This window comes from Sphingomonas sp. ABOLH (genome assembly GCF_003951715.1).
Classification (GTDB): domain Bacteria; phylum Pseudomonadota; class Alphaproteobacteria; order Sphingomonadales; family Sphingomonadaceae; genus Sphingomonas; species Sphingomonas hankookensis_A.
Map to the genome: position 1 here is coordinate 1 of NZ_QQWV01000021.1, position 57,671 is coordinate 57,671.

The 57,671-nt window shown below is 67.6% G+C and carries 37 protein-coding genes (1 of these 37 running past the window's edge); 18 read left to right on the forward strand and 19 right to left on the reverse strand.

Translation table 11 applies throughout. The features are described from left to right. The first annotated feature begins 264 nt into the window (after window positions 1–264). Window positions 265–2,781 carry a PhoX family phosphatase gene (locus tag CA237_RS11235; protein WP_126014099.1) on the forward strand — a complete coding sequence of 839 codons (2,517 nt, stop codon included), beginning with the start codon at window positions 265–267 and terminating at the stop codon, window positions 2,779–2,781. A 299-nt stretch (window positions 2,782–3,080) separates the two neighbouring features. On the opposite strand, the gene gspD is transcribed toward CA237_RS11235, so the two are convergent. From gspD to gspG, 5 genes are all read right to left on the reverse strand, one after another. Continuing rightward, entirely contained in the window at window positions 3,081–5,129 is a 2,049-nt protein-coding gene (gene gspD / locus CA237_RS11240; RefSeq protein WP_066693686.1) for a type II secretion system secretin GspD, read from the reverse strand. A 123-nt stretch (window positions 5,130–5,252) separates the two neighbouring features. Continuing rightward, a complete protein-coding gene (locus CA237_RS11245) occupies window positions 5,253–5,786 on the reverse strand; it encodes a type II secretion system protein N (RefSeq protein ID WP_241215475.1) in 534 nt (177 codons plus the stop codon). Then, a complete protein-coding gene (gene gspI, locus CA237_RS11250; RefSeq protein WP_232308053.1) occupies window positions 5,783–6,115 on the reverse strand; it encodes a type II secretion system minor pseudopilin GspI in 333 nt (110 codons plus the stop codon). The genes CA237_RS11245 and gspI overlap by 4 nt, the downstream gene beginning before the upstream one ends. 155 nt (window positions 6,116–6,270) lie before the next feature. Next, a complete protein-coding gene (locus tag CA237_RS11255) occupies window positions 6,271–6,726 on the reverse strand; it encodes a prepilin-type N-terminal cleavage/methylation domain-containing protein (protein ID WP_269746919.1) in 456 nt (151 codons plus the stop codon). A gap of 104 nt (window positions 6,727–6,830) precedes the next feature. After that, complete coding sequence (gene gspG / locus CA237_RS11260) at window positions 6,831–7,283, reverse strand: type II secretion system major pseudopilin GspG (protein ID WP_269746918.1); 453 nt, start codon at window positions 7,281–7,283, stop codon at window positions 6,831–6,833. A gap of 67 nt (window positions 7,284–7,350) precedes the next feature. Here gspG and gspL point away from each other — a divergent pair, with 67 nt between their 5' ends. The 5 genes from gspL to glsA all read left to right on the forward strand — a co-directional run bounded on the left by gspL (window position 7,351) and on the right by glsA (window position 12,858). Beyond that, window positions 7,351–8,436, forward strand: coding sequence for a type II secretion system protein GspL (gene gspL, locus CA237_RS11265; protein WP_232308052.1), 1,086 nt, complete (start codon window positions 7,351–7,353; stop codon window positions 8,434–8,436). After that, a complete protein-coding gene (gene gspM, locus CA237_RS11270; RefSeq protein WP_066693674.1) occupies window positions 8,433–8,930 on the forward strand; it encodes a type II secretion system protein GspM in 498 nt (165 codons plus the stop codon). The genes gspL and gspM overlap by 4 nt, the downstream gene beginning before the upstream one ends. A gap of 26 nt (window positions 8,931–8,956) precedes the next feature. Further along, on the forward strand, window positions 8,957–10,408 hold the full coding sequence (locus tag CA237_RS11275) for a GspE/PulE family protein (protein WP_066693736.1): 1,452 nt from the start codon (window positions 8,957–8,959) through the stop codon (window positions 10,406–10,408). A 163-nt stretch (window positions 10,409–10,571) separates the two neighbouring features. Then, a complete protein-coding gene (locus CA237_RS11280; protein ID WP_066693671.1) occupies window positions 10,572–11,798 on the forward strand; it encodes a type II secretion system F family protein in 1,227 nt (408 codons plus the stop codon). A gap of 142 nt (window positions 11,799–11,940) precedes the next feature. Further along, a complete protein-coding gene (glsA, locus tag CA237_RS11285; RefSeq protein ID WP_066693667.1) occupies window positions 11,941–12,858 on the forward strand; it encodes a glutaminase A in 918 nt (305 codons plus the stop codon). A gap of 287 nt (window positions 12,859–13,145) precedes the next feature. Here the strand turns inward: glsA and CA237_RS11290 are convergent, their stop codons facing one another. After that, window positions 13,146–14,474, reverse strand: coding sequence for an amidohydrolase (locus CA237_RS11290; RefSeq protein WP_066693663.1), 1,329 nt, complete (start codon window positions 14,472–14,474; stop codon window positions 13,146–13,148). Between the two features lie 411 nt (window positions 14,475–14,885). On the opposite strand from CA237_RS11290, the gene uvrB reads away from it, so the two are divergent. From uvrB to CA237_RS11305, 3 genes are all read left to right on the forward strand, one after another. Next, window positions 14,886–17,087, forward strand: a complete 2,202-nt coding sequence (gene uvrB, locus CA237_RS11295) for an excinuclease ABC subunit UvrB (RefSeq protein WP_126014101.1) — start codon at window positions 14,886–14,888, stop codon at window positions 17,085–17,087. Between the two features lie 286 nt (window positions 17,088–17,373). Continuing rightward, complete coding sequence (locus tag CA237_RS11300; RefSeq protein ID WP_066693654.1) at window positions 17,374–17,898, forward strand: hypothetical protein; 525 nt, start codon at window positions 17,374–17,376, stop codon at window positions 17,896–17,898. Continuing rightward, a complete protein-coding gene (locus CA237_RS11305) occupies window positions 17,898–18,419 on the forward strand; it encodes a hypothetical protein (protein WP_066693652.1) in 522 nt (173 codons plus the stop codon). The genes CA237_RS11300 and CA237_RS11305 overlap by 1 nt, the downstream gene beginning before the upstream one ends. A 597-nt stretch (window positions 18,420–19,016) precedes the next feature. Here CA237_RS11305 and CA237_RS11310 read toward each other — a convergent pair. The 4 genes from CA237_RS11310 to rpoB form a co-directional block, all read right to left on the reverse strand. Beyond that, window positions 19,017–19,793: a formate/nitrite transporter family protein gene (locus CA237_RS11310; protein ID WP_126014103.1), complete on the reverse strand. Its 777-nt coding sequence runs from the start codon at window positions 19,791–19,793 to the stop codon at window positions 19,017–19,019. 57 nt (window positions 19,794–19,850) lie between these two features. Further along, window positions 19,851–20,924: a DUF5694 domain-containing protein gene (locus tag CA237_RS11315; RefSeq protein ID WP_126014105.1), complete on the reverse strand. Its 1,074-nt coding sequence runs from the start codon at window positions 20,922–20,924 to the stop codon at window positions 19,851–19,853. A 260-nt stretch (window positions 20,925–21,184) separates the two neighbouring features. After that, window positions 21,185–25,465, reverse strand: a complete 4,281-nt coding sequence (gene rpoC / locus CA237_RS11320; RefSeq protein WP_066693644.1) for a DNA-directed RNA polymerase subunit beta' — start codon at window positions 25,463–25,465, stop codon at window positions 21,185–21,187. A 129-nt stretch (window positions 25,466–25,594) separates the two neighbouring features. Then, window positions 25,595–29,740 (reverse strand): DNA-directed RNA polymerase subunit beta, encoded by a 4,146-nt coding sequence (rpoB, locus tag CA237_RS11325; protein ID WP_126014107.1) that lies wholly within the window; start codon window positions 29,738–29,740, stop codon window positions 25,595–25,597. 358 nt (window positions 29,741–30,098) lie between these two features. Between rpoB and CA237_RS11330 the strand changes: the two genes are divergently transcribed. The 7 genes from CA237_RS11330 (at window position 30,099) to CA237_RS11360 (ending at window position 36,416) form a co-directional block, all read left to right on the forward strand. After that, complete coding sequence (locus tag CA237_RS11330) at window positions 30,099–30,257, forward strand: hypothetical protein (protein WP_157092795.1); 159 nt, start codon at window positions 30,099–30,101, stop codon at window positions 30,255–30,257. A gap of 370 nt (window positions 30,258–30,627) precedes the next feature. Beyond that, window positions 30,628–31,800, forward strand: a complete 1,173-nt coding sequence (locus CA237_RS11335; protein WP_066693641.1) for a hypothetical protein — start codon at window positions 30,628–30,630, stop codon at window positions 31,798–31,800. Window positions 31,801–31,873: 73 nt separating this feature from the next. Then, window positions 31,874–32,395 (forward strand): DUF2975 domain-containing protein, encoded by a 522-nt coding sequence (locus CA237_RS11340; protein WP_066693630.1) that lies wholly within the window; start codon window positions 31,874–31,876, stop codon window positions 32,393–32,395. Further along, window positions 32,395–32,625, forward strand: a complete 231-nt coding sequence (locus tag CA237_RS11345) for a helix-turn-helix transcriptional regulator (RefSeq protein ID WP_055789110.1) — start codon at window positions 32,395–32,397, stop codon at window positions 32,623–32,625. The genes CA237_RS11340 and CA237_RS11345 overlap by 1 nt, the downstream gene beginning before the upstream one ends. Window positions 32,626–32,645: 20 nt before the next feature. Continuing rightward, window positions 32,646–34,070 (forward strand): pitrilysin family protein, encoded by a 1,425-nt coding sequence (locus CA237_RS11350; RefSeq protein WP_206432973.1) that lies wholly within the window; start codon window positions 32,646–32,648, stop codon window positions 34,068–34,070. A 1-nt stretch (window position 34,071) separates the two neighbouring features. Continuing rightward, window positions 34,072–35,484 carry a pitrilysin family protein gene (locus CA237_RS11355; RefSeq protein WP_066693628.1) on the forward strand — a complete coding sequence of 471 codons (1,413 nt, stop codon included), beginning with the start codon at window positions 34,072–34,074 and terminating at the stop codon, window positions 35,482–35,484. Between the two features lie 47 nt (window positions 35,485–35,531). Beyond that, the gene (locus tag CA237_RS11360; protein ID WP_164523866.1) at window positions 35,532–36,416 is read left to right on the forward strand and encodes an alpha/beta hydrolase-fold protein; all 885 of its coding nucleotides are present in this window, start codon (window positions 35,532–35,534) and stop codon (window positions 36,414–36,416) included. Window positions 36,417–36,687: 271 nt separating this feature from the next. Here the strand turns inward: CA237_RS11360 and rplL are convergent, their stop codons facing one another. Together rplL and rplJ are read right to left on the reverse strand one after the other, a co-directional pair. Then, on the reverse strand, window positions 36,688–37,068 hold the full coding sequence (gene rplL, locus CA237_RS11365; RefSeq protein ID WP_066693624.1) for a 50S ribosomal protein L7/L12: 381 nt from the start codon (window positions 37,066–37,068) through the stop codon (window positions 36,688–36,690). Between the two features lie 49 nt (window positions 37,069–37,117). Next, complete coding sequence (gene rplJ / locus CA237_RS11370) at window positions 37,118–37,633, reverse strand: 50S ribosomal protein L10 (protein WP_066693622.1); 516 nt, start codon at window positions 37,631–37,633, stop codon at window positions 37,118–37,120. 380 nt (window positions 37,634–38,013) lie between these two features. Here rplJ and CA237_RS11375 point away from each other — a divergent pair, with 380 nt between their 5' ends. Together CA237_RS11375 and galA are read left to right on the forward strand one after the other, a co-directional pair. Next, window positions 38,014–38,757 (forward strand): copper homeostasis protein CutC, encoded by a 744-nt coding sequence (locus CA237_RS11375; RefSeq protein WP_066693618.1) that lies wholly within the window; start codon window positions 38,014–38,016, stop codon window positions 38,755–38,757. A gap of 24 nt (window positions 38,758–38,781) precedes the next feature. Beyond that, the gene (galA, locus tag CA237_RS11380; protein ID WP_336314565.1) at window positions 38,782–41,679 is read left to right on the forward strand and encodes a beta-galactosidase GalA; all 2,898 of its coding nucleotides are present in this window, start codon (window positions 38,782–38,784) and stop codon (window positions 41,677–41,679) included. 181 nt (window positions 41,680–41,860) lie between these two features. Here the strand turns inward: galA and CA237_RS11385 are convergent, their stop codons facing one another. The 7 genes from CA237_RS11385 to CA237_RS11415 form a co-directional block, all read right to left on the reverse strand. After that, the gene (locus CA237_RS11385; RefSeq protein WP_126014111.1) at window positions 41,861–43,762 is read right to left on the reverse strand and encodes an alpha-L-fucosidase; all 1,902 of its coding nucleotides are present in this window, start codon (window positions 43,760–43,762) and stop codon (window positions 41,861–41,863) included. Beyond that, window positions 43,759–45,879 (reverse strand): hypothetical protein, encoded by a 2,121-nt coding sequence (locus tag CA237_RS11390; RefSeq protein ID WP_164523867.1) that lies wholly within the window; start codon window positions 45,877–45,879, stop codon window positions 43,759–43,761. Before CA237_RS11390 ends, CA237_RS11385 begins: the two co-directional genes overlap by 4 nt. Window positions 45,880–46,271: 392 nt before the next feature. Beyond that, a complete protein-coding gene (locus CA237_RS11395) occupies window positions 46,272–48,566 on the reverse strand; it encodes a GH92 family glycosyl hydrolase (RefSeq protein ID WP_126014115.1) in 2,295 nt (764 codons plus the stop codon). Then, a complete protein-coding gene (locus CA237_RS11400; RefSeq protein ID WP_126014117.1) occupies window positions 48,563–51,145 on the reverse strand; it encodes a glycoside hydrolase family 3 C-terminal domain-containing protein in 2,583 nt (860 codons plus the stop codon). Before CA237_RS11400 ends, CA237_RS11395 begins: the two co-directional genes overlap by 4 nt. Then, window positions 51,142–53,754 (reverse strand): glycoside hydrolase family 2 protein, encoded by a 2,613-nt coding sequence (locus CA237_RS11405; protein WP_126014118.1) that lies wholly within the window; start codon window positions 53,752–53,754, stop codon window positions 51,142–51,144. The genes CA237_RS11400 and CA237_RS11405 overlap by 4 nt, the downstream gene beginning before the upstream one ends. Continuing rightward, on the reverse strand, window positions 53,751–56,039 hold the full coding sequence (locus CA237_RS11410; protein ID WP_084401793.1) for a family 20 glycosylhydrolase: 2,289 nt from the start codon (window positions 56,037–56,039) through the stop codon (window positions 53,751–53,753). Before CA237_RS11410 ends, CA237_RS11405 begins: the two co-directional genes overlap by 4 nt. Window positions 56,040–56,178: 139 nt before the next feature. After that, window positions 56,179–57,671 carry the 3' portion of a TonB-dependent receptor gene (locus CA237_RS11415; protein WP_126014120.1) on the reverse strand. The gene runs 1,231 nt beyond the window's last position, so only the last 1,493 of its 2,724 coding nucleotides appear in the window; its start codon lies off the right edge, out of view; its stop codon occupies window positions 56,179–56,181.

Consider the following 57,671-nt stretch of genomic DNA (forward strand, 5'->3'; position numbering starts at 1 on the left):
GTGTCGGATCGCGCCGGGCCGCCTCCACCGCGCGATCGAACAGGCTGGGCCGGATCGGCGCGCTGTCATTGGCGGGGCGGGGGTCGGCGGCCATGCCCTGTCCCTACGCCCGCCGTCGCATGCGGCACAAGCCAGTCATCATATTGTCGTCGTTTCGCCATGCCGCTTTCATCGAACCGCAACCGCCCTGTCGCAGCGATGCGCCAACGACAGCCGCAGGGAGGGTGCCGGCACGGTCGGCGTCCAACGAAGCGGGGAATCTCCATGGCGAACAACGACCTGACCATCGGTTATGACGATGGCGATATCGAAACCAATCCGAGCACCGGGCCGAGCCTGCAGGACCTGGTCGACCAGCGTTATTCGCGGCGCCAGGCGCTGCGCGGCGGCGCGTCGACTGCGGCGGTCGCCGTGTTCGGCGGATCGCTGCTCGCCGCATGCGACGACAAGGTCCAGGGCATCGACAATACGCCGCCGGTCGTCGGCGGCACCTCGACCGGCGCGACCAGCGCGGGCCGGGTCGTCACGCTGACCGGGACCGCGACCGACGACAATGCGATCGTCAGCCAGACCTTTACCCAGGTGTCGGGCCCGACCGTCGCCCTGTCGAGCACGACGCCGGGCACCGCGACCTTCATCGCGCCGGCCGTATCGGCGGCGAGCAACCTCGTCTTCCGCTACACCGCGACCGACGTGAAGGGCGCGAGCAGCAGCAGCGACATCACCGTCGCGGTATCGCCGCCGGCGCTGGGCTTCACCGCCGTCGCCAAGAGCCTGGCCGATGTGGTCAGCATCCCGTCGGACTATACCGCGACCGTGGTGTACCGCCTGGGCGATCCGATCAACGCCGCCACGTCGGCCTTTGCCAATAACGGCACCGACAGCGGCTATTCGGCGCGCGCGGGCGATCATCACGACGGCATGAGCTATTTCGGGCTGGCGGCCAGCGGCACCACGCCCGACGCGAACAATTCTACGCGCGGCCTGCTGGTGATGAACCACGAGAATATCTCGGAACAATATCTCCACGTCGCCGGGCAGACGGTGGTCAACGGCGCGCGGCCGACGTCCGAAGTCGTCAAGGAAATGGAATGCCACGGCGTGTCGGTCATTGAGGTGACGCAGAGCTCGGCCGGCTGGAGCTATGTCCAGGGATCGTCGCTGAACCGCCGCATCACCCCCTATACGCCGATGGTGTTCAGCGGCCCGGTGAAGGGCAGCGCGCTGCTGTTCACCGCCTATTCGCCCGACGGCACGGCGGGACGCGGCACGATCAACAACTGCGCCAACGGCCATATGCCGTGGGGCACCTACATGACGTGCGAGGAAAACTGGGCGGGTTATTTCCGGCGCGACAGCGGCGACAATGCGCAGCGCACCGCGCTGGTCGGGGCCAAGTCGACCCAGGCGTTCACCCGCTATGGCCTGTCGCAGCGCAGCGGCAATTACGGCTGGACAACGGCGGCCGAAGCGACCGCCGGCGCGACGCTGATCGGCAAGTTCAACGCGACGATCGACCCGACCAAGCCGGTGAGCGGCACCGGCGATTTCCGCAACGAGCCGAACCAGTACGGCTGGTGCGTCGAGATCGATCCCTATGATCCGACCTCGACCCCGCGCAAGCGCACCGCGCTCGGCCGCATGAACCATGAGGGCTGCTGCCCCGGCCGCGCCATCGCCGGCGTGAAGCCCGCCTTCTACATGGGCGACGACGCGCAGAACGAATATATCTACAAGTTCGTGTCGAACACGGCCTGGGTCGCGGCGGATGCGACCGCCAGCAACCGGCTGGCCATCGGCGACAAATATCTTGATTCGGGCACGCTGTACGTCGCCAGGTTCAATGCCGATGGTTCGGGCGAGTGGATCGCGCTGGTGTTCGGGCAGAACGGCCTGACCGCCGGCAACGCGCTCTATCCCTTCGCCGATCAGGCCGATGTGCTGACCCATTGCCGTCTGGCGGGCGATGCGGTGGGCGCCACCCGGATGGACCGTCCGGAATGGACCGCGGTCAATCCGGCGACCGGCGAGATGTACTGCACGCTGACCAACAACTCGTCGCGCTCGCCGGCGCAGGTCGATGCCGCCAACCCGCGGTCCTATATCGACCCGAAGGTCAACAGCACGTCGCGTTCGACCGGCAACGCCAACGGCCATATCATCCGCCTGCGCGAAGCCGGCGACACGACCGAGGCGACGCGCTTCACCTGGGACGTCTATGCCTTCGGTGCGGGATCGGACCTCGACCCGACCAACATCAACCTGTCGGGCCTCGACGCCACCAACGACTTTTCCAGCCCCGACGGGCTGTGGTTCGGCAAGCCGTCGAACGCGTCGGGCCAGGTCACGCCGGTGCTGTGGATCCAGACCGATGACGGCGCGTACACCGACGTCACCAACTGCATGATGCTGGCGGCGATGCCGGGCAGCGTCGGCGATGGCGGCACGCGCACCATCACCAATACCGGCGTGTCGGCGACCAGCACCGCGACGACCCGCATCGGCAAGACGCCGGGCACCGCGCTGCGCCGCTTTCTGGTCGGACCGGTCCAGTGCGAGATCACCGGCATCGAATCGACGCCGGACGGCCGGTCGCTGTTCGTCAACATCCAGCATCCGGGCGAAGGCGGCAATTTCGACAAGCCGACGAGCAACTGGCCGGCGCTCCCGACCAGCGGCAGCAGCGTGATCCCCGCGACGTCGGCCGGCACCGCGGGCACCCGTCCGCGTTCGGCGACGATCGTCATCACCAAGAAGGACGGCGGCGTCGTCGCGCTGTAACCGACCTGCCCAGCGCAGTCGGGACGGGCGGTGGTCTGAGGACCGCCGCCCGTTTTGCGTTCAAAGTTCACTAAGTTCACACTCGTGACGTTTTGCGCGTCGGGCGGGTTCTGGTTGGTTGGGTGCGGGCGCGGGCAGGGGATGCATCGTGCCAGCGGCGCGGCGTGTAGGAAAGTCCGGGGGGGCGGGGGCGCGTCTCAACGCCCGGATTTATCCGGGGTCCCGCTTCTTGGCGGCCGAAGAAGGAGAAGCGGGACCCCGGGTCTAGCCCGGGGTGACGGTTGGTGCGGTGGTTCCGCTCAGTAAATTCCGTCGATTTCCATCGTCAGGCGCGGGGCAGGGGGATTAAGGAGCAGGCTGCGCTTGTCGCCCTGCAGCACCTCGTCGCGACGCAGCCGGTCGTAGCGCGCGCGCGCCGCTGCCGACGCATCCGCGCCGTCGCGCAGGATGGTCGGTTTCAGGAACACGAACAGGGTGCGCTTCTGGCGGCTTTCGGTGCGGCCCTTGAACAGTTCGCCGATCACCGGAAGGCTGCCGAGGATCGGCACCTGGCTGCGGAGCCGCTGATAATCGTCGCTGGTCAGGCCGCCGAGCACGATCGTCTGGCCATTGTCGGCTAGGACGGTGGTGTTGGCTGAGCGCTTGTTGGTGATGATGTCGGCCGCACCACTGACCTGGGTCGGGGCGATAGAGGATGCTTCTTGGCTCACCTCCAGCCGGATCGTGTCGCCGGCATTGATGCGCGGCAGGACGCGGAGGGTAATGCCGACGTCCTTGCGTTCGATGGTGGTGTAGGGGTTGGCGGTGCCGTTGCCGGTCAGGATCGAACCCGTCACGAACGGCACTTCCTGCGCCACGACGAACTCGCCGAGCTTGTTGTCGAGCACGGTGATTTGCGGGGTCGAAAGGAGATTGGCCTTGGTCGAGGTGCTGAGTGCCTGCACGAGGATCGAGAAATCGTTGCCGATGCCGATATTGGCGGAGAGGCCGCCGCTCAGTAGGCCGGCGGCGGGTACGCCCAGCACGCCGAGGATCCGGCCGAGCGATGCGCCGCCATTGTCGAACGATGTGCCGGCGCCGCTCACCTGCGTCAGTGCTGCGCCCGCCGTACCGATCTGCACCGCCAGTTGTTCGGCGTCCTGCCCGGTGATCTCCGCGATCGCGGCTTCGATCAGCACCTGCGGGCGGCGGACGTCGAGGTCGGGGATCAGGCGTTCGATCTGGGCGATGGCGGTCGGCGTGCCGCGTACGACGACGGCGTTGATGTCGGGCGCGGGCTGGACGGTGATGTCGGGAGTGGTGAAGCCCTGCGCCGGGGTCGTCTGCTGATTCTGGCCGACGGTGCTGATGCTGCCGCCAACCCCGGTGGCGCCCAGGCCACCCGCGGCACCGGCCAGCGCGCCGGCATTGGTGCCGCCGCTGGCGATCAGGCCCGACAGCGCCTGCCCGGCATTGTTACGCTGGCTGACGGTCGAGAGGCTGCGCGCGACCGGATTCGTCGCCGACTGCTGCTGGCCGAGAATGCCGCGCAACACGTCGGTCACGCTTTCGGCATCGGCGAAGTTCAGGCGGAAGACGCGGGTCGACATGGTCGCGCTGCCGCCGCGTGCGTCGAGCGACTGGGCGATGCGGCGCGCCTCCGCGACGCTGGCGGGCGTACCGCGCACGAGGATGGTGTTGCTGCGCGGATCGCCCGCGACGCGCGCGCCGCCTTCGCCCAGCACCGCCTGCATCGCGGTGGCGATGTCGGCGGCGTTGCCGTTGGTCAGCGTGATGGTGGCGAAGGTCGATCCGCCGCCGCCGTCGAGCGACCGGGCCAGCGCCTCGATCCGGCGGACATTGTCGGCATAGTCGGTGACGACGATCGCATTGGGCTGGGTCAGCGGCTCGACGCTGCCGAAGCTGGCGACCAACGGCCGCACGATCCGCGCGGCATCGGCCGAGGGGACGTTCGAGAGGCGCACCATCCGCGTGGTCAGTTCCTGCCCGCCGACGCCGCGCGTGCGCACCCCGCCGTCGCGCACCGCATTGGCCTGCGGAATGATGCGCCATGCCGATCCGGAGCGGACGGCGGCGAAGCCGTTGGCGCGCAGCACCGACTGGAACAGCTCCCACACGCCCGCCGGGGACAGCGGTTCGGCGGAGGTGACGGTCACCTGCCCCTTGACGCTAGGGTCGAGGATCAGCGTGCGGCCGGTGATGCGGCTGATCTGATCGGCGACGTCGGCGATCTCCACGCCGCGCATGTTGACGACGATGTCGGCGGCCTGGGTCTGAGCGATAGCCGGCGACAGGCTGGTTGCGGCGAGCGCGAGGGAGAGGAAGGCGGAGGCGAAGCGGTGGCGCACGGGGAAGACCCTAACGGATGGGAATGGAGACGGTGATCGGCTTGCCGTCGCGAAGGATGGTGACCTGCGCCTGCCCCGATGCGGCGGCGCTGGCGATGGCCGCATTGACCGCCGACGGGTCGGTCATGGCGGCGCCGTTGACCGACTGGACGACATCGCCCTGCCGCATGCCCGGCGGGGCGTCGGCGCCGATCGCATGACCGCAAGGGATCGGCGTGGCGTTAAGGCGAGATATTCCAGCCGCCCGCCATTGTTCAGGATGATGCGGTCGCGGCGGATTTCGGTCACCTGCGCGCCAGCCAGCGCGTCGCCGACCTTGTACGGCTTGGCCGGTTCGTTGCCGAGCGACACGAACGAGATCGACAGTTCGGCCGGGCGGGCGAAGACGACGCCCTTCAGGATCGCCTGAATGCCGGTCGGCGAGGTCGCATCGGCGGCGGTCGGGCTGCCGAAGGGCGACCAGGCGATGGCCGGGCCGCTGTCGACCGTCACCGCACGGGCGCGCGCTTCGGAAGGCACGGTGATCGCGCCGGTATCGGCGTGGCCCGCGATCCGCCAGACGAGGCCGGCGAGCGCGAAGGCGACCGACACGATCGCGGCGGCGGCGAGCCAGTCGACCCAGCGTTCGCGGAAGCGAAGGCGTTCGACGACGATCATGCCGCGTCCTTGCGCAGGAAGCCGTCGAGCCGGGCCATGGGCGCAGCTTCGCCGACGGGGGCGACGGTGATCGTCACCCGGTCGAGCGCGGGGTCGCTGGTCGCGGTCCGGTTCACGCCCACGCTCCATTGCCGCCCCAGCATGTCCACCGTTTCCCCATTCGCCTCCGGCGTCCCCACTTCCAGATCGGCCAGCCGGTTTTCGGCGACCCACATCGCGATCGCGCGCCGTTCGACGCCACGGGTCGAATCGATGTGCTGCTCGACCGCGCCGATCAGCCCTACCGTGGCGATCGCCAATACCGCCAGCGCCACCATTGCCTCGATCAAAGAAAAGCCGGCTTGTGGTTCCTCCCCGCTGCGCGGGGAGGGGGACCGGCCGCACGCCGGTGGAGGGGCGTCGCGGCGCAACGCGACGGTTACGCGGGCGGACACCCCCCTCCACCATGCTGCGCATGGTCCACCTCCCCGCGGAGCGGGGAGGATCATGGGGTCACCTTCGTGGCGCGGGCGGTCACGCCGTCATACTGCACCCGCCAAGTCTGGTCGCCGCCGGTCACCGTCGCGCCGAGCGGTTGCCCGGTGCCGTCGACGCCCAGGATCACCGGTGGCGCGGTGTCGAGTGCCATGACCATGCCGCCTGGCAGGGTATGGAATGCCAGCGCGTCGTCGGTGATCGGCGTCAGCCCGCGCGGGCCGACCCGGGCGAAGCCATAGCCATGGGTGTCGGTGGTCAGCGCGATGAGCTGGTCGCCGAGCATCGCATCGTCCGCCGCCGCTTGCAGCCGGACGGCGAGGCGGCGGGCTTCCGCTTCAACGTTCGGCGCGCGGGTGGCACTGCCGATGCCGAGGCTGACCGCCCCCGCCGCTACGCCGATGATGGCGAGGACGATCAGCATTTCGATCAGGGTCATGCCGGATTCGGAATCACGGTCCGTCACGCCCGCGCAGGCGGGGGGCCATACACACCGACCGTGCGACTCTATCGCAGGCGTCGGCGGCAATGGATTCCCGCCTGCGCGGGAATGACGGAGGAAGGACTGACTCAGCGGGTCGTCCCGTCGATATCGGCGTCCAGCCCCTCGCCACCCGGCTTGCCGTCCTTGCCGAGCGATTTGATCGTAAAGCGCCCGCCGGTCGATTCGTAGACGTACGGATTGCCCCATGGGTCCTGCGGCATCTGCGACAGATAGCCGTCGGGCGGATAGGCGCCGGGGACGGGCGGCTGTGTCGGTTTCTCGACCAATGCCTTCAGCCCCTGTGTCGTCGTCGGGTAATCGCCATTGTCCAGCCGGTACATTTTGAGCGCGGCGGAAATCGACTTGATGTCGGTGCCGGCGGTCGTCACCCGCGCCTGATCGGGGCGGTTGATGACGTTGGGCACGATCAGCGCGGCGACCAGCGCGATGATCGCCAGCACGACGATCATTTCGACCAATGTCAGCCCCGCCTCGCGGTCGGGGACAGAAACCTTGCGGGCGGCGGGGTTCGCGGCCAAGGTGTCACGAAACTTTCGGAATAAGATGCGCATCCACGCCCCAATGCGTCCACACGATGAAGCCATTGTGACAATCGAACCCGCCCCCGCCGGTCCGGCCGCCGGCGTGTGGGCTGTCGCGGGCGGCGAAGCCATATTAGTCGATGGGACGGTGGCGGCAACAACCTTGCTCGTGCCGTCCGAATCGGTCCTTCTCCTCGCCGTCGACCTGCCGCTGCCCAACCGGGCGAAACGGCTGGCGGCGTTGCCCTTTGCGATCGAGGACCGGATCGCCGACCCGATCGACGCGGTGCATCTGGCGCTCGGCGATGCGGCCGGCGACAAGCGCTATCTGGTGGCGGTGGTCCGGCATGGGGTGATGGCCGAATGGCTCGCGTTCGCTGAGGCGGCGGGTATCGCCGGGGCGGCGTTCGTGCCCGATGCGCTGATGCTGCCGGTGCCGGTCGAGGGGTGGAGCGTCGATGTGACGGCCGGGCGCGCGCTGGTCCGCGCCGCCGACGGCACCGGATTCGCGCTGCCGCTCACCATGCTGGTGGCGGCATGGGAGGCGGCGGGGCGGCCGAAGGTGGCGGCGTCGGGCGATCCCTTGCCCGAAGCGATGGCGGGGGATGGCGCGGCCTTTCCGCTTGCCTCGCTGGCCGACCGGGTCGCGGCGGCGCCGATCGATTTGCGGCAGGGGGCCTATGCCCGCCGCCGGACGGCATGGCCGAGCACGACGCGCAAGGTCGCGATGATCCTTGGGCTGGCAGCGCTGGCGCATGGCGTGATCGCGGTGGCGGATACGCTGATGCTGCAACGGATCGCCGAGCGGCGTTACGACGCGCTGCAGCAGCTGGTCGCGACGACCGCGCCGGCGGTGCCGACCGGGGGCGATGATTTCATGGTGCGGGTCGCCGACCTGCTGCCGCGCCCGACCGGCACCAACCGCTTCGTGCCCTTGCTGTCGCGCGTCGGCGGGGCGCTCAGCCCGATCGGGCCGGTGCTGGTGGTGCGGAGCATGAATTTCGAGGGAAATGCGCTGACCATCGACTGTGAATCGCCCGAAACCGGCATGGCCGACCGGGTCCGCGCCGCCCTGTCCGCAGCGGGCGTCGCGGCGCAGGTCGTCGTGGCCCCCGGCGGAACGCTGCGCATCGTGGCGCGCGGCGCATGATCGTGCTGCTCAAACGCAACGCCCGGATCGAGGCGGCGCTGGGTCGCTTCGACAGCTGGTGGCAGGGGCTGTCGACGCGCGAGCGGGTGCTGGTCGGGACGCTGGCGGCGCTGCTGGCCGGGGTCGTGCTGGTCTATGGCGTGGTGAAGCCGGTGCAGGCGGCGCGGGCGCAGGCGCGAGCCGATATTCGCCAGGCCGAGACGCTGATGGCGCGGGTGCGCGCCGCCGGGCGGCTGGAAAGCGCGCCGCAAACGATCGCCGCCGGGCCACCGCAGGCCGTCATCAGTTCGACCGCCGCGACCGCCGGGTTGCAGCCGGTCGTGGCGGAGGCGAACGGTGCGATCACTGCGACGCTGACCGATTCGCCCTATCCGGCGGTGGTGACATGGCTGAGTTCGGTCGCGTCGACCAGCACCATCGGCGTGCGGCGGGTGTCGATGCAACGCGGCGCGACGTCGGGCCGGGTCAATGCGAGCGTGGAGTTCCAGCCGTGACCGACACGCTGCTCCATGCCGAACCGATGCGGCTGCCCTATGGCTATGCGCGCAAGGGCGGCGTGCTGATCCGGCTGGGCAAGGCGGGCATGGAATGCGTCCACCGCGCCGACGCGACGCTGGACGCGATGCTGGAGGTGCAGCGGGTCGCGCCGGGCATCCCGTTCGTGGCGCTGGACGACGGTGCGTTCGATGCGGCGTTGCAGGCGAGCTATGGCGGCAGCGCATCGACCGCCGCCGACATCGAACTGGCCGAAACCGATCTCGCGGCACTGGCCGACAGCGCCGCAGCGGTCGACGACCTGCTCGACGCGCGCGACGACTCGCCGGTCATTCGCCTGATCAATGCGCTGCTGCTGGAGGCGATCAAGGAAGGCGCGTCGGACGTGCATGTCGAGACGCAGGAGAAGCGCCTGGTCGTCCGTTTCCGCATCGACGGCGTGCTGCGCGATATCGTCGAGCCGCCCCGCGCGCTCGCCCCGCTGCTGGTCAGCCGGATCAAGGTCATGGCGAAGCTCGATATTGCCGAGCGCCGCACGCCGCAGGACGGCCGCGTGACGCTGCGCATCGGCGGGCATGACGTCGACGCCCGCGTGTCGACCATGCCGACGCAGCATGGCGAGCGGGTAGTGCTGCGCCTGCTCGAACGCGGGGGTATGATGCTCGACCTCGCCGGCCTTGGCATGTCGGAGCGCGACGAGAGCGTGTTCGCACGGTTGCTCGAACGGCCGCACGGGTTGCTGCTGGTGACCGGGCCGACCGGTTCGGGCAAGACGACGACGCTCTATACCGCGCTGACCCGGCTGAACGATCGTCGCCGCAACGTGATGACGGTCGAGGACCCGATCGAATATGAGCTGGCCGGCATCGCGCAGACCCAGGTCAATCCGCGCACCGACATGACGTTTGCGCGGGGACTGCGCGCGATCCTGCGGCAGGACCCCGACGTCATTATGGTCGGCGAGATTCGCGATCAGGAAACGGCGCAGACGGCGGTGCGGTCGTCGATGACCGGGCATTTCGTGCTGTCGACGCTGCACACCAACACCGCGATCGGATCGGTCACGCGGCTGATCGACATGGGGGTCGAACGCTATCTGCTGGCACCGATGCTGGTCGGGCTGGTCGCGCAGCGGCTGGTGCGGCGGTTGTGCGTCGAATGCCGCTGGCAGGATCGCGCGACCGAGGCGGACAGCGTGCTGCTGGGCGGGGCGATCAAGCCGGGCAAGAAATTGTGGCGCAAGGGCGGCTGCGAGGCGTGCCACCACGAGGGCTATCGCGGGCGTGCCGGGCTGTACGAGGTCGTCGCGGTCGACGACCGGTTGCAGGCGATGATCCATAACGGCGTGGCCGAGGCGGAACTGGAGCGGGCGGCGCGGGTGGATAATCCGGCGTTGCTGGATGATGGCGTGGCGAAGGTGCGGGCCGGGGTGACCACGGTCGAGGAGGTCGCGCGGGTCGTGCGGGATGAGGGGTGATTTCCAACACCCTTAGTCTCACCCGTTTGGTTCGAGTAGCGATCGAGTTTGTCGAGAGCGCGTATCGAGAACGGGGTCCTGCTGGGCAGGAGTTCTCGACGGACGCTTCTCGACAGGCTCGAAGCTGCTCGAACCAAACGGGAATTTTGACGGGGGTAGGCCGGTGACAGCCTACACCTACCGCGCCGCCTCCCGCACCGGCGCCACCGTCAAGGGCGTCATCGAAGCGTCCAGCCCCGCCGCCGCCCGCGCGCTCTTGCGCGAGCGCGGCGAACTTCCGCTGTCGGTCGAGGAAGCGGCGGAAAAAGGTCCGAAGCTCGGCAGTGTCCAGCTGCCCCGGCTGTTCCGGCGCGGCGTGTCGGCCAAGGCGCTGGCGACGCTCACCCGGCAGATCGCGACGCTGGTCGGCTCCGATATCTCGATCGAGGAATCGCTGCGCATCGTCGCGGGGCAGGCGGACAATGCCGCGGTCAATGCGCTGCTGCTCGACGTGCGCGCCGCGATCCTTGACGGGCGCAGCTTCGCGCAGGGGCTGGGGCGGCATCCCAAGGCGTTTCCCGAATTTTACCGCGCGTCGGTGGCGGCGGGGGAACAGTCGGGGCGGTTGCCCGACGTGCTCAACCACCTCGCCAATTTCGTCGAGACCCGGCAGGCCAATGGGCAGAAGATGCAGCTGGCGTTGCTGTACCCGGCGCTGCTGGCCAACGTCAGCTTCGGCATGATGGTGTTGTTGATGGTCTATGTCGTGCCCGACATCGTCCGCGTGTTCGTGTCGCGCGGGGCGGAACTGCCGTTCCTGACGCGAGCGCTGATCGCGCTGTCGGCGTTCATCCAGAAGTACGGGCTGGTCGTCGCGGTCGCGGCGCTGGTGCTGTTCCTGATCGGTGCGCGCTGGTTGCGGGTGCCGGCCAACCGGCTGCGGGTCGACCGGCGGCTGGCGACGCGCCGGCCGTTCCGCCGGTTCAGCCGCCAGCATAATGCGGCGCGCTTTGCGGGCAGTCTCGCCACGCTGGTCGGCAGCGCGGTGCCGCTGGTCGAGGCGCTGCACGCCGCCGCCGCCGTCACCCCCAACCGCTTCGTGCGCGACAAGGCGCTGACCGTCGCGGCGCGGGTGCGCGAAGGCTTGTCCTTGCGCGCGGCGATGGCGGAGGCGGAGATTTTTCCGTCGATGCTGGTGGCGATCGTCGCTTCGGGCGAGACGTCGGGCAAGCTGGCTTCGGCGCTCGACCGCGCGTCGGGCGAATTGGAGCGCGAACTCGACGCGCTGGTCGCGACGCTGGTGGCGCTGGTCGAACCGATGGTGCTGCTGCTGATGGGCGGGCTGGTGCTGATGATGGTGCTGGCGATCCTGCTGCCGATCATCAACCTGAACAATCTGGTGTCGATCTGACAGCCCTATCCCCGTGCAGGCGGGGATCCAGGGTCGCCGGCGCGGCCGTTTGTGGCTCTGGACCCCCGCCTGCGCGGGGGTACGGTTCGCCTTTGGCAGGTGCGCGTGCTACCCGGTGATCGTATAGCAACAAGGAACTGCCATGACCGACCTCGCCCGCATCGTCGCCGAGGTGACGGAGGAGATCACCACCAACGCCGCCGAGATCGAGCAGGCGGCCGATGCCGGTCTCGACTATCCGCCCGACTGGTTCGGCATGGCGGTGGCGACGCCGGATGGTGGGCTGTTCCATGGCGGCTATTCGCATATCCGCTTTCCGGTGCAGAGCATCGCCAAGGTCTTCGCGCTGGAACTGGCGCTGGAGGCGTGCGGGGACAAGGTGTTCAAGCGGGTGGGACGCGAGCCGTCGGGCGATCCGTTCAATTCGATCGTCGACCTCGAACGCAACAAGGGCGTGCCGCGCAATCCGTTCATCAACGCCGGCGCGCTGGTGGTGTGCGACATTCTGGTCGAGCATAAGGGCGACGATGCCTCGGCACGGGCGGTGGTCGAGTTCGTGCGGCGGGAGGCGGGCCTTGGCGAGGTCGTCCTGAACGACGACGTGCTGGAAAGCGGGCGCAAGGGCGGCGACCTGAACCGTGCGATGATGAGCTTTGCCAAGCATCACGGCAATCTGCATTGCGACATCGACGAGGTGATGGAAGCCTATGTCCATCAATGCGCGATCGAGCTAAGCGCGCAGTCGCTGGCGAAGGCGGGGCTGTTCCTGACCCGCACCGCGCGCACCGGCGATGCAGAGGACGACAAGCGCGCCAAGCGGACGCGGCGGTTGCTGTCGCTGATGACGACCAGCGGGCAATATGACGGGTCGGGCGACTTCGCGTACCGCGTCGGGCTGCCGGCGAAGAGCGGCGTGGGTGGCGGTATCCTCGCCATCGTGCCGCAGGTCGCGTCGATCGCGGTGTGGTCGAACAATCTCGACCGGCAGGGAAATTCGATCCTGGGGGTGAGGGCGCTGGAGTTGCTGGCGGACAAGGCGGATTGGTCGGTGTTTGGGTGATCATATCCGTTCGTCCTGAGTAGCCATTGAGCTTGTCGAAAGGGCGTATCGAAGGACCGCGACAGGTACTTCGATACGGGTTTTCGACTTCGCTCGGCCCCTACTCAGCACGAACGGTTGTGTTTACGCTTCCGCCCGTCCGCCCCCCTTCCGTTTGCTTCGAGCGGAGGTTCGAGCCTGCCGAGAACCGTAGTCGAGAAGGGGGTTGTTCCAGGCAACCGGGAGTTCTCGACGGACGCTTCTCGACAGGCTCGAAGCTGCTCGAACCGAACGGGGTAAGGAGCAGGTCAGTTACCCGACTGCGGCCCCAGCAAATCCAGCACCGCTGCGGTCATCGCGATCGTTCCTGTCACGATCGATGGCTCCGGCGCGACCTTGAACAGTGGCGAATGGTGCGACGGCACCGGCGCCCCGCCATTCCGGGCCGCGACGATGTCCGCCATCGGCGTGCCGCCGACCGCGAAATAATAGCCTTTTACCTTGGAATCGGGCTGGACCAGATAGGCGAAGTCCTCCGCGCCCATGCCGGTCTGTTCGAACGGCACGACATTCTTCGGGCCCAGCGTCGCCGCCATCACCGCGTTGAGGCGGCGGGCGAGGGGGCCGTCATTGATCGTGGTCGGCGTGCCCTCGATCACCTTGGCGGTCGGCATCTTGTCGGCGGGCATGCCGTTCAGCGTGCCGATGCCGGTGGTCACACGCTGGATGCCGTCGAGCAGTTGCTTGCGCGTGCCCTCGTCATTGGCGCGGACGGTCACCTGCAATTTGGCCATGTCGCTGATGATGTTGTGCTTCAGCCCGGCATGGAACGAGCCGACGGTGATGACGCCCGGGTCGAGCGGCTGGCGTTCGCGGCTGATCAGGCCCTGCAAAGCGATCACCAGCTGCGACGCCATATAGACCGGGTCCTTGCCGGCATGCGGACTGGCGCCGTGCGCGCCGATGCCGGGGACGTCGATGTCGACCGAGTCCGACGACGAATACTGGATGCCCTCCGACGCCGACACCATCCCCGCCGGCAATCCGGCGGCGACGTGGAAGGCGAGCGCGTAATCGGGCTTGGGAAAGCGACTGTAAAGGCCGTCGGCGAGCATCGCCTTCGCCCCGCCGACGCGTTCCTCGGCAGGCTGGACGATGAAGACGATCGTACCCTTCCACCGGTCCTTCAGCGCCGCCAGCCGGCGGGCGGTGCCGACCATCGCGGTGATATGGGTGTCGTGGCCGCAGGCGTGCATCACCGGTGCCTCGACCCCGTCGACGCCGACCTGTCGCGCCTTGCTGGCATTGGGCAGGCCCGATTTCTCCTCGACCGGCAGGCCGTCCATGTCGGCGCGGACCAGCACGGTCGGCCCGGGGCCGTTCTTCAATACGCCGACGACGCCGGTGCCGCCGATGCCGGTGGTGACCTGCATCCCGGGCACGGCGCGCAGCTCGGTCGCCATGCGTTCGGCGGTCTTCACCTCCTTGAACGACAATTCCGGATTGCGGTGGAACCAGTCCCACATGCTGCCCAGCGACACCTTGTAATCGGCGCGCACCGCTGGGGCCCAATCGGGTTCGGCCATGGCCGGCGTCGTGGCGAACAGGCAGGCGGCGGTGGCGATCAGTTTGCGCATGGTTCGGGTCCCCTTTGGGGCGTCAAGCTATCGGGTTCGGGGCGGGTGTCGAGAGGGTTTCGGTTCGGGCGAAGGTTGCGAAGAAGAAGGTCGTTTTCGCGCGGAGGCGCGGAGGCGCGGAGCAGGTTTCGTGACCGGCCAGCGCTTGTCCCGCCCCGAACGTCACCCCAGCGCAGGCTGGGGTCTCCTGGTTGTGAAGCGCGCGCCTCGCCGCGCAGATGCCAGCCTTCGCTGGCATGACGATATCCGGCGTTCGGCGGCGCAACGAGGGACGGTTCCACCAGCGCAACCCCTCCGCGTCTCCGCGCCTCTGCGCGAACCAGTTCCTTCTTCTTCGCGCCGTCGTGTGAATCGCAAAACCGGCCACCCCGAATGTTGCCGTCCCGTTCTGCGACACCCATATTCGGACCCATGGCGATCATGATCCGCACCGACCTGTCCGAGCCGGAAACCGGGCAGACCTTCATCCCCCACCGCCCGGCCCGGCCGGAGAAGGTGGATGCGGGCAAACGCTTCGTCATCAAGTCCGATTACCAGCCCGCCGGCGACCAGCCGACCGCGATTCGGGAACTGGTCGCGGCGGCGAAGGGGGGGGAGAAGGATCAGGTGCTGCTTGGCGTTACCGGGTCGGGCAAAACCTTTACCATGGCCAAGACCATCGAGGAATTGCAGCGCCCGGCGCTCATTCTCGCGCCGAACAAGATACTTGCGGCGCAGCTGTACGGGGAAATGAAGTCGTTTTTCCCCGACAATGCCGTCGAATATTTCGTCAGCTATTACGACTATTACCAGCCCGAAGCGTACGTTCCGCGTTCGGACACGTACATCGAGAAGGAAAGCTCGACCAACGAGGCGATCGACCGGATGCGCCACTCGGCCACCCGCTCGCTACTCGAGCGCGACGACGTCATCATCGTCGCGTCGGTGTCGTGCCTGTACGGTATCGGATCGGTCGAAACCTATTCGGCGATGATCTTCGACCTGAAGAACGGCGATGTCGTCGACCAGCGCGAGATCGTGCGCAAGCTGGTCGCGCTGCAATACAAGCGCAACGACGCCGCGTTCCAGCGCGGCAATTTCCGCGTGCGCGGCGACAGCCTAGAGCTGTTCCCGTCGCACTATGAGGACAGCGCGTGGCGTATCACCTTTTTCGGGGACGATATCGAGGAGATTACCGAGTTCGACCCGCTGACGGGCAAGAAGATCGCCAATCTCAATTCGATCCGCGTCTATGCGAACTCGCACTATGTCACCCCCGGCCCGACGCTGAAACAGGCGGCGGAGGCGATCAAGCATGAGCTGGCCGAGCGGCTGAAGGAACTAGTGACGGAGGGCAAGCTGCTGGAGGCGCAGCGGCTGGAACAGCGCACCAATTTCGACCTGGAGATGATCGCCGCCACCGGTAGCTGCGCGGGGATCGAGAATTACAGCCGCTTCCTGACCGGCCGCCTGCCGGGCGAGCCGCCGCCCACTTTGTTCGAATATCTGCCCGAGAACGCGCTGCTGTTCGTCGATGAAAGCCACCAGACGATCGCCCAGATCAACGGCATGTCGCGCGGCGACCATCGCCGCAAGATCACGCTGGCCGAGTACGGATTCCGCCTGCCCAGCGCGATCGACAACCGCCCCTTGCGCTTCAACGAATGGGACGCGATGCGCCCGCAGACGGTGTGCGTGTCGGCGACGCCGGGCGATTGGGAAATGGAGCAGACCGGCGGCGTGTTCAGCGAACAGGTCATCCGCCCGACCGGGCTGATCGATCCGCCGATCACGATCCGCCCGGTCGAGGAACAGGTCGACGACCTGATCCACGAGGCGAAGGAGACGGCGAAGCTCGGCTATCGCACGCTGGTCACGACCCTCACCAAGCGCATGGCCGAGGATCTGACCGAGTTCATGCACGAGGCGGGCCTGAAGGTCCGTTACATGCACTCGGACGTCGAGACGCTGGAGCGTATCGAGCTGATCCGCGATTTGCGGATGGGGGTGTACGACGTGCTGGTCGGCATCAACCTGCTGCGCGAGGGCCTCGACATTCCCGAATGCGGGCTGGTCGCGATCCTCGATGCCGACAAGGAAGGGTTCCTGCGCTCCGAAACCTCGCTGATCCAGACGATCGGCCGCGCGGCGCGCAACGTCGACGGGCGGGTGATCCTCTATGCCGACCGCATCACCGGCAGCATGGAGCGCGCCATCGCCGAGACCGATCGCCGTCGCGAAAAGCAGCGGGCGTATAACGAGGCGCACGGCATCACGCCGACCACGATCAAGCGCCAGATCGGCGACATCATCGCCGACGTCGCGTCGCGCGATCAGGTGACGGTGGAGATCGACGAAGAACGGCCGCATATGGTCGGCCATAACCTGCGGTCCTATATCGAAAGCCTCGAAAAGCAGATGCGCGAGGCGGCGGCGAACCTGGAGTTCGAGACTGCCGGGCGGCTGCGCGACGAAATCCGTGCGCTCGAAAGCGAGGAACTCGGCCTGCCGGCGAGCGAGCACAAGGCGCCGGTCATGGGGCGGTCGAACGAGGGCAAGCCGGGGACGCGCAAGACGCGCTATGGCAAGCAGAAGGCGATGCGGATGGCCGGCGGGGGCGGGCGGCGGCGGTAGTTCGCCTGTCGTTCGCGCGAAGTCGGGAATCCATAAACGTCGTCGTAGCGGCTGGAATCGCAATGCCAGCGCATCTGGCCACCCGCCTTCGCCGGGGTGACGACGGAGCAACTGTCCTCATCCCGGCGAAGGCCGGGATCCATTGTGTCGGGTGTTCTCGGCTCCATCGCGACGTTCCGTGACCATGGATTCCGGCTTTCGCCGGAATGACGAAGGGGACGAAGGACGGCGCAGGGCGGCCCCATCCCCGGTTGAGGCTGCCGCCCGCATCGCCCATAAGGGGGGCATGCGTATCCTGTTCCCCCTTTCCGCCGTCATCCTGCTGGCCGGGTGTGTACCGCCCGGTGCGCCGCCCGGGACCGAAGAGGTGCCGGCGCCCGCACAACGTCCGGTGCCGGTCCGGCCGACTCCGGTGGCACCGGTCGCCGACTGGCGCGACCTGCCGCGTACGCCGGGCGACTGGCAATATCGGGGCTTAAGCGGCGGATCGGCGGCGAGCTATGGCGTGCGCGGTGCCGCGCCGCTGGCGACGCTGACCTGCGACCGGGGGGCGGGTCAGGTGACGATGCTCTTTGCCACCGCGCGCCCCGTCGCCGGCCCCGTCACGATCCGCACGACCAGCACACAGCGGACACTGAACGTCCAGCTGATGGCGGGCGGGGTCGGGGTGGCGCTGCCCGCCAGCGACCGGTTGCTCGACGCGATCGGGTTCAGCCGGGGGCGGTTCGTGGTCGAAGGGACGCCGGTCGGGCGCCTGGTCCTGCCCGCCTGGGCCGAGGTGCTGCGCGTGACCGAGGATTGCCGCCGCTGATGCGGGGGCGGGCGCTGGTCGCGCTGCTGGCGCTGGCAGGCTGTTCGAGCGAACCGCCGCCGCCTGCGCCCAAGCCCACTGCCCGCGCGACACCCGCACCCCGCCCGACTCCGTCGCCGCGTGTGCTCAGGCCCGGGCAGTTGCCGACGCCCGAACTGGACGGGGCGGTGTCAGTGACCGGAACGTGGTCGGCGAAGCCCGGCGCGGCGACCTTTTCCGACGAGCAAGGCATCGTCTTCGCGATTCGCTGCGACCGGTCGGGCCGGCAAATCCTGCTGTCGCGCGGCCCCTTCGAGGGCGATTCGATCCGCCTGTTCACCGATGACGCCGCTGCGACCTTTCCGGCACAGATGGTCGACGGCGCGTTGGAGGCGGCGGTCAGCACCGGCCAGACCTTCCTCGACGCGCTGGCCAAGGCGGAGCGGTTCGGGATCACGTCGGGCAAGACCCCGGTGCTGCAGGTGCCCGGCAACAAGGCGATCGGTGCGGTGGTGCGGGGATGTCGCCCGGCGGGGCGCTGAACGCGGCCCGGGCGGTCGAGTATGGCGGAAACATCGTGCAATACAAGTCTTGTACGCAGGCCGCGGATGCCCCACGTTCGGGATGCGCACCGGTCGGTGCGTAACGGCTTTAACTAGCGAAAGGAGGTGATCCGATGTCTCATGGTTCAGCAATGGGGTCGGTTCAGTTCGTTCGGGAGACGCGCCGCTAAAGCGGGTCGGCCGCGTGCGGGGGGTATCCTCCCCCAGTCAACGCCGTGGCCCCATGCAAGCGGCTCGCATGGTCTCCCGGGCTGGAGCTTCCGGCCGCTGACCATGCTTGAGGTCGCCGGGCGTCGAGAGACCCCGGCGGCCTCTTTCATATTTGGGCGCGGGCGATCGTAACGGTCGCGACCGACCAACGACAGGTGGTTACCGTTCTCGTCATCCCGGACTTGATTCGGGGGGCCGCTGTATCGCCGACGTCGCAGAAGAAGCGGGACCCCGGATTAAGTCCGGGGTGACGGTGGAGCGGTTTTCCCGACGTCCCACAGACGTCGCCCCAGCGAAGGCTGGGGCCTCGAGCGGCTCTTGTCCCGTACGGTCATGGGGAGATTTGCCGGGGCGGGCCGGCGACGGTTACTTCGCCAGCACCCGATGCCCCGCCGCGAGGGTGATCGCCACCAGCGACCCGCCGACGATATTGCCCGCCGTCGCCAGTAACAGATTGCCGAGCAGCGGCCCGACCGGCACCGCCGCATGGTCCAGCGCCCAGGCGATCGGCAGCAGCGTCATGTTCGCCACCGAATGTTCGAACCCTGCCGCGACGAACAGCGCGACCGGGCCGATCACGGCAGCGATCTTGCCCGCGACGGTCTTGGCCCCCGTCGCCATCCAGACCGCGAGGCAGACCAGCATGTTGGCGAGCACGCCCGATGCGAGGAGTTCGCCCCAGTCCTTCGCCAGCTTGGTATCGGCAGTCTTCAGCGCCGCCTGTGCGACCGCGCCGTCGATCGCCTGCGGAGCGCCCGATGCGACGAACAATGCCGCGATGGCGAGGCTGCCGATCAGGTTCGCGACCCACACCGCGCTCCAGTCGCGCAGCGTCTCGCCGATGCCCAGCCGATCCTGCGCGGCGGGCAGGACCAGCATCGTGTTGCCGGTGAACAGCTGCGTGCCCGTGACCATCACCAGCATCAGTCCGACCGAAAAGGCGATGCCCGACAGCAATTGCGTCCCGCCACCCGGCGTCATCCCGGCCTGCGCGACCAGATAGCCGATCGCACCGAAGCCGATCTGCGCCCCCGCCGCGATGCCCAGCAGGACCATCGCGCCGAGCGGCGGGCTGGTCTTGGCCAGCATGGCGTCGTCGACGCTGTCGGCCAGCGTGTCGGCGGTTGCGTCGTCCTGCGCCATGGCATGTCCTCTCCTGTTATCCAGCGGACAACGACCGGACGCCGCGCCGGCTCCGGATCAGCGCAGCAGCGGCATCACATCGACGATGCGGACGTCGTGCATCTGGTGCAGATACGCCTCCAGATACGGCTTGTGCGATGCACCGACGACGACCAGCGCGCGCATCCCCGGCGCCTCGCCCAGCATGTCGCGGATGTTGGCGGCCATGCGCAGGTTGCGGGTTTCCCAATAGGCGACATATTGCCGGCCGAAACGCTGGGGGGAGGGTTCCTCCAGCGCGGCGCCGAAGTCGCTGTCGAACGCGATCTGCCCCTGACCCGGCGCGTTATAGCCGCGATAGGCGGTCAGCACGCCTGCGCTCGTGGCCAAATCGCCCTGCATCGCGTCGATCGCCGCCATCCGCCGCTTGAGCACCGGATTGTCCCATGCGGCCTGCATCGCCTTGCCATAGGCGGCTTCCTCCGCCTTCGGCATCGCGCGATCGGCGCTATGGTCGTCCATCGCATAGACGCGCTGGAGGCCGAGCCGCGCGGCCAGTCGTGCCGCGATCATCAGGCTTTCGTCGCGGCGGGTCTCCAAGGTGGTCAGTCGCGCGACCAGCACGGCGTCCAGGCCGTCGCCGGCCTTGCGCTCGGCGACCGGCAGCCGCAGCCACTGCACCAGCGCCGATGCCGGTTCGCCGCCGGCCAGGAACAGGGCCGCCAGCTTGCGCCGGTCGGCCGGCCTGGGCGTGGCCGGCAACGTCGCCAGCAACGCTTCGAACGCCGCATTGGCGGCGGGCACATCGAGCCCCGTCGCGGCTCTGGCCGGTGCCGGGTCCCAGCAATAGTCCGGCACGGTATCGGCATAGCGATAGGGGTAGCGGCGCAGTTGATCGCATTGCGCGCCGGACAGCGCCTCGATCGCAATCGCCTGCGGCTTCCACGCCGCCAGCCGGTCGAGCAGCGGGGCGAGTGCCTCCGGGCGGAACCGGTCGGGCAGTTGCGACAGATGCGGCGAGCCGAGCACCATGACGTCGTTGGCCGGGCCGGTCCGCGGCCCCTTGTGCGCCGATGGGTCAAAGTCGGTGCGATAGGTCTGGGCGGCCGCCGGCGCGGCGAGCAGCAGGAGCGCGAACAGGATGCGGTGCATGGGTCCCCCTTGGTTCGCGGGAGGGTAGGACGCGCACGCGGGGGAGGGAAGGTGGCTGCTTGCCGGGACGTGCCTTCCCTTCCGTCACCCCGGACTTGATCCGGGGTTCCGCTTCTTCCTGTACGATGGCCCGATAGAAGCGGGACCCCGGGGCAGGCCCGGGGTGACGTGTTGGTGTGTGCGGTGCCTTGCTCCCCAAAACGAAACCGCCGCCCGGTTGCCCGGACGGCGGTTCGTTCAACGCACGAAGACCCGAACGATCAGTCGTTCAGATATTCGCCCGCATCGGCGTCGGTGCCGGTGCCCGAGGGCACGACATCGGCCAGCGGATCGCTGACGCCCTGGCCGTCGCGGGGCGAACGGGCCAGTTCGGCGGCATGCTCTTCCTCGGCCGAGTTCGGCGCGATGAAGCCCGCCAGCGCGCGCTGCTGGGCACGCAGCGCCGCATCGCGCGACGATGCCGCGACGCGCAGGCGGTTCATGCCGGCACCGGTGCCCGCCGGGATCAGGCGGCCGACGATGACGTTTTCCTTCAGACCGTTCAGGCTGTCGATCTTGCCCTGCACCGACGCTTCGGTGAGGACGCGGGTCGTTTCCTGGAACGATGCAGCCGAGATGAAGCTGCGGGTCTGGAGCGACGCCTTGGTGATGCCGAGCAGCACCGGCTTGCCCTGTGCCGGGGCCAGACCCGGCGCGAGCTTCGCATTGGCTTCGTCCATCTCGTCACGGTCGAGTTGTTCGCCGGCGAGCAGGGTGGTGTCGCCACCGTCGGTGATCTCGACCTTCTGCAGCATCTGACGAACGATCGTCTCGATGTGCTTGTCGTTGATCTTCACGCCCTGCAACCGGTAGACGCCCTGGATTTCGCTGACGAGATATTCGGCCAGCGGCTCGATGCCGAGCGTTTCCAGAATGTCGTGCGGGTTCGGCGAACCACCGATCAGGTTGTCGCCGCGCTTGACGTAATCGCCTTCCTGAACGTCGATCACCTTCGACTTCGGGATCAGATACTCGACGACCTCGCCGCCATCCTCGGGCTGGATGCCGATCTTGCGCTTCGCCTTGTAATCCTTGCCGAACACGACGCGGCCCGAAACCTTGGCGATGATCGCCGCCTCCTTCGGGATGCGCGCCTCGAACAGCTCGGCGACGCGCGGCAGACCGCCGGTGATGTCGCGGGTCTTGGCCGATTCACGGGCGACACGGGCGAGAACGTCGCCCGCCTGTACCTGTGCACCGTCCTCGACCGACAGCACCGCGCCCGGCGCCAGCATGTAGCGCGCGGCCTCGCCCGAATTCGCATCGAGCAGGGTCATGCGCGGACGCAGATCCTCCTTCGACTTCGACGTCGCGCGATATTCGATGATCTCGCGCTGGGCGATACCGGTCGCTTCGTCGACGCGCTCGGTGACCGTCTTGTTCTCGATCAGGTCGATGAACTTCACGGTACCGGCGGTTTCGGTGATGACCGGCGCGGTGAACGGGTCCCATTCCGCCATGCGGTCGCCCTGCGAAACGATGTGACCATCGTCGAACAGCACATACGCACCATAGGGGATGCGGTGGACCGAAAGGTCGCGGCCGTCCATGTCGACGATCGCGATCTCACCCGAACGGCTGAGCACCACCCGGCGCCCGCGCTGATCCTCGATCAGGCGCAGGTCGCGGAACTCGACCGTGCCGTCGACCGGCGCTTCGAGGTTCGACTGTTCGTTCAGCTGTGCCGCACCACCGATGTGGAAGGTACGCATCGTCAGCTGCGTGCCCGGCTCACCGATCGACTGCGCCGCGATGACGCCGACCGCTTCGCCGATGTTCACCGGCGTACCGCGCGCGAGGTCGCGGCCGTAGCAGGTGCCGCAGACGCCGACCTTGGCTTCGCAGACCAGCGGGCTGCGGATCTTCATCGCCTGAAGACCCATCGCCTCGATCTTCGCGACCATGGCTTCGTCGAGCAGCGTTCCGGTCGGGAACACGACTTCGCCGGTCTTCGGATCGACCACGTCCTCTGCCGTGGTCCGGCCGAGGATGCGTTCGCCGAGCGACGCGATGGTCGCGCCGCCTTCGATGATCGAGCGCATTTCGAGCGCACGCTGGGTACCGCAATCGTCCATGATGACGACGCAGTCCTGGCTGACGTCGACCAGACGGCGGGTCAGATAGCCCGAGTTCGCCGTCTTGAGCGCCGTATCCGCGAGGCCCTTGCGGGCGCCGTGGGTCGAGTTGAAATATTCAAGGACGGTCAGGCCTTCCTTGAAGTTCGAGATGATCGGCGTTTCGATGATCTCGCCCGACGGCTTCGCCATCAGCCCCCGCATGCCGGCCAGCTGCTTGATCTGCGCCTGCGAACCGCGGGCACCCGAGTGGGCCATCATGTAGATCGAGTTGATCGGCTTCTCGCGACCCTTCATCGGACCTTCCTCGTAGCGGCGGACCGCCTTGATTTCGTCCATCATGCTGGTCGCGACCTGATCGCCGCAACGGCTCCAGGCGTCGATCACCTTGTTGTACTTTTCCTGCTGCGTGATCAGGCCGTCCTGATACTGCTGCTCGAAGTCCTTCACCTGATCGCGGGTCTCGTCGACCAGCTTGTCCTTGTCCGGCGCGATCAGCATGTCGTCCTTGCCGAACGAGATGCCGGCACGGAACGCGTGGCGGAAGCCCAGCGCCATGATCGCGTCGGCGAACAGCACGGTCTCCTTCTGACCGGTGTGGCGATACACCTCGTCGATGACGTCGCCGACGTCCTTCTTGGTCAGCAGGCGGTTGACCGTGTCGAACGGCACCTTGTGCGACTTCGGCAGGCATTCGCCCAGCAACATGCGACCCGGGGTGGTCTCATAGCGCTTGAGATACTGCTGACCATTCTCGTCGGTTTGCGGAACGCGGCTGACGATCTTGGTGTGCAGCGTGACGGCGCCGGCGTGCAGTGCCTGATGCACCTCCGCCATGTCGCCCAGCAGCATGCCTTCGCCCGGCTCGCCGGTCTTTTCCATCGACAGATAGTAGAGACCCAGCACCATGTCCTGCGACGGCACGATGATCGGCTTGCCGTTGGCGGGCGACAGGATGTTGTTGGTCGACATCATCAGGACGCGCGCTTCCAGCTGCGCTTCGAGCGACAGCGGAACGTGCACGGCCATCTGGTCGCCGTCGAAGTCGGCGTTGAACGCCGAGCAGACCAGCGGGTGCAGCTGGATCGCCTTGCCCTCGATCAGCACCGGCTCGAACGCCTGGATGCCCAGACGGTGCAGCGTCGGCGCGCGGTTCAGCATGACCGGGTGCTCGCGAATGACTTCGTCGAGGATGTCCCAGACTTCCTTGCGTTCCTTCTCGACCCACTTCTTGGCCTGCTTCAGGGTCATCGACAGACCCTTGGCGTCCAGACGCGCGTAGATGAACGGCTTGAACAGCTCGAGCGCCATCTTCTTCGGCAGGCCGCACTGGTGCAGCTTGAGTTCCGGGCCGGTCACGATGACCGAACGACCCGAATAGTCGACGCGCTTGCCGAGCAGGTTCTGGCGGAAGCGGCCCTGCTTGCCCTTCAGCATGTCGGACAGCGACTTCAGCGGACGCTTGTTGGCGCCGGTGATCGTGCGGCCGCGACGGCCGTTGTCGAACAGCGCGTCGACCGCTTCCTGCAACATGCGCTTTTCGTTGCGGACGATGATGTCCGGCGCGCGCAGTTCCATCAGCCGCTTCAGGCGGTTGTTGCGGTTGATGACGCGGCGGTACAGGTCGTTCAGGTCCGACGTCGCGAAGCGGCCGCCGTCGAGCGGCACCAGCGGACGCAGTTCGGGCGGAATGACCGGCACGACGTCGAGGATCATCCATTCGGGACGGTTGCCCGATTCCAGGAAGCTCTCAACGACCTTCAGCCGCTTGATGATCTTCTTGGGCTTCAGTTCCGACTTGGTGACGGCCAGCTCTTCGAGCAGGTCCCGCTTTTCACCCTCGAGGTCGAGGTCGATCAGCATCTGCTTGACCGCTTCGGCGCCGATCCCGGCCGAGAACGCGTCCTCGCCATACTGGTCCTGCGCGTCGAGCAGTTCGTCCTCGGTGAGGAGCTGATACTTTTCCAGCGCGGTCAGGCCCGGCTCGATCACGATGTACGATTCGAAGTACAGCACGCGCTCGAGCTGCTTGAGCTGCATGTCGAGCAGCAGGCCGATGCGCGACGGCAGCGACTTCAGGAACCAGATGTGCGCGACCGGGGCGGCCAGTTCGATATGGCCCATCCGCTCACGGCGGACCTTCGACACCGTGACTTCGACACCGCACTTTTCGCAGACGATGCCCTTGTACTTCATGCGCTTGTACTTGCCGCACAGGCATTCGTAATCCTTGATCGGACCGAAGATGCGCGCGCAGAACAGGCCGTCACGTTCCGGCTTGAACGTGCGATAGTTGATCGTCTCAGGCTTCTTGATCTCGCCGAACGACCACGAGCGGATGCGCTCCGGCGAGGCGATGCCGATCTGGATCTGGTCGAAGGTCTCCGGTTTGGCCACCGGGTTCGCGAAATTGGTCAGTTCGTTCATGATCTTACCTCATAGCCCTCTCTCCTTCAGGGGAGAGGGTTGGGAGAGGGGAAGTGCGGAGAGGGTAGCGGGCTGGACTGCCCCTCTCCCCGACCCTCTCCCCGCGAGCGGGGAGAGGGAGAAGGTCGCTTATTCCGCCGCCTCGGCCAGTCCGTCATTCTCCTCCAGGCTGCTCAACTCGATGTTGAGGCCCAGCGAGCGCATTTCCTTGACCAGCACGTTGAAGCTCTCGGGGATGCCGGCCTCGAAGGTGTCGTCGCCCTTGACGATCGCTTCATAGACCTTGGTGCGGCCGACCACGTCGTCGGACTTCACCGTCAGCATTTCCTGGAGCGTGTAGGCGGCGCCATAGGCTTGGAGCGCCCACACTTCCATTTCCCCGAAGCGCTGGCCACCGAACTGCGCCTTGCCGCCCAGCGGCTGCTGGGTGACGAGGCTGTACGGCCCGATCGAACGCGCGTGGATCTTGTCGTCGACCAGATGGTGCAGCTTCAGCATGTAGATGATGCCGACGGTGACCATCCGGTCGAACTGGTCGCCGGTCCGCCCGTCGAACAGCACCGACTGACCCGAGCTGTGCAGCCCGGCCAGCTGCAGCATGTCCGACACGTCGCTCTCACGCGCGCCGTCGAACACCGGGGTGCCCATCGGAACGCCCGTGCTGATGTTCTGGACCAGCTCGGCCAGCTGCTCGTTCGAACGCGTGTCGAGGTCCTCGGCATAGTGATCGCCGTAGATCTCCTTCAGGCGATCCTTGACCGCCGCCGGCATTTCGCCCGCGACCGCATCCGGGTTCGCCTCGCGCCAGTCGCGCAGCGACCGTGCGACCTGCATACCCAGGTTGCGCGCCGCCCAGCCAAGGTGCGTTTCGAAGATCTGCCCGACGTTCATGCGCGACGGCACGCCCAGCGGGTTCAGCACCAGGTCGACCGGCGTTCCGTCTTCGAGGAACGGCATGTCTTCCTGCGGCAGGATGCGCGAGATGACACCCTTGTTGCCGTGACGGCCGGCCATCTTGTCGCCCGGCTGCAGCTTGCGCTTCACCGCGACGAAGACCTTGACCATCTTGAGCACGCCCGGCGGCAGCTCGTCGCCCCGCTCCAGCTTCTCGCGGCGATCGTGGAACTTGTCGGTGATACGCTTCACCGCCTCGTCATACTGCGCCTTGATCGCTTCGAGGTTGCCCTGCGCCGCGTCGTCGGCGACGGCGAAACGCCACCACTCATGCTTTTCCACGCTGTCGAGCAGGTCGCGGTCGATGACCACGCCCTTCTTCACGCCCTTGGGCGCGGCCGTCGCGGTCTGCCCTTCGAGCATTTCGCGCAGGCGCGACCAGGTCGCCCGGTTGAGGATGCCGCGCTCGTCGTCCGAGTCCTTCTTCAGGCGCTCGATCTCCTCGCGCTCGATCGCCATCGCGCGCTCGTCCTTGTCGATGCCGTGGCGGTTGAAGACGCGGACGTCGACGACCGTACCCGACACGCCCGGCGGCAGGCGCAGCGAGGTGTCGCGCACGTCGCTGGCCTTTTCACCGAAGATCGCGCGCAGGAGCTTTTCCTCCGGCGTCATCGGCGATTCGCCTTTGGGCGTGATCTTGCCGGCCAGAATGTCGCCCGGCTCGACCTCGGCACCGATATAGACGATGCCAGCCTCGTCGAGGTTGCGCAGCGCCTCTTCACCCACGTTCGGGATGTCGCGGGTGATGTCTTCCGGCCCGAGCTTGGTGTCGCGGGCCATCACCTCGAACTCGTCGATATGGATCGACGTGAACACGTCGTCCTTCACGATCCGCTCGCTGATGAGGATCGAGTCCTCATAGTTGTACCCATTCCACGGCATGAACGCGACGAGCGCGTTGCGGCCCAGCGCCAGCTCGCCGAACTCGGTCGACGGGCCATCGGCGATGACCTCACCGGCCTTCACCACATCGCCCACCTTCACCAGCGGACGCTGGTTGATGCAGGTCGACTGGTTCGAACGCTGGAACTTCATCAGCGTGTAGATGTCGACACCGCTCTCGGTCGCATCGACCTCACCGGTCGCGCGGATCACGATGCGGGCCGCATCGACCTGATCGACCACGCCCGCCCGCTTGGCGGAGATCGCGGCGCCCGAATCGCGCGCCACGGTCTCTTCCATGCCGGTGCCGACGAACGGCGCTTCCGCCTTCACCAGCGGCACCGCCTGGCGCTGCATGTTCGAACCCATCAGCGCGCGGTTGGCGTCGTCGTTTTCCAGGAACGGAATGAGCGACGCGGCGACCGACACCAGCTGCTTCGGCGACACGTCCATCAGCGTGACGTTCTCGGGCAGCGCCATCAGGAATTCGCCGGCCTGACGGGCCGACACCAGTTCCTCGGCGAAGCTGCCATCCTCGTTCAGCGCGGCCGACGCCTGCGCGACGGTGTGCTTCTGCTCTTCCATCGCCGACAGGTACACGACCTCGTCCGACACCTTGCCGTCGATGATGCGACGATACGGGGTCTCGATGAAGCCGTACTTGTTGACGCGGCTGAAGGTAGCCAGCGAGTTGATCAGACCGATGTTCGGGCCTTCCGGCGTTTCGATCGGGCAGATACGGCCATAATGGGTCGGGTGAACGTCGCGGACTTCGAAGCCGGCGCGCTCACGCGTCAGACCGCCCGGCCCGAGCGCCGAGACGCGACGCTTGTGCGTCACTTCGGACAGCGGGTTGGTCTGGTCCATGAACTGCGACAGCTGGGACGAACCGAAGAACTCGCGCACCGCGGCAACCGCCGGCTTCGCGTTGATGAGGTCGTTCGGCATGACGGTCGATACGTCGACCGACGACATGCGCTCCTTGACCGCACGCTCCATGCGCAGCAGCCCGACGCGATACTGGTTTTCCAGCAGCTCGCCGACCGAACGCACGCGACGGTTGCCGAGGTTGTCGATATCGTCGACTTCGCCCTTGCCGTCCTTCAGGTCGACCAGCGTCTTGACGACGGCCAGAATGTCCTCGCTGCGCAGCGTGGTCACCGTGTCCGGCGTGTCGAGGTCGAGGCGCATGTTCAGCTTGACGCGGCCGACGGGCGACAGGTCGTAGCGCTCGGGATCGAAGAACAGCCCTGCGAACAGCGCTTCGGCGGTTTCCAGCGTCGGCGGTTCGCCGGGGCGCATCACGCGATAGATGTCCGACAGCGCCTGTTCGCGCTCCTCGGCCTTGTCGACGTTCAGCGTGTTGCGGATCCACGGACCGGTCGACACATGGTCGATGTCGAGCAGTTCGATCCGCTCGATGCCGGCCTGGTCGAGCAGTTCGAGATTCTCGGGCGAAACCTCGTCACCGGCTTCGATATAGATCTGGCCGGTCTGTTCGTTGATCAGGTCATAGGCGCTGTAGCGGCCGAAGATTTCCTCGGTCGGGATCAGCAGGTCGGCCAGCCCGTCCTTGCCCGCCTTGTTGGCGAGGCGCGGCGAAATCTTGGTGCCGGCCGGGAACACGACTTCGCCGGTGTTGGCGTCGACGATGTCGAACGCCGGCTTCTGGCCACGCCAGTTTTCCGGCGCATACGGAATGCGCCAGCCGCCTTCGCCACGGACGAAGGTCACGCGGTTGTAGAAGTGGTTGAGAATGTCCTCGCCCGTCATGCCCAGCGCATAGAGCAGCGACGTCACCGGCAACTTGCGCTTGCGGTCGATGCGGACGTTGACGATGTCCTTGGCGTCGAATTCGAAATCGAGCCACGACCCGCGATACGGGATCACGCGCGCGGCAAAGAGATACTTGCCGCTGGCGTGGGTCTTGCCGCGGTCATGGTCGAACAGCACGCCCGGCGAACGGTGCATCTGCGACACGATCACGCGCTCGGTGCCGTTGATGAAGAAGGTGCCGTTCTCGGTCATGAGCGGCATGTCGCCCATGTAGACGTCCTGCTCCTTGATATCGAGGACCGAGCGGGCCTCGGTATCGGCGTCGACCTCGAACACGATCAGGCGCAGCGTGACGCGCATCGGTGCCGCATAGGTGATGCCGCGCTGACGGCATTCCTCGACGTCGAACTTGGGATCTTCCAGTTCGTAGGTGACGAAGTCCAGCTCGGCGGTGCCGGCGAAGTCGCGGATCGGGAATACCGACCGCAGCGTCTTCTCAAGCCCGGAAACATAGCCGATCGACGGGTCGCTGCGCAGGAACTGTTCGTAGCTCTCGCGCTGAACCTCGATCAGGTTCGGCATCTGCACCACTTCGTGGATGTCGCCGAACACCTTGCGGATGCGGCGCTTGTGCGTGCCGGTTGCGGTTGCCTTGGTCGCCATGGGGTCGTGGGCCTCGCTTGCAGTCAAATCTCGTGCCCGGTGGCCACCGGGCTGGCGTGCAAACAGGACGACGAAAGCCGCGTCACCCACCGGGGGCCGCAGCTGATCGAGCGTCCTGGAATGGCGACAGGCCCATACATGCAATGCGCTGCGCGACGACGCATTCTTTCCCGGTCCTGAAGCAAGCCAGCCATATAGAAGCCGGGGCGGGGCCTGTCAACGCGGTGGAACTTTTTGGGTAGTGTCTCAGTTTGAAAATCGATGTTGATCCGGTGGCATCCGGCACTCGTCTCCTGTATGCTTAGCACATGTGCCGAACAGTGATGTCGAGCGCCAGAATCTCATGGTTCGCAGGCTCATGCGCTGGTTCATCCGCGTCGCCTACGCATTCTCCAAAAAGTTCGACAACCACGTCCATGCGTCGTCGCTCTACTTCGTGTTCTACAACTTCGGCCGCATCCATAAGACCCGGCGCATGTCGTCCGCGATTGCCGTTGGTCTAACTGACCGCCTGTAGTCGTCGGACGATGTAATCGCGCGGATTGACGTGGACGCACCACCGCCTAACTGTCGAGGGCGATGCAAGAAGCGGGGATTGGCGGTATGAAGCCCGGCCGGGTCAAAGCCGACCTAGAGCGCCGTCTAGGGCGTTCGCTTACGGAAGAGGAAGACAAAGTCCTTCGCGGGCAACGCATCTATGGCGTAACGGCCGGACGGTCTGCGAAGGAAACAGGACGAGCGATGCGGAAGGCCGTTTTGAGCTGTCGAAATCAAAGCTGAGGCACTATCGAACCATTCTCTCGGTTGGGCGCGCATTCGGCTCGCTTCGTCGTATCCGGGGCCAGGGCAGGCTGACGCGGAGGCAAAAACCCCGGTTGAGGGCTGTCATGCAGTTCCACCTTCCGCTCGCGGCGCTCGTCGCGATCCTCGCCGTGCCCGCCGCCGCGCAGCAGACGTCGCCCGGCGGGTCGATCCCGATCTACGACATCACGCCGCAGGCGGTGCCGACTCCGTCGCCCACGCCGACCGCGTCGCCGACTCCGCGCGCGACGCCCACGCCGACGCCGCGCCCGACCGCAGCCGCCGCACCCCGGCCGGTCGCGATCCCGACCCCACGCGCGACCGCCACGCCCGCCGCGCCGCGCCCGACGCCCAGCCCCACGCCCGCGCCCACTCCGCAGGCGGAACCGGTGCCGGCTGCCGAGCCGACCTATGTCGGGCAACCGGTCCTGCCGCTGCCGACGCCCGAGCCATCGGCACAGCCGGCACCGGCACCGACTCCGTCGCCCGAGGCGACACTGGCCGCGCCGGCGTCGACGGCCGACACGGTGCCGTGGTGGCTGTGGTTCCTCGGCGGTGTCGCCGTGGCGAGTGGCGTCGCCTTCGCGCTGAGCCGTCGCCGCAACGCGGCCGAGCCACACTACGAGCCGGCGCCGTTGGTGCCGGAACCGCCCGCGCCGCCGCCCGTGCCACCGGTTCCGGTCACCCCGGCGCCGCAACCCGTCCGCCCGCCCGTCGCCCCCGCTGCTCCGGTGACGCCGCCCACGCCGGTCGCACCGACGCCCGGACCGTTCCTCGAATTTCAGCTCGCACCGCTCAGGGTCGGGCTGGAGGGGGATCGTGCGCTGCTCGATTTCGACCTGACCGTCGGCAATCCGGCATCGATGGCGGTGGCGGAGGTCCGCATCGCCACGCTGCTGATCACCGCCAATGCGCAGCAGGACGAACAGATCGCGGCATTCTTCTCCGACGCCGACAAGCGCGGGCTCGACCCGTTCCCGCTGGGGGGCGGCGAACGTCGCCATCTGGAAGCGACGATGGCGCTGCCGCGCGCGGCGGTGAACATCGTGCAGGCCAACGACCGCGCCTTCTTCGTGCCGATGATCGCGATCGACGCGCGCTATCGCTGGGACGACGGTCGCGAATCGCGCACCACGGCGGCGTTCATGGTCGGTCCGGCCGCGCCGCAGGGCAAGCTTGCCCCGATCTTTGCCGATCGCGGCGACCGCATGGTCGATCGGCTGGAAGTACGATTGCACGGCCAGGTCCGCCGGACGTAAGCCGGATCGCATCGGCTATTGCCGATTATCGATATCCGGCCTAGCGTTCGGTTCAACGGGAGAAGGGGGCGGCATGGTGCGGCGTGACCGGATATTGCGATTCACCGTCGCGGTGCTGCGCGTCCTGCTGGTCCTCAACATCGCCTTTGCGTTCGCGTTCCTGATCGGAACGCTGGCCAGCTTTCCGTTCCACGACCTGCTCGCCGGGCGCATCGCCGTGAAATATCCGGCCGCCGATGTCGAACGGGTCGTCGGCGGCATCCGGGCGCTGCTGTTGCTGGGCGTCGCGGCCTCGGTGCCGGCGCATGTCATCTTTTCGCGGCTGATCGCGATCATCGGCACCGTATTGGCGGGGGAAACCTTCGCGTCGCCCAATGCCCGGCGGGTGCGGGCGATCGGCTGGGCGCTGCTCGCCATCCAGTTGCTCGACGTGCCGCTATGGCTGATCGTGCCGAGCTTTGCCGGCATGAACATCCGGCTCGACGGGTCGTCGGTGTCGATCGGCGGCTGGCTGTCGGTGCTGGTCGCCTTCATCCTCGCCCGCGTGTTCGCCGAAGGGGCGGCGCTGCGCGAAGATCTCGAGGGAACGGTCTGATGGCGGTGCTGGTCCGCCTCGACGAGGTGCTGCAGGCCCGGCGCATGACGCTGACCGAACTGGCGCAGGCGGTCGACATCACGCTCGCCAACCTGTCGATCCTGAAGACGGGCAAGGCGCGTGCGATCCGCTTCACGACGCTGGACGCCATTTGTCGCGTGCTGGAATGCCAGCCGGGCGATATTCTGGTCCATGCCGATACGGGCGAGGAATCCGATACCGACGACTGAACAGCAAAGGGGGGACGGACATGACGGGGTTGATGAAGCGGCTGTTGCTGGGGGCGGCGCTGGCCGCATTGCCGGCGATGGCGACCAGCGCGGCGGCGCAGCAGCGCCCGACCGCCGCAACCGCTGCCGCCGCGCCGGCGAAGCTCGCGATCGACATGCGCTACCTGACGCTGCCCAACGAGCTGCGGGTCGTGCTCTCGCGCGATACGCTGGCCCCGACGGTCACCGTCGGCGTCTATTACGGCATCGGCTTTCGCGTCGAACCGCGCGACCGCACCGGCTTTGCCCATCTGTTCGAACATCTGATGTTCCAGGGGTCGCAGAACGCGCCCAAGGGCGTGTTCATCAGCACGATCAGCAACGCCGGCGGCGTGCTGAACGGATCGACCCGGTTCGACTTCACCAATTATTTCGAGATCGCGCCGTCGAACGCGCTGGAGCGCATCCTGTGGCTGGAGGCCGACCGCATGGCGCGGCCGGTCATCGACGATACGGTGCTGAAGAACCAGCAGGGCGTCGTCGGCAACGAGGTGAAGGTCAACGTCCTCAACCAGCCCTACAGCACCTGGCCATGGATCGACCTGCCGATGCTGGCCAATACCAACTGGTATAACAGCCACAATTTCTACGGCGACCTGAAGGAGATCGAGGCGGCGACCGTCGCCGATGCGAAGCAGTTCCATTCCGCCTTCTACCGCCCGAACAACGCCGTCCTCGTCGTCGCGGGGGACATCGACTATGCGCAGGCCGAGGCGATGGTCCGCAAGCATTTCGGCCCCCTGCAAAAGGGTGCGCCGGTCACGTTGCCCGACCTCAGCGAACCGCGCCAGACGGCCGAGAAGGTGCGCAGCCGCGTCGATGCGCTGGCGCCCAAGCCCGGCTGGGCGGCGGGCTATCACATGCCGCCGCGCGGCACGCCCGAATGGTATGCGATGGGGCTGATCGACCAGATGCTGGTGCAGGGCGACGACAGCCGCCTGGTCCGCAAGCTGAAATCGGAAACCGGCATCACCGGCGACCTGTCGGGCGGGATCAACGCCTATCTGGGCACCATGTATAACTACAACGGCCCGATGCTGTGGGCGTTCAACTTCACCCACGACCCGAAATTCAGCGATGCGCAGATCCGGCAGGCGGTCGATGGCGTGATCGACGGGTTGCGCACCACGCCGGTCACCCAGGCCGAACTGGACCGCGCCCGCACCAAGCTGCGCTCCGACCTCTATTCGTCGGTCGATGGCGGGATGCGGATCGGGCTGATCGACCTGCTCGCCGTCTATGCGCTGTTCGACAATGATCCGCAGGCGGTGAACCGCATCGAATCCGGCTTCGCGAAGGTCACGCCTGCGCTGATCCAGAAGACGGCGGTTGAATATCTGCGCCCCACCAACCGCTCGATCTACACCATCCAACCCGGCACTGCCGCAGCCCAGGGAGCCAAGTGAGATGCGCCGTTCGATCCTTCTCGCCGGCCTCGCGCTGATCGCCGCGCCGCTCGCCGCGCAGACCCAGCCGCCGGCCTTGCCCGCACCGCCGATCGGTGCGCCCAAGCCGTTCAGCGTTCCCGCGTCCGAAAGCTATCAGTTGCCCAACGGCATGGGCGTGACGCTGATCCCCTATGGCAATGCGCCCAAGGTCACGGTCGTGCTGCAGGTCTATGCCGGCAATTTGGAGGAAGGTCGCGATACGTGGCTGGCCGACCTGACCGGCGACATGCTGAAGGAAGGGGCGGGGGCCCGCGACTCCGCGGCGCTCGCCACCGCCGCCGCCGGCATGGGCGGCAATCTCGGCGTGCGGGTAAGCTCGACCGGAACGTCGATCAGCATGAGCGGGCTCAGCGAATTCGCGCCGCAGGCCGTGGCGCTGGTCGGCGATGTCGCGCGGCGCCCGGCCTTTCCGGCCAGCGAGTTCGCGCGGGTCAAGGCGAACAGCGCGCGGTCGCTGGCGCAGATGCTCGCCCAGCCGGGGATGCTGGCCGATTACGCGCTGGCGCGGGCGACCTATGGCGACCATCCCTATGCCCGGACCATGCCGACGCCGGCACAGCTCGACGGCTATACGCTCGACCAGGTGAAGCGCTTCTACGCCACGAATTTCGGGGCGCAGCGCGCGCGGCTCTATATCGCCGGGCGGTTCGATCCGGCGGCGGTCAAGGCCGCGGTCCGCCAAGCGTTCGGTGATTGGCAGAAGGGGCCGGCGCGGCTGTCGCTGGTGCCGACCGCTGCGCCGGGGCCGCGCATGGTGCTGGTCGACCGGCCGGAGGCGCCGCAATCGACGATCCGGCTGAGCTGGCCGGCGCCGCTGGCGGGTAGCGAAGGCGACATTCCGATGCGCGTCGCCAATGCGCTGCTCGGCGGCAGCTTCTCGTCGCGGATCACCCGCAACATTCGCGAGGACAAGGGCTATACCTATTCCCCCGGTTCGGGCATCAGCCAGCGCCCGGGCGACGCCGCCTGGACCTTCGACGCCGATGTGACGACCGCAGTGACCGGCCCGTCGCTGAAGGAAGTGTTCCAGGAAATCCGCACGCTGCAATCGACGCCCCCCGGCGATGCCGAGGCGGCGGGGATGCGCAGCTACAATGCCGGCCTGTTCGTGCTGCGCAGTTCGGACAGTGCGTCGCTGATCGGACAGCTGGCGACGCGCGACGCGCTGGGGCTGCCGGCCGACTGGCTCGACCGCTACGTCCCGGCCACGATGGCGGTGACCGATGCCCAGTTCAGCAGCGCGATCCGGGATGCCCTGCCGCTCGACAAGTTCACGCTGGTCGTGGTCGGGGATCTGGCGAAGGTGAAGCCGCAGCTCGACGCGCTACCCGAACTGAAGGGCGTGCCGGTGCAGACGGTAACGGTGCCCTGATGCGCGCGGCCGGGGCGGTGCGGTCGCCCCGGTTCCGGGAGAATGCCATGCCCCGCTGGATCGCCTTCCTTATCGCCATGACGGCGGCGCCGGCGGCGGCGCAGGTCGTTCCGGCGGGACGACCGGTCGAGATCGGCACCAGCTATCAGATCGCTGCGCCGACGCTGGGCGACGAGCGGCAGGTCAATGTCTGGCTGCCGCCCGGCTACGACCGCTCGCAGGGGCGCTATCCGGTGGTCTATCTGCTCGACGGTGCGGTCGATCAGGATTTCGGGCATGTGGCCGGGCTGGCGAGCCTCGCCTCGCTCAGCTGGACGTTCGGGCCGTTCATCGTAGTCGGAATCCAGACGAAGCAGCGGCGGGCGGAGCTTACCGGGCAACCCGTCGACCCGCGCTACCGCTCCGCCTTTCCCGAAAGCGGCGGGGCGACACGGTTTCGCCGGTTTCTGCGCCAGGACGTCATCCCGTTCGTCGAGGCGCGGTTCCGCACCGATGGGCGGCGGGCGATCATGGGCGAGTCGCTGGCCGGGCTGTTCGTGATCGACACGCTGCTGAACGAGCCGGCGCTGTTCACCGACTATGTCGCGATCAGTCCCAGCCTGTGGTGGGACGATCGGCGGGCGCTGCGAACCGGCCTCTCGGAACGCCTGTCGCGGGCGGCGGGCAAGCGCCTGTTCGTTGCGGTCGCCGACGAAGGCGGGACGATGCAGGATGGAGTCGACCGGTTGCGAGCGGCGGTGGCGGCCTTGCCACCCGGGCGGGTGACGTTGCGCTATGCCGATCACGGCAGGTCGGCGACGCATGGCACCGTGTATCACCGCGCTGCGGAAGAGGCGCTGCGCTGGCTCTATCCCGCCGAGCCCGATGATGCCGGGCCGACGCCGTGGTTCATGATCGAGGGGGCATCGCCGCCAGCTGTCACGGCGCGGTGACGCGGCTGGCCGTTGTTCGCCGACGCCTTGCGCATGGGAGGGGTTGTCGCCGCCGGTTTTGGTGACGGCCGCTGCCGGTTGATCGGCGTGCCGGAGCCTGGGGCGCATCATCAAAAAAGGGGCAGCCCGTTGCCGGACTGCCCCTTTTTCTGGTCGAGCCGGGATGGAAGTGAATTCCATCCCGTCGGTCGGGCCGTTCGGCCCGCCGGCCGGCCTTGTGGGAGTGCGGGGCAGCAGCGCTGCTCCGCCTCTCCGCCTCTCCCACTGCGGCTTACTTGACTTCGACGGTCGCGCCGGCGCCTTCGAGCTGCGCCTTGATCTTGTCGGCTTCGTCCTTCGACACGCCTTCCTTGACGGCCTTCGGAGCGCCTTCGACCAGCGCCTTGGCTTCGGTCAGGCCGAGACCGGTGATGGCGCGGACTTCCTTGATGACGTTGATCTTCTTGCCACCGTCGCCGGTGAGGATCACGTCGAACTCGGTCTTTTCTTCAGCGGCAGGCGCGCCACCGGCGGCGCCACCGGCGGCCGGAGCGGCGGCAACGGCAGCAGCGGCCGAAACGCCCCACTTTTCTTCGAGCAGCTTCGACAGTTCAGCCGCTTCGAGGACGGTCAGCTCGCTCAGCTGTTCGACGATCGCGTTCAGGTCAGCCATGATATTCTCCGTAAATCAGATAGGGTTGTGTTGGTGCAGAAGCGCCCGATCAGGCGGCTTCCTTCTCCGCATATGCCGACAGCACGCGCGCGATCTGAGCCGCGGGTGCCTGCGTGATGGTCGCCAGCTTCGTTGCCGGGGCAACGATGAGGCCGACCAGCTTGGCGCGCAGTTCGTCGAGCGAGGGCAGCGAGGCCAGGGCCTTCACGCCGTCCGCGTCGAGGATCTGGCCGCCCATGGCGCCGCCGACGATCTCGAGCTTGTCGTTCGTCTTGGCGAAGTCGTTGATGATCCGCGCCGCAGCGACGGGATCGGTCGACGTCGCCAGCGCCGTCGGGCCGGTCAGCAGGTCCGACAACACCGCGTACGGCGTGCCTTCCGCTGCGATCCGGGCAAGACGGTTCTTCGAGACCTTGTAGCTCGCGCCGGCTTCGCGCATCTTGTTGCGCAGGGCCGTCGACTGGGCGACGGTCATGCCGAGGTTGCGGGTGACGACCACCACGCCGACCTCGTTGAAGGTGCGGTTCAGCTCGGCGACGGCTTCACTCTTCTGAGTGCGATCCATGCCGTTCTCCTTTACTGGGGCGTCACCCGGCAGAACCGGAAACGCCCGCGAACAATCCGCCCGTCGCGGGTTGCGACGACCGGGGCGAAAGTCCGTGAGGGGCATGGTCGCCATGCGGAGCCCGCGCCGATGCGAGGTAACCCTTCATGGCCGGCCCGTCGTGCCTCGGCACGAACAGGCGGAATAACACATTCCCCGTCTCGGCAGGACATTAAGCGGGGAACCCGCACCTGCTGTCTCGGACGGACGTCGCACACAGGACGAATCCCCATGCGACGGCTGGCCGCGCGCTTACGCGTGGCGACCGACCAAGTCAAGCGTGCGAAGCGGCTTGACCCCGCCGCATCTCGCTTCATTAGTCAGATAATTCTGGAGGGGCCATGCCGCGTACGACACTGGAAATCTGCATCGACAGCGTCGCGGGGTGCGGTGCCGCGATCGCGGGCGGGGCGGACCGGATCGAACTATGCGGGGCGTTGTCGGTCGGGGGACTGACGCCTTCGGCAGGGCTGGTGGCGGAGGTCCTGCATCTGGCCGGAGCGGCCGGCGTGCGGGTACATGCGATGGTCCGGCCGCGCGCGGGGGACTTCGCCTATGACGCGCGGGAGCTCTCGACCGCCATTTCCGAGGGGAAGGCGCTGATCCTCGCGGGCGTCGACGGGCTGGTATTCGGTGCCGCACGCCACGGTAGCCTCGATCGCGACGCGCTGACATCGTGGATCAACGCGATGCGGGCGGTGCGCGCCGATATCGACCTGACCCTGCACCGTGCGGTCGATCTGCTCGCCGATCCGGTCGCGGCGGTCGAACAGGCCATTACATTGGGATTTCAGCGTATCCTGACTTCCGGTGGCGCAGTCCGCGCCATCGATGGCGCAGGGATGATCCGGGCGATGCGCGAGCAGGCGGCGGGACGGATTGCGGTGATGCCGGGATCGGGCGTCCGGCCCGACAATGTTGCGACGCTTCTGGCTGCAACCGGGGCGGAGGAGGTCCATGCCTCCGCCAGCGCCCCGGTCGTGCAGGACGATCCGCGCGTGCAGGCGCTGGGCTTTGCCGGGCCGGGACTGGCGCGGACCGATGAAGCGATCGTGCGTGCGCTGCGCGCGGCGATCGACGCCTGACGGGGGAGGGAAAGAATGAACTTCGTGCCGATCGATCGCCGGACGCTGCTGGCGGGAACTGCGGGGACGCTCGCGACGGCCGGGCTGCCGCTGTCGGCACGGGCGGCGCGGCGCGATGCGGAGCCGAGCGGACTGCTGCACGGTCTGTCGCCGCGCCCGGGCCTGCCCGAACGGTTGCCGGCCGAGGACCCGTCGCGCACCCTGCTGTCGCACGGCTGGTTGTTCCACGAAGGCGATATCGTGCCGCCCGCGCCGCAGACGCATGACGAGACCTATACCAATGCCAAGGCCGGCAATGCGCGCGGCGCGGCGGCGATGGATTATGACGATACCGACTGGGCACAGGTCAGCGTGCCGCACGACTGGGCATCGGCGCAGGGCTTTGTCGAGACGGCGAATGTCGCGCAGGGGTATCGCCCGCGCGGGATCGGCTGGTATCGGCGCACGCTGCGGCTGGAGCCGGAAGACCGGGGCAGGAAGCTCGAACTCCATTTCGGGGCGATCGCGACCGCCGCGACGATCTGGATCAACGGCAGCGTCGTCGCGCGCAACTTCTCCGGCTACAACGCGATCACCATCGACCTGACGCCGTTCGCGCGGTTCGGGGACGAACTGAACGTCATCGCCATCCGGGTCGATGCCACGGCGATGGAGGGTTGGTGGTATGAAGGTGCTGGCCTGTACCGCCATGTCTGGCTCGCGAAGCGGTCGCCGGTATCGATCGCGACGGATGGCGTGCATTGCGACCCGCGCCTCGGCAGCGACGGGCGTTGGACGGTGCCGGTGTCGGTCGCGCTGGAGAGTATCGCGCGTGCGCCTGCGACCGCGACCATCATGGTCGACCTGCTCGACCCCACGGGCAAGGTCGTCGCCAGCGCGCGCGGACAGGCGCAGTTGCAACCGCTGGGCGGGGTGGAGGTCAGCCTGTCGCTGCCGGTCGACAACCCGCAGCGCTGGTCGATCGAGCGCCCCACGCTCTACACCGTCCGCGTCACCACCGACGCGCCGGGCGGCGGCGACGAACGGCGCATCGCGATCGGTTTCCGCACGATCCGCTTCGATGCGCAGGCCGGCTTCTTCCTGAACGAGCAGCCGGTGAAGCTGAAGGGCGTATGCCTGCATCAGGATCATGCCGGCGTCGGCGTCGCGGTGCCCGACGCGCTGCTCGCATGGCGGTTGCAACGGATGAAGGATACCGGCGTCAACGCCATCCGCTGTTCGCACAATGCGCAGGCCGACGCCTTCTATCAGCTGTGTGATCGGATGGGGTTCGTCGTGATGGACGAAAATCGCATCTTCAACCCCGCTCCTGAGAATATGGCGCAGCTGGAATGGCTGGTGAGGGCGCATCGCAATCACCCCAGCATCATCCTGTGGTCGGTGTTCAACGAGGAACCGATGCAGGGCACCGAAGCGGGCGTCGAGATGGTGCGGCGGATGGCGGCGCGCGTCCATGCGCTCGACGACAGCCGCCCGGTGACGGCGGCGATGAACGGCAGCTTCTACGATCCCCAGAACGTGTCGAGCGTCGTCGATGTGATGGGGTTCAATTACTATCAGGGCGATTACGACAAGTTCCACGCGCTGAACCCCGCCAAGCCCAGCACGTCGTCGGAAGACACCAGCGCGTTCATGACGCGCGGCGCCTATGCGACCGACAGGGCCGCCCATGTCATGTCGTCGATGGATACCGAGGCGGCGCCATGGGGGGCGACGCATCGCCAGGCCTGGGCGGAGATGGCCAAGCGCCGCTTCATCGCCGGCGGGTTCGTGTGGACCGGGTTCGACTATCATGGTGAGCCGACGCCGTTCACCTGGCCGACCATCGCCAGCTTCTTCGGCATTCTCGACCTGTGCGGCTTCCCCAAGACCGCGTACGACATTCATCGCGCCCACTGGATCGACGACCAGCCGGTGGTCGGCATCGCGCCGCACTGGACCTGGCCGGGCAAGGAGGGGCAGCCGGTCGAGCTGCTCGTCACCAGCAATGCCGAGCGGGTGCGGGTGGTGCTGAACGGGCGGATGATCGGCGAGCAGGCGGTCGACCGGATCATGGGGAATGCCTTCACCGTGCCCTATGTGCCGGGGACGCTGGAGGCGGTGGCGCTGAAGGGCGGGCGCGAGGTCGCGCGGGCGGTGCATGAGACGGCGGGGGCGGCGGTCGCGCTGCGGCTGACGCCGGCGCGGCGGCAGATGCTGGGCGATAACGAGGACGTCGTGCCGGTCACGATCGATGCGGTCGACGCCAAGGGGCGGCATGTCCCGACCGAAAACCGGATGACACGCTTTACGATCGATGGCGCAACGCTGATCGGCGTCGGCAACGGCGATCCGAACAGCCATGAGAGTGAGAAGGCGCCCGAACGCTCGCTGTTCAACGGCCTGGCGCAGATGCTGGTGCAGGCGGGCGAGGGGCGTGGGCGGGGGACAATCGTCGCCACCGCCGACGGGCTGCGGCCGGCGCGGCTGGTGATCGACCGGGTGGCCGCGACCCCGCGGGCGCAGGTCGAGGTGACGCCGCCGGGTGCGTTCATCCTCGGCTGGCGACGGTCGAAGTCGTTCGCGACCGCGCCCGATCCGGGCATGACCCCGCCGGTGAACGACAATAACAGCTGGGACTTCACCCGCAGCGGCACGCCTGCTGCGCCGGAGAGCGGGCCGTCGTTCCGTTTGTACCGCGCGGTGTTGCCCGAGCGGCGGCGGGTGATGGCGCAGGGCGGGACGCTGAGCTTCGCGCAGGTCGAGGGGCGGGCGAGCGTCTATGTCGACGGGCGGCAGGTCGGGGCGAAGACCGACCCGGCGGCCGGTGCGCTGGTGGTGCCGGTGCCGGCCGGAGCGAAGGGGGTGGCGGTGCTGATCGAGGCGGTGCCGGGTGCGCGGTCTGGGATTACCGGGGCGGTGCGGCTGGTGCCGAAGGGGTAGGGCGCCCTACCTCCCGTTATCCCCTCCCCCCGTTCGGTTCGAGCAGCTTCGAGCTTGTCGAGAAGCGTCCGTCGAGAACTCCCCGTTTGGGGCAGCCCTTCTCGACTTCAGTTCTCGACAGGCTCGAACCTGCGCTCGAAGCAAACGGGGGGATGGGGGCGGGGAAAGGGCAGAGCCTACCTTACCGGAACGCCCCAATCTCCGCGACCGCGATCGCCGGGGCGGGCACCGCCGGCTGGGGGAAGGCGAAGCGCAGGTAGCGGGCCGGTCGTGCTGTCGTGAACGGCAGCCGCTGGGTCGCCCGCGCGTAATTGATGTTCTGGAACTCGCCTTCGCCGCCCGGCGTCCACGTCCTGCCGTCGACGCTGGTTTCGACGCGATATTTCATCGGTGGCGCAGCGTTCGGATCGACATGGCGGGTCGGCGTCAGGGTGAAGCCGGCCAGCGTTTCGCTGCGGCCCATGTCGATCGTCAGCGATGCGGGCGCGGGGCTGGTCCAGGCGGTGCGTGGGCTGTCGTCGAGGATGGCTTCACCGCCGGGCGCGCTGGCGGCGGTGACCTTCCAGCCGGCGCGGTCGACGATGCTGGCGTCGGTGACCTTCAGCGGCGGCAGGTCGACCGGCGCGACCGAGCGGAACAGCGCGAATTCGCGGAGTGCAGGACCGGCTTCGGCGGCGACGGTGCGGAATCGCACGCGGCGCGGGGTGATCGGGGCGGGCAGGCGGACGAGGCGCTGCGGTCCGACCATGTCCTTCTCCGCCACCGTGGTCCAGCTATCGCCGCCGTCCGACACGTCGATGGCGAAGCGGGTGACGCGCAGGCCGAGCGGGAGCCATTCCTGCAACCGCACCGTGTCGAAGCTGCGGCCGGGTGGTAGGTCGAGGATAATGCTGGCGTTTTTTGCCTCGGGCGGGGCGAGCCAGAAGGTGTCGAGCCGGCCGTCATTGACGTTGCGGGCGGAATTGCCGGGCAGGTCGGCGCTGGCGGTCGCGACCGCGCCATCGGCCCGATTGTTGGCGAAGGTTGCGCGCAACGCGTTGCCGAAGGCGGTCAGGCTGGCGACGTCGCGGTCATGGATTCGGCCGCGGCGGTCGGGGGGGAGGTTCAGGTGGAAGGTGGTGCCATGGCCAACCGATTGATCGTACATCTCCATGATTTTGCTGGGTAATTTTACCTTGGCATCCTCATCGGCATGGTAGAACCAGCCCGGCCGGATCGAGACGTTGGTCTCCGCCGGCCACCAGAGTTCGGCGCCGCGCACGCCGGTATTGCCCTTTGCCTGATCATAGGGTTCGTTGGGCATGGTCGGCCAGCATGGGTCGGCGGCGTGGCCGTCCTCGTTCCCGACCCAGCGGATGTCGGCGCCCAAGGGATCGAAGGTGCAGGCATCGGGTTGCAGTTCGTGGACCAGCTTCACGATCGACGGCCAGTTATAGTATTGAACCGCATCGATTTTCCGCGTCTCGCGCGCGCCGCCATAATAGCCGTCGCCGCCGTTCGCGCCGTCGAACCACACTTCGAACAGCTTGCCATAGCGGGTGCACAATTCGGTCAGCTGCGCGCGGTAATAGGTGATGTAGCTGGGCGTGCCATAGTCCGCGCGGTTGCGGTCCCAGGGTGACAGATACACGCCGAAGTTGATCCCGCCGCGCCGGCACGCCGCCTCCAACTCGCCGACAATGTCGCCTTTCCCCTGTTTATAGGGCGAATTGCGGATGCAATGTTCGGTCAACATCGTCGGCCACAGGCAGAAGCCGTCATGATGCTTGGCGGTCAGGATCAGCCCGGTCAGCGCGCCCGCCTTGGCCGCCGCGACGATCTGATCGGGGTCGAAATCGGTCGGGTTGAACAGCTTCGGGTCTTCGTCGCCGTAACCCCATTCCTTGTCGGTGAAGGTGTTGATCGAGAAATGGACGAAGCCGTACTGGCGATGGTCGTGCCATTTCAGCTGGCGCGGCGACGGCGTGGCGCCCCAGGGGGCCGGCGTCTCGGGCGGCACCGGCACGATGCTGTTGTAGCGGGTGCAGGCGGTCGCCCCGGCGATCAGGCTGCTGCCCATCAGGGTGCGGCGGGAAAACTTCATTGCTCTGCTCCGGGATCGGTGGGTGCGAAAGGTTCGGGGATCAACCAGGTCTGCGCGATCTGATGACCGCGCCCGCCGCCGCCGATACCCGGCGGGCGGTGCCATTCGAGGGTCAGCGCGCCGTCGGCGGTGAGCGATGGCGGGATGGCGGTTTCGACGGTCTCGCGGTCGCCCTGTCGTGCGCGAAAGCCGTGCAGTTCGACGCCGTCGCCGGTCAGGCGCATCGGCAGGGCATAATCCTCGCCCGCCCAGCGCGCGATCAGGCGGTAGCGGCGACCCCGCTCCAGCCCGGTATAGCGCAGCCGCACCGGGGTTTCGTACAGCCCCTCCGCATAGCTCAAATCCGCCATGCGCCAGCCCTGGTCGGGGATATGGTCGGCGACGCCGTCGATGGCACTTTCCATCGATTGCGGGTCGGCATCGAAGCCGGGGCCGCGCACCAGATGCGGTTCGGCGGTCGGATCGCCGAGATCGTCGTACAGCGCCACGTCGCGGGTGCGCCAGGGGTCGCCGATCGCGTAGAGGCGGGCGGCGGCGTCGGGACGGGCAAGTGCCTCGGCCATCTCCGCCTCGACGACTTTGCGGTCGTTGAGCTGGATGTCGGCACGGTCGAGATTGGCGCCGCGTTCCCAGTGGGAGGCCCCATAGCGCGGGACCGACAGCTGCATGCGGGCGTGCGTCCACAGCCGGTCGGCGATGGCGGTCAGGTCGGCACGCAGCGGGGCGACGATCGCCGGTTCGGGCCGGGCATAGGCGAAGCGCGCGGCGGCGACGGTGGCCTCTGCACCGATCGCCGGGGCCTGTCGCAGCGTCCAGCGTGCTTCGCTTTCATTGGCCTTGGCGGCGATCAGCCGGTGGCGGACCAGCGCGTCATAGGTGGCGCGGTAGCGGTAGAGATCGATGCGCCAGTCGGCCCAGGGGGCGGGGCGCAGGTCCGCGATCAGCCGCGCGGTGGCGTCGATCCCGGCATTGGCCGACGGGTCGCCGCGCCAATTGCCCTCCAGCGCCTCCGGCACGGCGACGAAGGCCATGTCGCCGATGAACATCCGCGCGTAGTCGGCGGCGATGTCGGATGCTGGCGTGGCGGGATGCCAGCCGAGGCGGAACCACTGGGTCACGTTCCAGTCGTCATTGACCCCTTCGCTATAGGTCACGAAGCCGCGCGTGGCCGGCGCGAGATAGGCGAAGATGCGGGTCGTGGCGGCGGGGCGCGGGTTTACGGGCTCGCGCCCTTGCGTGAGCGCGAAGGCAGGATGCCAGTGGGGAATCGGGAATTGCGCGTGCATGGTGTGTGCGGTGTCGGGATAGGTTTCGATCGGGTATCGCCCGGCGATGCGCGCGCGATGCGCCTCGATCCCGTCGCGAGTCTGGGGGCCGACGAAGATGGCGCTGAGCCAGCGCGGGTTTTTGGCGAGTTGTGCGTGGAAGGCATCGAGCCCGGCGGCGTCGAACCCCTGGGTCGACAGCAGGACTTCGGCTTTCGCGAAACGCTGGCGGAGGGCGGTGGCGATGCGCCCGGCGAGCGGGAACAGCCGGTCGGGCGCGGTATGGCCGGGATCGCCGCCGGGGATGTAGAGCGCGTCGAGCGCGGGGAGCTTGGCGGCCAGCGCGGTGAAGTCGGCGACCTCCGCATCGGCGCTGCCCGGTTTGTCGTAATCGCGCAGCAGCGGGTAGAAGAGCGCGACGTCGAGGCCGAGACGCCGGGTGGCGCTCGCGACCGCGATCAGTGTTTCGGTGGCGGGCAGCGGGGAAAGCGGCGAGGTCGCGGCGTCGTCGGATACCGGCGCGACGAACTGGATGCGGTTGCCGCCGAGCAGCGCGAAATCCTCGATCCGGCGGGTGAGCATGGGGACGTCCCAGGCATCGTAGCTGTTGTTCTTGGCGCGGTAGCCGATCTGGGTGCCGCGGATCGCCATCGCCGGGGCTTCGGTGACGTAGGGCGGCGCGGTGAGGGTGAGATGGTCGAGGTGGCGCAGGAGGTAGCCGGCGGCGTAGAGGCGCGCGCGGGTGGTGGCGGCGCGGATGGTGATCGCGTCGCGGCTGGTGGTGATGGCGAAGGCTTCGGGGGCGAGGCGGGCCGGGGCGAAGCGGATGGTGACCGTCTTTTCCCAGCACACTCCGTATCCCCGCGAAGGCGGGGATCCAGTGCCATGAACGCAACCGTCGGTTCTGCTTGGCTCTGGACCCCCGCCTGCGCGGGGGTACGGTTGTGGTTGTGGTTGTGGTTGTGGTTGTGGTTGTGGTTGTGGTTGTGGTTCGGGCGTAGCCTGACCTGCCAACCCTTCATTCCGGCGAAGGCCGGAATCCATGGTGTCGGGGGCTGTCGCTTCCTGCGCGACCGTCTCCCCATCCATGGATCCCGGCTTTCGCCGGGATGACGGGGGGCACACCGCGCCGCGTTCCGCCAACCGCTCGCGCAGCACCTGCGCCGCCGGGTCGGTGCCGACGACACAGGCGGCGGCCAGCGGCACCGTCAGCGGCGCGGCGGTGGCGAGGAGCGCGGCGGCGATCATGCGTGGCCGGGACGGTCCTTGGGTGCGCGACCGAACGCCTTGTTCGGTTCGGCCGCCATGTCGAACACCAGCCGTCCGCCCCGGACCAGATCGGCGTGCGCGATCCAGCTTTTCGTCCACGGACGCCCGTTCCAGGTGACGCTGCGGACATAGGGGCGGTCGGGGGCGTTGCCGCGCGCCTCGACGATCAGCCGTTTGCCGCCGCCAACCTGCACGGTCGCACGGTCGAACAGCGGGCTGCCCAGCACATAGGTCGCGCTGACCGGATCGACCGGATAGAAGCCCAGTGCCGAGAGCAGATACCATGCGCTCATCTGCCCGCAATCATCGTTGCCGATGATGCCGTCGGGCCGGTCGTGGTACATTTCGGTCAGCAGGCGGCGGACCATCGCCTGCGTTTTCCATGGGCTTCCGCACCAGGCGTACATGTACGCGACATGGTGGCTGGGTTCATTGCCATGCGCGTACTGGCCGACCAGTCCCGAGATATCGGGCGGGGCGTCGGCGGGGAGTTCGGACGAGGCGGTGAACAGGCCGTCGAGCTTCGCTTCGAACGCGGCATCGCCGCCCATCGCCGCGACCAGGCCGGGAATGTCGTGCTGGTTGAGGAACGTCGCCTGCCAGCCATTGCTTTCGGTGAAGTCGCGCCACTTCTTCGAATGGCCGAGCGCGTTGGGGGCATAGGGTTCGGCCCAGTCCCCGTTCGCCAGCCGGCCGCGGGCGAAGCCGATCCGCTGGTCGAACACGTTGCGCCAGTTGCCCGAGCGCTTGCGCAGGCGCGCGGCCCCGGCGGAGTCGCCCGCCGCGTCGGCGATGAACGCGCCGGCATAATCGTCGTAGGAAAACTCCAGCGTCTTGGACACGCTTTCGAAGATGCGGTCGGCGGGCGCATAGCCGAGTTCGTCATACGCCTTCACGCCGATGCTGTTGTCGAGATTGGGCGTAGTCCAGTCGAACGAGCGCTTTTTCACCCCGCCCCATGCGGCGGCATAGTCGGCGGCGATGCCTTTCGCGCGCGCTTCGGCGAGGACGGGGACGGCGTGCCAGCCGATCATCGTGCCGGTTTCCACCCCCTGTAGCGGCCAGACGGGCGGGCCGAACGGGCTTTGCTGGGTCTGGCGGATCAGGTCGCGGATGAAGGCCTGGGTCAGCTTCGGGCGGATCAGCGTCTGCAAGGGGTGGAAGGCGCGATAGGTGTCCCACAGCGAATAGGCGCTATAGGCCGCCTCGCCGCGCGGGACGGTGTGCGTCTGGCGGTCGAGGCCGACATAGCGGCCATCGACGTCGGAGAAGAGCGTCGGGCCGATCGAGGCGTGGTAGAGCGCCGACGCCGCGACCACGCGCTGTTGCTCGGTGCCGCCGTCGAACCGGATCAGGTTGAGTTCGCGCGCCCATGCCGACCGGGCGGCGCGGGCGTAGCGGTCGAAGTCCCAATGCTTCGCTTCGGCGGTCAGATTGGCCTTGGCGCCGCCCAGGTCGACGGCGGAGATGCCGGTGCGGATGACGATCGGCGCGGCGCCCGCGTCGTTATAATGGAGCACTGCCTTCAGGCGCTTGCCGGTGACGCCCTTGTCGCCGGCCGGGGTGTCGTTGTCGCTGAAGAACTCGACGCGATCGGGTTTGCGCGACAGCTGCATCGCGAAGAAGATGCGGCGGCCCTTGGCCCAACGGAACACGCGGCGGGTGCCGGTCAGGGTGCCGTCGGGTTCGAGGGTGAGTGCGGCCTCGTCGATATAGGGGCGCTGGTTCGGACCCTCCAGCACGAGGTGCGAGAGGTCGATCAGGATATGGCCGGGGCCGGCGGGGAAGCGATGACGCTGGATGCCGGTGCGGTCGGTAACGGTCAGCTCGGCACGCACCCCGCTTTCGAGGGTGACGGCGTAATAGCCGGGTTCGGCGACCTCCTGGCTGAACCGCTGGCGATAGCCCTTGTCGGGGTCGTCGAGCGGGCCGCCTTCCAGCAACACGGGCCCGCGTGTCGGCACGACCAGCACGTCGAGCATGTCGCCGATGCCGGTTCCCGACAAATGGGTGTGGCTGAAGCCGAGGATCGAGCCGTCGTCCTTGTGATAGCCCGAACAGGTCGCCCAGCGCGCGGTGTCGGTGTCGGGGGAGAGCTGGACCATCCCGAACGGCATGGTCGCGCCGGGGAAGGTATGGCCGTCGCCGCCGGTGCCGACGAACAGGTTCGGGCGGGCTGGGGCGGTGCCGGCGGCGCCGACGGGGAGTGCATCGACCACCGCGAGCGCGGCGGTGCCGGCCAGCAGGGTGCGGCGCGAAAGGCGGATCATTTCGGCAACTCCTGCGTGCCCGTGATGGTGAAGGCGACCTCCTGTCCGGGGGTGCTGCCCGGCTGGCCGCCGCCGAGGAACAGGCGATAGGCGCCCGGCCGCACCGCGCGGGTGCCGTCGAGCGACACGGTGCTGAGCAGGCGCGGGTCGAGCGTGAAGGTCACGGTCTTTGCCTGACCGGGCTTGAGCGCGACGCGCTGGAAGGCGACGAGGCTGTGGCGCAGGACCGGGTCGTTCCATGCGCCGACCTTGTTGAGCGCGGCCGGGGCGATCAGGTAAGCCTGTGCGACTTCCTCGCCGGCGCGCTTGCCGGTGTTGGTGATGCGGGCGGTGACGGTGAGCGGCTGGCCGGCGGTCAGCGTCGTCGGCGCCTTGCCGTCGGCATAGGCGTAGCTGGTGTAGCTCAGGCCGTGGCCGAAGCCCCAGAGCGGCTGGCCGTCGAAATAGCGATAGGTGCGGCCCTTCATATTGTAATCGACGAAGGCGGGCAGGTCGCTCGTCTTCGCATAGAAGGTGACGGGCAGGCGGCCCGAGGGGTTGGTCGTGCCGTCGAGGACATCGGCGATGGCGGTGCCGCCGACCTCACCCGGATACCAGCCGGCGAGGATCGCGTCGGCATGTTGTTTCGCCCATTCCATCGCGACCGCGCTGCCCGACAGGAGGACGACGATCAGCGGCTTGCCGGTTGCCTTGACCGCTTCGAGCAGTTGTTGCTGCGCCTGCGGGAGCGCGATGTCGGTGCGGTCGCCGCCCGAGAAGCCGGCGACTTCGAGGCGGAGTGCCTCGCCCTCGACGGCGGGGGACAGGCCGACGAAGGCGACCACGGCATCGGCGGATTGCGCGGCGGCAACGGCTTGTGTGCGCTGCGGATCGGCGGGGGCGATCCAGGTCAGGCGGATGCTGTCGTCGGTGCTGGCATGGATCAGGTCTAGGCGGAAGGCTTTGGGCGACGTGTCGGCGAAGTCGAGCAGCGCCTCCATCCGTTCGGACTTGCTGTCGTTCGCGGCGCCTTCGACGGCGGCGGTGCCGGTGGCGCTGAGCACGTCCTTGCCATCGACCCACAATCTCACCGCGTCGCGGCCCGAGCATTTGTCCCAGCAGCGGTTGATGTCGATGCGCAGCGTGTAGCGGCCCGGCCCCGGCGGGGTCAGCGTGCCGGTCCAGCGCACGCCGTAGTGGTCGACGGGCAGGTTCGCGGCGGGGCTGGTGCGCGCCCAGTTGAAATCGATGGTGCGGTCGGTGCGGGTCAGCACCGGTGTGCCGGTCATCGCCGGGTCTGCGAAGAACTCGGCCTTCAGCCCCGAACCGAACGCCGTCTGCGGGACGGGGAGGGGAACGCCCTCGGCCAGTGTCGACCCTTGCGCATAGGTGACGGCGAAGCGGTCGGTCAGCCCTTTGAGCGGCGTTACCGGGGCGGCGGAGGTGCCGTTGTAATTCGCTTCCAGCACGTCGAGGCTGTCGGCATTGGGGCCGACGACCGCGATCCGGGCGCCGCGCTTCAACGGCAGGACGCCGTTGTTCTGGAGCAGGACCAGCGACTTGCGCGCGGCCTCCAGCGCCAGCGCGCGGTTGGCGGGGGTGTGGAGGGCGCTGGTGGGAATCGAATCCCACCGGCTCTTGGCGCCGAACGCATGGCCGAGGCGCTTGCGAGCTTCGAAGGTGCGGGTGAGCGCGCGGTCGATGACCGCCTGTGTCGTCAGGCCGCGTTCGAGTGCCCTGGGCAGCGCGGCGTAGGCGGTGCCGCAATTGACATCCATACCGGCATTGATCGCGGCGGCGGAGCCGGCGGCATTGTCGAGCGCATAACGCTGATAATGGGCGATGTTGCCAATCGCGTCGCAGTCCGACACGACCAGCCCGTTCCAGCCCCAGTCGCGGCGGATGCGATCGTTGAGCAGCCAGTCGGCGGCACAGACCGGCACGCCGTGGACGCCGTTATAGGCGCACATCACCGACTGCGCCTTCCCCTCGGTCAGCGCGCGACGGAAGGCGGGGAGGTACGTCGCCTCCATGTCATAGGGTGCGGTCTGCACGCTGAACGCGTCTCGGCCCGCCTCCGGCCCGCTATGGGCGACCAGATGCTTGGGCGTGGCGATGACGCGGGGTTGCAGCGGGTCGGGGCCTTGCAGGCCACGGACATAACCGACCGCCAGCGCGCCGGTCAGCACCGGGTCCTCGCCATAGGTTTCCATCCCGCGGCCCCAGCGGGGATCGCGGAAGATGTTGATGTTGGGCGACCAGATGGTCAGCCCCTCGTAGCGCCGCCGGTTCTTGCTCGGCAGGGCGTTGTATTTGGCGCGGGCCTCGGTCGACACGACGGTGCCGATCCGCTCCATCAACGGCGCATCCCACGTCGCGGCGAGGCCGATCGCCTGCGGAAACACGGTGGCGACGCCGTTGCGGGCGAGGCCGTGCAGCGCCTCGTTCCAATAGTCATAGGCGGGCAGGACATCGCCCTGCGCCGGGGCGGTGCTTTGCAGTTGCGCCGCCTTTTCCGCAGGCGTCATCGCCGCGATGGTCGCGGCGATCTGCGGGTCGGGTTCGGCCGTGCCGGCGAGCAGGGCGAGGAGAAGGCTCACTTGGCGGCTCCGAGCGTTTGCAGCCGGAGCGCCTTCTTGAGCGAGCCGGCCGATGCCTTGCCCTCGATCGTCACCGTCGCGCTTTCGCCGGGCAACAGGTCGAGGAAATTGTCCGACGCCCGCACGTCGAGCGTGCCGAAGCCGATCCACAGCGCACGGGCGAGGCGGGTGGCGGTCACGGTCAGCGCCGGCTTGCCATCGACCGTCGACCAGCGGGTGACGAGCCCCGGATCGGGCAGCGTCATGTCCTTTTCGGGCAAGGCGGTCACCAGCGCGCGCGACGCGACCGCGCCGTCGACCAGCAGTTCGACCACGGTCACGCTACGCTTCGGATCGGCGCCCTTGAACAGGTCCGCATCGGTCATCGTCGCGACCTTCGTCGCCGACAGCGCGGGCAACTGGATCGCGGTTTCATGCGCCATCGTCACCTTGCCATCCATGTCCATCGTCCGCATCCGCCAGCGCGCGGTGACGGGAGCAGTCCGGTCGGAGATCAGTGTGATGTCGGTGGTGCCGGTCGGCTTGCGCGCCGCCGAGACGGCGAGCGGGGCGTAGAAGCGACGGGCGGCGAAGTGTAGCGCCTTCCACCGGCCATAATAGTCGATGCTCGACCAGGACGCGCCGGGCCAGACGTCGTTCAGCTGCCAGTAGAGCGAACCGCTGGTGACCGGACGGCAGGCGCGGTGGTGCAATGCGCCCAGCTGGATACCGTCGGCCTGCATCACCTGGCTGAGATAGACGAAATCGGCGAAGTCGCGGGGTTCGCGATAGCGCATGCGGATATAGTCGAGCAGCCGCTGTTGCCCCGCGCCCTTCAGGAACTTCTGGTGCGCGGTCATGACGAGGGAGTCGATCGCGTAGTCCGCAGGCTTCGCGAACTTCGCGATGGTCGCCATGTCGGGCATCGCCTGCAGCCCATATTCCGACATGAAGCGCGGGCAGCTGTCGAGATAGGCGGTGGCGGGCTTCTTGCCGCCCCATACGTCCCAATAATGGCGGTCGCCATTGCCGTCCTGATCGGGCTTGCCCTCGTAATTGGCGCTCGGGCTGCCGGGCCAGTAGGGGACGTCGGCGTCTCGGGCGGAGGCGGCGTCACGCAGCACACGATCGAACAGGATCGCCATGCCGACCCCGACGCGTTCCTGTTCATCGGCCCCGACGCGCTTCTTGAAGGCGGTACGGTCGCTCCACCCCTCCCAGCCCGACAGTACTTCGTTATTGCCCGACCAGAGCACGATCGAGGGATGCGCCTGTACCCGATCGACCTGTTCCTCGGCCTCGATCTTCACCGATTCGCGATAGTCGGGATCATAGGGGGTGATCGCGCCGCCGAACATGAAGTCGGACCAGATCATCAGCCCCAGCCGGTCGGCGGTGTCGAAGAAGCTGTCGGGCAGGTACATGCCGCCGCCCCAGATGCGGATCATGTTCATGTTCGCCGCCTTCGCGTCGCCCATGATCTTCGCCATGTATGCATTGGTGACCCGCGGGCCGAAGCTGTCGAACGGGATCAGGTTCGCGCCCTTGGCGAATACGGGGATGCCATTGATGCGGAACAGCATCCCCCGGCCGATCGCGTCCTTCTCGCGGACCAGTTCGACGGTACGGATGCCGGTCGAGCGCTGCTGGGCGTCGACCAGTTCGCCATCGAGGCGGGTTTCGGTCGCGACGGTGTAGAGCGGCTGCGCGCCATAGCCGGCGGGATACCAGAGCTGCGGGTTGGCGATGGTGAGGGGAACGCTAACCCGGTTCTCGCCCGCCGTCACCGCGACGGTGCGGGTGGCGCGGACCTTGGTGCCGTCGGGGGCGGTGACGATCGCATCGACCTGCACGGTCGCATCGCGATCGGCGATCAGGGTGACGTCGGCGGACAGGCGCGCCTCGACCGCCGTCACCGCCTCCTGCTGGACGCGGAGCGTATCGATGCGGACGTCGTCCCACGCATCGATCCTGACCGGGCCGTTGGGACCGACATTGATGATGCGGGGCCCCCAGTCCCAGCCATAATGATATTTGGGCTTGCGGATATAGGGCGAGGTCTGCCGACCTTCCGGCTCGTCGCCAGCGGTCGAGTCATATTCGCCGGGCAGGGGGTTTTCGAGTCCAGCCACCATCGGCTTCAACACGCCCAGCGGCGATTTGAAGAGGATGCGGATCTCGTTCGCGCCGGCCTTCAGCAGCGGCTTGGCGTCGGCGCGCCAGCGGCGATGTGCATTGTCGGCGGCGAGGAGCTTCTGTCCGTTGACGAACACCTCGGCAAAGGTGTCCAGCCCGTCGAACACCAGATCGACATGCCCGCGCGCCAGCAGCAGCGGCGAGGCGTTGAGCGTGCCTTTATACTCCCAGTCGCTGCGCCCGACCCATTGGATGGTGGCTTCGTTCAGGCCGATGAACGGATCGGGCGTGACCTTCGCCGCGATCAGGTCGGTCTGGACATAGCCCGGCACTTTGGCGGGCAACCAGCGTGCGGCCTTCGGATGCTCCTTCGCCGCGGTATCGCCGGGGGCTAGGCGGACCTGCCAGCCCTTGTCGAGCGTCACCGTCTCGCGCGGGGCGGCCCACAGGGCGGCGGGAGCGGCGGCGAGGAGCAGGAACAGGGCAGGCTTCACTTGGCGCTTTCCAGTTGCAGCGTGTCGACCGTGTAGAAGGGGTCGGACAGCGGGGAGGTGAATTGCAGGCACACGTCCGCATCACCCGGCTGTTTCGCGAAGGTCCCGGTAAAGCTGAACCGGTTGGGCGCGGTATCCGGGTCGGGCAGCGGGAAGGTGGCGGCGATGGTGCCGTCGCAGCCGCCGGTCCGCATCACCAGCTCGCCATGTTCGGTCACCGCGAAATGTTCGCGCAGCGCCTTATAGTCATGGGCGAGGCCATAGTGGCGCGGCAGGCGGGCGACCGTCACCGTGAACGCCTGCGCCACGTCGAGCGGCATCTTCTGCGCCTGGGTACAGGTGTCGAAGATGTTGACGTTGTACGCCGGGGCATCGCCCGACTGGCCCGAGACCAGCGGCACGCGCAGGCCCAGGGCGCCCTTCGGACAGGCGACCATGTCGGCCGTGCCGGTCGCGCGCAGCAGCGCCGGGCGGGTCGCGTCGAAGGCACGGGGGCGGGCGAGGGCGTGGCCGTCGCTGGCGAAGGCGGCGGCAGTGATCGTCTGCCCCGGCTTCACCGCGATCGGGGCGGCATAGGCACGCGAGCGGGCGGTCGGCTGGCTGCCATCGGTGGTGTAGCGGATCGTGCCCGCGCCGGTCTGGGTGGTCAGCGCCAGTTTCGGCGCCTTGCCGCGCAGCACGTCGCCCTTCGATCCATCGAGCGCATAGGTCACGGCGAAGGCCGCGTCGGCGGCGGCGATCCCCTGTCGCTCGTACCGCAGCATCTGCGGCTGGAGGCGTTCGACGAAGCCCTTCCAGTCGCGCTTGTCGCGCGGGCTCCAGGTGAATTCGGCGATCGCGGACAGGCGCGGGAAGGTGGCGTGCTCCTTCTGCTTGGCGGTCGCCAGATATTCCGACCACGCATTGCCCTGCGCGCCCAGCACATGCGCGGCGGCTTCTGCGGTCACGCCGGGGCGGACCGGTTCATAGCCATAGACCATCTCCAGCGTCTGCAGCCCGATGCGGCCGGGCGGTTCGTCGCCGGCGGTCGACTGGATATTGTCGAGATAGAGGTTGGGGGCAGGCGACATGACCACGTCATGCCCCTTGTTCGCGGCCTCGACCGCGCCCGCCTCGCCGCGCCACGACATGACGGTCGCGCTGGTCGGCACGTCGCCTTCGAGAATCTCGTCCCAGCCGATCAGGCGGCGGCCCTTGGATGCCAGATGCTTGCCAAGCTCGGAGATCATCCAGCCCTGCATCTGGTTCTCGGTCTTCAGGCCCAGCGCCTTCATCTGCGCCTGCACCTCCGGCGAGCGCTGCCACTGGTCCTTGATCGCCTCGTCGCCGCCGACATGGATGAACTGGCCGGGGAAGATGTCGATCAGCTCGTCGAGTACGTTCTTGATGAAGGTCATGCTGCGGGGGCTGGGGGAGAAGAGCCATGGATTGACGCCCCAGTCATGGCCGACCGGCGGGCGGTCGCCGAGCACGCCGACCTCCTCAGGGTACGCCGCGACCGCCGCCTGGGCATGGCCGGGCATGTCGATTTCGGGGACGATGGTGATGCCGCGCTCCGCCGCATAGGCGACCAGCTTGCGCAGCTCGTCCTGCGTATAGAAGCCGCCGACCTTCGGGCCCGGCTGTCCCCCGGCGATGGGCGGCACGCGGAAGCCGCCGATTTCGGTCAGCTTGGGGTAGCGCTTGATCTCGACGCGCCATCCCTGATCGTCCGACAGGTGCATGTGCAGCGTGTTGAGCTTCTGCGCGGCCATGGTGTCGATGACCGGATAGAGCGTATCGATCGGCTGGAACGAACGGGTCACGTCGACCATCAACCCGCGCCAGCGGAAGCGTGGGGCGTCGTTGATGGTGGTCGCGGCGACGCGCACCGGCTTGCCGAACGCGGTGTCGGGGCTGAGCAGCTGGGCGAGCGTCATCGCGCCCCAGATCAGGCCGCGGTCGCCGCTGGCGGCGATGGTGATCGCGCGCGGCGTTACGGTCAGGCGGTACGCTTCGTCACCGGCTATGGCCGCGTCGCGGACGAAGCGGATCGGACCGGTCGTGGCAGGCGTCAGGGTCAGGCCGCGATCGACCTTCACCCGGTCGGCCAGCAGGCGCGCGGCGGTGGCGGCACCCTGGTCGGCGGCCGGGGCGGCGATGCCGGCGCCGTTCGCGATGGTGATCGATCCGCTGGCCGGCGTCATCTGTGCGGGGAGGGGCAGGAGGGGGGCGGTCTGTGCCGATGCCGGGGCAACGATCGCGGTGGCGGCAGCGAGGGCTGCCCAGGTCAGACGGTGCTTCACGCGATACTCCCCTTGGGTTGGCAGGCCGATTCGGCTCTGTCCGAAACTCTAGCGGCCCGAACGAAAAAAGGCCCCGGCAAAGCCGGGGCCTTCACGCGAAACGGAGGGCACGGGCCGCACCCCCCGGATCACCGGCCCCTTACATGCGGAAGGTGGCGTTGAGCGAGAACACGCGGCCGTTCTTGTAGACCGAGGTCGGCGCGTTCGGCGTGCTGCTGTACTGATAGTAGGTTTCGTCGAGCAGGTTCGAAGCCTGTGCCGTGATCGACACGCCTTCGGTCAGCGCATAGCTGATCTGCGCGTCGAGCTGGCGATAGGCGTCGGTATAGTCCTGCGACGACTGGCGGCCGAAGCGGTAGAAATACTTCGAGCGGCGGTTGTAGCTGACCCGCGCCTGGAACGGCCCGTTCTCGTAATAGGGCGAGAGCTGGAGCGTGTGGCGCGACAGGTACGGCAGGCCGGTCGCCAGCGAGGCTTCGGCATCGGCGAAGGTGTAGCTGCCCTGGAAGCCGAAGCCCCAGATCAGGTTGGTGTTGCCCGACAGCGAGAAGCCGGTGACCTGCGCGGTGCCGCCATTGACCGGCCGCGAAACGGCATAGGTCGCGTTGCGGGCGAGCAGGACGTTGAACTGCGTCTCGTTGTTCACCTGGTTGACGGTGTAGTTCGAAATGTCGCGGTAGAAGAATTCGGCCGCCAGGAAGCTGGCCGGCGCGAAATACCATTCCGCCGACAGACCATAGTTGGTGGCTTCATACGGCTTGAGCGCCGGGTTGCCGCCGCTGCCCGACAGCTGGTTGTCGTCGAGCGACAGCGAACCGGCAAGGTCGCTGTAGCGCTGGCGGGCCAGCACCTTCGCCGCCGACGCACGCAGCACCACGTCGTCGCCCGCCTGGTAGATCACGTTGGCCGAGGGCAGCAGGCGGTTATAGTCGTTCTTGACCGGCGTGTAGGTGTAGATCGGGAACAGCTGACCCGCGCGGTTGCTGGCGGTGTAGAACTTCGCTTCGTCGCTGGTGTGGGCGAAGCGGACGCCGACGTTGCCGCGGAACTTGCCGGTTTCGAAATTCGCCTGGGCATAGGCGGCCGCGATCTTTTCGTTCACGCCGAAGAATTCGTTGAACGAGAAGCCGCGATCGATCTGCTTGTTGCCGTACTTGGCCAGCGCGGCGATGATGCCGTCCTTGTCCAGCGTGGCGTAAGGCGTGCCGTTCCCCGACACGCCGAGGCCGTTATAGAGACCGCCCGGCAGCACGTAATAGGGCAGGTCGGCCAGCGTGAAGTTCTGGTTGGTGAAGACGGCGTTGCTGTAGGTCGTCTGCTTGTTGTCGTGGTCGACATAACGGCCGCCGAACAGGATTTCCTTGATCGGACCGAATTCGACCGGGTGCTTGAAGTTGATTTCGGCGAACTTTTCCTGGTCCATCGTGAAGCCCGACTGGAGCGGGATGCCACCGATCTGGCGACCGAAGAACTGCTGCCCGCCGTTGCGGGCCAGATCCTGCGCACCGAGATTTTCGCCGCCGACGGCGGTGAAGTTGCTCAGCCACATCGACGGGTCGCTGGCCGGCTTGGCCCAGTTGACGACGGTGTTCTGGCCGTTGGCGCCCGAGGTGAAGCCCTGCTGCGTACGGA

Bases quoted from the DNA above. Each gene is read 5' to 3' on its own strand.
- CA237_RS11235 (WP_126014099.1), top strand. From the start codon at position 265: ATGGCGAACAACGACCTGACCATCGGTTATGACGATGGCGATATCGAA.
- CA237_RS11245 (WP_241215475.1), bottom strand. From the start codon at position 5,786: ATGATCGTCGTCGAACGCCTTCGCTTCCGCGAACGCTGGGTCGACTGG.
- gspM (WP_066693674.1), top strand. From the start codon at position 8,433: ATGATCGTGCTGCTCAAACGCAACGCCCGGATCGAGGCGGCGCTGGGT.
- CA237_RS11275 (WP_066693736.1), top strand. From the start codon at position 8,957: ATGCGGCTGCCCTATGGCTATGCGCGCAAGGGCGGCGTGCTGATCCGG.
- glsA (WP_066693667.1), top strand. From the start codon at position 11,941: ATGACCGACCTCGCCCGCATCGTCGCCGAGGTGACGGAGGAGATCACC.
- CA237_RS11290 (WP_066693663.1), bottom strand. From the start codon at position 14,474: ATGCGCAAACTGATCGCCACCGCCGCCTGCCTGTTCGCCACGACGCCG.
- uvrB (WP_126014101.1), top strand. From the start codon at position 14,886: ATGGCGATCATGATCCGCACCGACCTGTCCGAGCCGGAAACCGGGCAG.
- CA237_RS11300 (WP_066693654.1), top strand. From the start codon at position 17,374: ATGCGTATCCTGTTCCCCCTTTCCGCCGTCATCCTGCTGGCCGGGTGT.
- CA237_RS11305 (WP_066693652.1), top strand. From the start codon at position 17,898: ATGCGGGGGCGGGCGCTGGTCGCGCTGCTGGCGCTGGCAGGCTGTTCG.
- CA237_RS11310 (WP_126014103.1), bottom strand. From the start codon at position 19,793: ATGGCGCAGGACGACGCAACCGCCGACACGCTGGCCGACAGCGTCGAC.
- CA237_RS11315 (WP_126014105.1), bottom strand. From the start codon at position 20,924: ATGCACCGCATCCTGTTCGCGCTCCTGCTGCTCGCCGCGCCGGCGGCC.
- rpoC (WP_066693644.1), bottom strand. From the start codon at position 25,465: ATGAACGAACTGACCAATTTCGCGAACCCGGTGGCCAAACCGGAGACC.
- rpoB (WP_126014107.1), bottom strand. From the start codon at position 29,740: ATGGCGACCAAGGCAACCGCAACCGGCACGCACAAGCGCCGCATCCGC.
- CA237_RS11330 (WP_157092795.1), top strand. From the start codon at position 30,099: ATGCGCTGGTTCATCCGCGTCGCCTACGCATTCTCCAAAAAGTTCGAC.
- CA237_RS11335 (WP_066693641.1), top strand. From the start codon at position 30,628: ATGCAGTTCCACCTTCCGCTCGCGGCGCTCGTCGCGATCCTCGCCGTG.
- CA237_RS11340 (WP_066693630.1), top strand. From the start codon at position 31,874: ATGGTGCGGCGTGACCGGATATTGCGATTCACCGTCGCGGTGCTGCGC.
- CA237_RS11345 (WP_055789110.1), top strand. From the start codon at position 32,395: ATGGCGGTGCTGGTCCGCCTCGACGAGGTGCTGCAGGCCCGGCGCATG.
- CA237_RS11350 (WP_206432973.1), top strand. From the start codon at position 32,646: ATGACGGGGTTGATGAAGCGGCTGTTGCTGGGGGCGGCGCTGGCCGCA.
- CA237_RS11355 (WP_066693628.1), top strand. From the start codon at position 34,072: ATGCGCCGTTCGATCCTTCTCGCCGGCCTCGCGCTGATCGCCGCGCCG.
- CA237_RS11360 (WP_164523866.1), top strand. From the start codon at position 35,532: ATGCCCCGCTGGATCGCCTTCCTTATCGCCATGACGGCGGCGCCGGCG.
- rplL (WP_066693624.1), bottom strand. From the start codon at position 37,068: ATGGCTGACCTGAACGCGATCGTCGAACAGCTGAGCGAGCTGACCGTC.
- rplJ (WP_066693622.1), bottom strand. From the start codon at position 37,633: ATGGATCGCACTCAGAAGAGTGAAGCCGTCGCCGAGCTGAACCGCACC.
- CA237_RS11375 (WP_066693618.1), top strand. From the start codon at position 38,014: ATGCCGCGTACGACACTGGAAATCTGCATCGACAGCGTCGCGGGGTGC.
- CA237_RS11385 (WP_126014111.1), bottom strand. From the start codon at position 43,762: ATGAAGTTTTCCCGCCGCACCCTGATGGGCAGCAGCCTGATCGCCGGG.
- CA237_RS11395 (WP_126014115.1), bottom strand. From the start codon at position 48,566: ATGATCCGCCTTTCGCGCCGCACCCTGCTGGCCGGCACCGCCGCGCTC.